The organism is Microbacterium sp. NPDC091662, from assembly GCF_044756705.1.
Classification (GTDB): domain Bacteria; phylum Actinomycetota; class Actinomycetes; order Actinomycetales; family Microbacteriaceae; genus Microbacterium.
The window spans coordinates 1918751-1973038 of the sequence record NZ_JBIVTM010000001.1 but is presented as its reverse complement, the minus strand read 5'-3'; the positions used below and the strand labels follow the sequence as shown (position 1 = coordinate 1973038).

Annotated in this window: 56 protein-coding genes (2 of these 56 only partly in view); 28 read left to right on the top strand and 28 right to left on the bottom strand. The window is 68.6% G+C overall.

What is annotated here, in order from left to right:
* A protein-coding gene (rlmN, locus tag ACIQLD_RS09665; protein ID WP_402607779.1) for a 23S rRNA (adenine(2503)-C(2))-methyltransferase RlmN crosses the window boundary here: on the top strand, positions 1-219 show its final stretch. 1083 nt of this gene lie to the left of the window's left edge; the window shows 219 of its 1302 coding nt (coding positions 1084-1302); the start codon falls outside the window, past its left edge; it ends in the stop codon at positions 217-219.
* Here the strand turns inward: rlmN and ACIQLD_RS09660 are convergent.
* Complete coding sequence (locus ACIQLD_RS09660) at positions 168-845, bottom strand: NAD(P)H-dependent oxidoreductase (RefSeq protein ID WP_402607777.1); 678 nt, start codon at positions 843-845, stop codon at positions 168-170. The genes rlmN and ACIQLD_RS09660 overlap by 52 nt on opposite strands.
* 65 nt (positions 846-910) lie before the next feature.
* Here ACIQLD_RS09660 and ACIQLD_RS09655 point away from each other — a divergent pair, with 65 nt between their 5' ends.
* Both ACIQLD_RS09655 and ACIQLD_RS09650 read left to right on the top strand, forming a co-directional pair.
* Positions 911-1483, top strand: a complete 573-nt coding sequence (locus tag ACIQLD_RS09655) for a TetR/AcrR family transcriptional regulator (protein WP_402607775.1) — start codon at positions 911-913, stop codon at positions 1481-1483.
* A gap of 148 nt (positions 1484-1631) precedes the next feature.
* A complete protein-coding gene (locus ACIQLD_RS09650) occupies positions 1632-3167 on the top strand; it encodes a DUF4407 domain-containing protein (protein WP_402607773.1) in 1536 nt (511 codons plus the stop codon).
* Here the strand turns inward: ACIQLD_RS09650 and ACIQLD_RS09645 are convergent.
* Complete coding sequence (locus tag ACIQLD_RS09645) at positions 3155-3493, bottom strand: hypothetical protein (protein ID WP_402607771.1); 339 nt, start codon at positions 3491-3493, stop codon at positions 3155-3157. The genes ACIQLD_RS09650 and ACIQLD_RS09645 overlap by 13 nt on opposite strands.
* A gap of 19 nt (positions 3494-3512) precedes the next feature.
* Here ACIQLD_RS09645 and ACIQLD_RS09640 point away from each other — a divergent pair, with 19 nt between their 5' ends.
* From ACIQLD_RS09640 to ACIQLD_RS09630, 3 genes are read left to right on the top strand one after another with little or no spacing between them, the layout of a single operon-like run.
* Positions 3513-5012, top strand: a complete 1500-nt coding sequence (locus ACIQLD_RS09640) for a PLP-dependent aminotransferase family protein (RefSeq protein WP_402607769.1) — start codon at positions 3513-3515, stop codon at positions 5010-5012.
* Positions 5013-5022: 10 nt separating this feature from the next.
* Positions 5023-5577, top strand: coding sequence for a hypothetical protein (locus ACIQLD_RS09635; protein WP_402607767.1), 555 nt, complete (start codon positions 5023-5025; stop codon positions 5575-5577).
* Between the two features lie 9 nt (positions 5578-5586).
* Positions 5587-6600, top strand: a complete 1014-nt coding sequence (locus ACIQLD_RS09630) for an aldo/keto reductase family protein (RefSeq protein ID WP_402607765.1) — start codon at positions 5587-5589, stop codon at positions 6598-6600.
* Positions 6601-6679: 79 nt separating this feature from the next.
* Here ACIQLD_RS09630 and ACIQLD_RS09625 read toward each other — a convergent pair whose 3' ends face one another.
* From ACIQLD_RS09625 to ACIQLD_RS09610, 4 genes are all read right to left on the bottom strand, one after another.
* Positions 6680-7600 (bottom strand): carbohydrate ABC transporter permease, encoded by a 921-nt coding sequence (locus ACIQLD_RS09625; RefSeq protein WP_402607763.1) that lies wholly within the window; start codon positions 7598-7600, stop codon positions 6680-6682.
* Entirely contained in the window at positions 7597-8559 is a 963-nt protein-coding gene (locus tag ACIQLD_RS09620; RefSeq protein ID WP_402607761.1) for a carbohydrate ABC transporter permease, read from the bottom strand. Before ACIQLD_RS09620 ends, ACIQLD_RS09625 begins: the two co-directional genes overlap by 4 nt.
* A gap of 3 nt (positions 8560-8562) precedes the next feature.
* Positions 8563-9873, bottom strand: a complete 1311-nt coding sequence (locus ACIQLD_RS09615; RefSeq protein ID WP_402607759.1) for an ABC transporter substrate-binding protein — start codon at positions 9871-9873, stop codon at positions 8563-8565.
* Between the two features lie 90 nt (positions 9874-9963).
* Positions 9964-11199 carry an aminotransferase class V-fold PLP-dependent enzyme gene (locus tag ACIQLD_RS09610; RefSeq protein WP_402607757.1) on the bottom strand — a complete coding sequence of 412 codons (1236 nt, stop codon included), beginning with the start codon at positions 11197-11199 and terminating at the stop codon, positions 9964-9966.
* A gap of 165 nt (positions 11200-11364) precedes the next feature.
* On the opposite strand from ACIQLD_RS09610, the gene ACIQLD_RS09605 reads away from it, so the two are divergent.
* The gene (locus tag ACIQLD_RS09605; RefSeq protein ID WP_402607755.1) at positions 11365-12048 is read left to right on the top strand and encodes a FadR/GntR family transcriptional regulator; all 684 of its coding nucleotides are present in this window, start codon (positions 11365-11367) and stop codon (positions 12046-12048) included.
* A gap of 79 nt (positions 12049-12127) precedes the next feature.
* Here ACIQLD_RS09605 and ACIQLD_RS09600 read toward each other — a convergent pair whose 3' ends face one another.
* Genes ACIQLD_RS09600 through ACIQLD_RS09580 form a run of 5 tightly spaced genes read right to left on the bottom strand, consistent with a single transcriptional unit; the run spans position 12128 to position 15984 of the window.
* Entirely contained in the window at positions 12128-12643 is a 516-nt protein-coding gene (locus ACIQLD_RS09600; protein WP_402607753.1) for a glycine cleavage system protein R, read from the bottom strand.
* 23 nt (positions 12644-12666) lie between these two features.
* Entirely contained in the window at positions 12667-13725 is a 1059-nt protein-coding gene (locus tag ACIQLD_RS09595) for a PLP-dependent cysteine synthase family protein (RefSeq protein ID WP_402607751.1), read from the bottom strand.
* A gap of 42 nt (positions 13726-13767) precedes the next feature.
* Entirely contained in the window at positions 13768-14580 is an 813-nt protein-coding gene (locus ACIQLD_RS09590; RefSeq protein ID WP_402607749.1) for a GntR family transcriptional regulator, read from the bottom strand.
* Entirely contained in the window at positions 14580-14984 is a 405-nt protein-coding gene (gene rbsD / locus ACIQLD_RS09585) for a D-ribose pyranase (protein ID WP_402607747.1), read from the bottom strand. The genes ACIQLD_RS09590 and rbsD overlap by 1 nt, the downstream gene beginning before the upstream one ends.
* A gap of 25 nt (positions 14985-15009) precedes the next feature.
* A complete protein-coding gene (locus ACIQLD_RS09580; protein ID WP_402607745.1) occupies positions 15010-15984 on the bottom strand; it encodes a ribokinase in 975 nt (324 codons plus the stop codon).
* Positions 15985-16102: 118 nt separating this feature from the next.
* Between ACIQLD_RS09580 and ACIQLD_RS09575 the strand changes: the two genes are divergently transcribed.
* A complete protein-coding gene (locus ACIQLD_RS09575) occupies positions 16103-16765 on the top strand; it encodes a transaldolase family protein (RefSeq protein WP_402607743.1) in 663 nt (220 codons plus the stop codon).
* Positions 16766-16796: 31 nt separating this feature from the next.
* Here ACIQLD_RS09575 and ACIQLD_RS09570 read toward each other — a convergent pair whose 3' ends face one another.
* Complete coding sequence (locus ACIQLD_RS09570) at positions 16797-17474, bottom strand: FadR/GntR family transcriptional regulator (protein WP_021198316.1); 678 nt, start codon at positions 17472-17474, stop codon at positions 16797-16799.
* Positions 17475-17520: 46 nt separating this feature from the next.
* Between ACIQLD_RS09570 and ACIQLD_RS09565 the strand changes: the two genes are divergently transcribed.
* Entirely contained in the window at positions 17521-18519 is a 999-nt protein-coding gene (locus ACIQLD_RS09565) for an amidohydrolase family protein (protein ID WP_402607741.1), read from the top strand.
* Between the two features lie 140 nt (positions 18520-18659).
* On the opposite strand, the gene ACIQLD_RS09560 is transcribed toward ACIQLD_RS09565, so the two are convergent.
* From ACIQLD_RS09560 to ACIQLD_RS09550, 3 genes are all read right to left on the bottom strand, one after another.
* Complete coding sequence (locus tag ACIQLD_RS09560; RefSeq protein ID WP_402607739.1) at positions 18660-19523, bottom strand: hypothetical protein; 864 nt, start codon at positions 19521-19523, stop codon at positions 18660-18662.
* Positions 19524-19919: 396 nt separating this feature from the next.
* Positions 19920-20702, bottom strand: coding sequence for an SDR family NAD(P)-dependent oxidoreductase (locus tag ACIQLD_RS09555; protein WP_402607737.1), 783 nt, complete (start codon positions 20700-20702; stop codon positions 19920-19922).
* Entirely contained in the window at positions 20684-21544 is an 861-nt protein-coding gene (locus tag ACIQLD_RS09550) for a fumarylacetoacetate hydrolase family protein (RefSeq protein ID WP_402607735.1), read from the bottom strand. The genes ACIQLD_RS09555 and ACIQLD_RS09550 overlap by 19 nt, the downstream gene beginning before the upstream one ends.
* A gap of 124 nt (positions 21545-21668) precedes the next feature.
* On the opposite strand from ACIQLD_RS09550, the gene ACIQLD_RS09545 reads away from it, so the two are divergent.
* The 3 genes from ACIQLD_RS09545 (at position 21669) to ACIQLD_RS09535 (ending at position 24433) form a co-directional block, all read left to right on the top strand.
* Positions 21669-22964 (top strand): L-fuconate dehydratase, encoded by a 1296-nt coding sequence (locus tag ACIQLD_RS09545; RefSeq protein WP_402607733.1) that lies wholly within the window; start codon positions 21669-21671, stop codon positions 22962-22964.
* The gene (locus tag ACIQLD_RS09540) at positions 22951-23952 is read left to right on the top strand and encodes an aldo/keto reductase (RefSeq protein ID WP_402607731.1); all 1002 of its coding nucleotides are present in this window, start codon (positions 22951-22953) and stop codon (positions 23950-23952) included. The genes ACIQLD_RS09545 and ACIQLD_RS09540 overlap by 14 nt, the downstream gene beginning before the upstream one ends.
* A 61-nt stretch (positions 23953-24013) precedes the next feature.
* The gene (locus ACIQLD_RS09535; protein WP_402607729.1) at positions 24014-24433 is read left to right on the top strand and encodes an RbsD/FucU family protein; all 420 of its coding nucleotides are present in this window, start codon (positions 24014-24016) and stop codon (positions 24431-24433) included.
* Between the two features lie 69 nt (positions 24434-24502).
* Here ACIQLD_RS09535 and ACIQLD_RS09530 read toward each other — a convergent pair whose 3' ends face one another.
* Entirely contained in the window at positions 24503-25504 is a 1002-nt protein-coding gene (locus tag ACIQLD_RS09530) for a LacI family DNA-binding transcriptional regulator (RefSeq protein WP_402607727.1), read from the bottom strand.
* Between the two features lie 190 nt (positions 25505-25694).
* Here ACIQLD_RS09530 and ACIQLD_RS09525 point away from each other — a divergent pair, with 190 nt between their 5' ends.
* The 5 genes from ACIQLD_RS09525 (at position 25695) to ACIQLD_RS09505 (ending at position 31171) form a co-directional block, all read left to right on the top strand.
* On the top strand, positions 25695-26564 hold the full coding sequence (locus ACIQLD_RS09525; RefSeq protein ID WP_402607725.1) for a sugar phosphate isomerase/epimerase family protein: 870 nt from the start codon (positions 25695-25697) through the stop codon (positions 26562-26564).
* A gap of 189 nt (positions 26565-26753) precedes the next feature.
* Positions 26754-28256 carry a sugar ABC transporter ATP-binding protein gene (locus ACIQLD_RS09520; RefSeq protein ID WP_402607723.1) on the top strand — a complete coding sequence of 501 codons (1503 nt, stop codon included), beginning with the start codon at positions 26754-26756 and terminating at the stop codon, positions 28254-28256.
* Positions 28256-29290 carry an ABC transporter permease gene (locus ACIQLD_RS09515; protein WP_029258495.1) on the top strand — a complete coding sequence of 345 codons (1035 nt, stop codon included), beginning with the start codon at positions 28256-28258 and terminating at the stop codon, positions 29288-29290. The genes ACIQLD_RS09520 and ACIQLD_RS09515 overlap by 1 nt, the downstream gene beginning before the upstream one ends.
* A gap of 156 nt (positions 29291-29446) precedes the next feature.
* The gene (locus tag ACIQLD_RS09510) at positions 29447-30448 is read left to right on the top strand and encodes an ABC transporter substrate-binding protein (protein WP_402607720.1); all 1002 of its coding nucleotides are present in this window, start codon (positions 29447-29449) and stop codon (positions 30446-30448) included.
* A gap of 141 nt (positions 30449-30589) precedes the next feature.
* Positions 30590-31171, top strand: a complete 582-nt coding sequence (locus ACIQLD_RS09505) for a VOC family protein (protein WP_402607718.1) — start codon at positions 30590-30592, stop codon at positions 31169-31171.
* Positions 31172-31186: 15 nt separating this feature from the next.
* On the opposite strand, the gene ACIQLD_RS09500 is transcribed toward ACIQLD_RS09505, so the two are convergent.
* The 7 genes from ACIQLD_RS09500 to ACIQLD_RS09470 all read right to left on the bottom strand — a co-directional run bounded on the left by ACIQLD_RS09500 (position 31187) and on the right by ACIQLD_RS09470 (position 37384).
* Positions 31187-31483, bottom strand: a complete 297-nt coding sequence (locus ACIQLD_RS09500) for a putative quinol monooxygenase (protein WP_402607716.1) — start codon at positions 31481-31483, stop codon at positions 31187-31189.
* Between the two features lie 70 nt (positions 31484-31553).
* Entirely contained in the window at positions 31554-32525 is a 972-nt protein-coding gene (locus ACIQLD_RS09495; protein ID WP_402607714.1) for a phosphotriesterase, read from the bottom strand.
* Positions 32525-33484: a shikimate dehydrogenase gene (locus ACIQLD_RS09490; protein ID WP_402607712.1), complete on the bottom strand. Its 960-nt coding sequence runs from the start codon at positions 33482-33484 to the stop codon at positions 32525-32527. The genes ACIQLD_RS09495 and ACIQLD_RS09490 overlap by 1 nt, the downstream gene beginning before the upstream one ends.
* Positions 33481-34482, bottom strand: coding sequence for a phosphoglycerate dehydrogenase (locus tag ACIQLD_RS09485; RefSeq protein WP_402607710.1), 1002 nt, complete (start codon positions 34480-34482; stop codon positions 33481-33483). The genes ACIQLD_RS09490 and ACIQLD_RS09485 overlap by 4 nt, the downstream gene beginning before the upstream one ends.
* Complete coding sequence (gene xylB / locus ACIQLD_RS09480) at positions 34458-35948, bottom strand: xylulokinase (RefSeq protein WP_402607708.1); 1491 nt, start codon at positions 35946-35948, stop codon at positions 34458-34460. The genes ACIQLD_RS09485 and xylB overlap by 25 nt, the downstream gene beginning before the upstream one ends.
* 9 nt (positions 35949-35957) lie before the next feature.
* On the bottom strand, positions 35958-36533 hold the full coding sequence (locus ACIQLD_RS09475) for a glucose-6-phosphate isomerase family protein (RefSeq protein WP_402607706.1): 576 nt from the start codon (positions 36531-36533) through the stop codon (positions 35958-35960).
* 314 nt (positions 36534-36847) lie between these two features.
* Positions 36848-37384 carry a CGNR zinc finger domain-containing protein gene (locus ACIQLD_RS09470; protein ID WP_402607704.1) on the bottom strand — a complete coding sequence of 179 codons (537 nt, stop codon included), beginning with the start codon at positions 37382-37384 and terminating at the stop codon, positions 36848-36850.
* A gap of 39 nt (positions 37385-37423) precedes the next feature.
* Between ACIQLD_RS09470 and ACIQLD_RS09465 the strand changes: the two genes are divergently transcribed.
* The 7 genes from ACIQLD_RS09465 (at position 37424) to ACIQLD_RS09435 (ending at position 44348) form a co-directional block, all read left to right on the top strand.
* Positions 37424-38446, top strand: coding sequence for an EamA family transporter (locus ACIQLD_RS09465; RefSeq protein ID WP_402607702.1), 1023 nt, complete (start codon positions 37424-37426; stop codon positions 38444-38446).
* 34 nt (positions 38447-38480) lie between these two features.
* Positions 38481-39164 (top strand): GntR family transcriptional regulator, encoded by a 684-nt coding sequence (locus ACIQLD_RS09460; RefSeq protein WP_402607700.1) that lies wholly within the window; start codon positions 38481-38483, stop codon positions 39162-39164.
* A 3-nt stretch (positions 39165-39167) separates the two neighbouring features.
* On the top strand, positions 39168-40694 hold the full coding sequence (locus ACIQLD_RS09455) for an MmgE/PrpD family protein (RefSeq protein WP_402607698.1): 1527 nt from the start codon (positions 39168-39170) through the stop codon (positions 40692-40694).
* Entirely contained in the window at positions 40694-41596 is a 903-nt protein-coding gene (prpB, locus tag ACIQLD_RS09450; RefSeq protein WP_402607696.1) for a methylisocitrate lyase, read from the top strand. The genes ACIQLD_RS09455 and prpB overlap by 1 nt, the downstream gene beginning before the upstream one ends.
* A 2-nt stretch (positions 41597-41598) precedes the next feature.
* Complete coding sequence (locus tag ACIQLD_RS09445) at positions 41599-42732, top strand: bifunctional 2-methylcitrate synthase/citrate synthase (RefSeq protein ID WP_402607694.1); 1134 nt, start codon at positions 41599-41601, stop codon at positions 42730-42732.
* Positions 42733-42903: 171 nt separating this feature from the next.
* A complete protein-coding gene (locus ACIQLD_RS09440; RefSeq protein ID WP_402607692.1) occupies positions 42904-44142 on the top strand; it encodes an MFS transporter in 1239 nt (412 codons plus the stop codon).
* Positions 44124-44348 carry a hypothetical protein gene (locus ACIQLD_RS09435; RefSeq protein WP_402607690.1) on the top strand — a complete coding sequence of 75 codons (225 nt, stop codon included), beginning with the start codon at positions 44124-44126 and terminating at the stop codon, positions 44346-44348. Before ACIQLD_RS09440 ends, ACIQLD_RS09435 begins: the two co-directional genes overlap by 19 nt.
* Here the strand turns inward: ACIQLD_RS09435 and ACIQLD_RS09430 are convergent.
* Together ACIQLD_RS09430 and ACIQLD_RS09425 are read right to left on the bottom strand one after the other, a co-directional pair.
* Positions 44345-45202 carry a formylglycine-generating enzyme family protein gene (locus ACIQLD_RS09430; protein WP_402608514.1) on the bottom strand — a complete coding sequence of 286 codons (858 nt, stop codon included), beginning with the start codon at positions 45200-45202 and terminating at the stop codon, positions 44345-44347. The two genes, ACIQLD_RS09435 and ACIQLD_RS09430, sit on opposite strands and share 4 nt — an antisense overlap.
* 166 nt (positions 45203-45368) lie before the next feature.
* A complete protein-coding gene (locus tag ACIQLD_RS09425) occupies positions 45369-47117 on the bottom strand; it encodes a sulfatase (protein ID WP_402607688.1) in 1749 nt (582 codons plus the stop codon).
* A gap of 197 nt (positions 47118-47314) precedes the next feature.
* On the opposite strand from ACIQLD_RS09425, the gene ACIQLD_RS09420 reads away from it, so the two are divergent.
* On the top strand, positions 47315-47905 hold the full coding sequence (locus tag ACIQLD_RS09420; protein WP_402607686.1) for a PadR family transcriptional regulator: 591 nt from the start codon (positions 47315-47317) through the stop codon (positions 47903-47905).
* 198 nt (positions 47906-48103) lie between these two features.
* Positions 48104-49435, top strand: a complete 1332-nt coding sequence (locus tag ACIQLD_RS09415; protein ID WP_402607684.1) for an MFS transporter — start codon at positions 48104-48106, stop codon at positions 49433-49435.
* 39 nt (positions 49436-49474) lie between these two features.
* On the opposite strand, the gene ACIQLD_RS09410 is transcribed toward ACIQLD_RS09415, so the two are convergent.
* Positions 49475-50140, bottom strand: a complete 666-nt coding sequence (locus tag ACIQLD_RS09410) for a type 1 glutamine amidotransferase domain-containing protein (RefSeq protein ID WP_402607682.1) — start codon at positions 50138-50140, stop codon at positions 49475-49477.
* Between the two features lie 93 nt (positions 50141-50233).
* Between ACIQLD_RS09410 and ACIQLD_RS09405 the strand changes: the two genes are divergently transcribed.
* A complete protein-coding gene (locus tag ACIQLD_RS09405) occupies positions 50234-51127 on the top strand; it encodes a LysR family transcriptional regulator (RefSeq protein ID WP_402607680.1) in 894 nt (297 codons plus the stop codon).
* 24 nt (positions 51128-51151) lie between these two features.
* On the opposite strand, the gene ACIQLD_RS09400 is transcribed toward ACIQLD_RS09405, so the two are convergent.
* Positions 51152-51736: an antibiotic biosynthesis monooxygenase gene (locus ACIQLD_RS09400; protein WP_402607678.1), complete on the bottom strand. Its 585-nt coding sequence runs from the start codon at positions 51734-51736 to the stop codon at positions 51152-51154.
* A gap of 179 nt (positions 51737-51915) precedes the next feature.
* On the bottom strand, positions 51916-52905 hold the full coding sequence (locus tag ACIQLD_RS09395; protein ID WP_402607676.1) for a hypothetical protein: 990 nt from the start codon (positions 52903-52905) through the stop codon (positions 51916-51918).
* Between the two features lie 430 nt (positions 52906-53335).
* On the opposite strand from ACIQLD_RS09395, the gene ACIQLD_RS09390 reads away from it, so the two are divergent.
* On the top strand, positions 53336-54288 hold the 5' portion of the coding sequence (locus ACIQLD_RS09390) for a CoA-acylating methylmalonate-semialdehyde dehydrogenase (RefSeq protein ID WP_402607674.1). It continues 550 nt past the right edge of the window; only the first 953 of its 1503 coding nucleotides appear in the window; its start codon is at positions 53336-53338; its stop codon lies off the right edge, out of view.

Below are 54288 nucleotides of genomic sequence, written 5' to 3'. Positions count from 1 at the left end.
CGCGGCTGGGTGCACGTGAACCCGATCCCGCTGAACCCGACGCCCGGCTCGATCTGGACGGCTTCCGAGAAAGACGTCACGAACGAGTTCGTGCGCAGGCTCAACGACGCCGGCATCCCGACCACCCTCCGCGACACCCGCGGCAAGGAGATCGACGGCGCCTGCGGTCAGCTCGTCGCCACCACTGAGGATGAGGCCGCTTCCGCCGCGATGGCCTGAGGTGCCGCGATGGCCTGAGGTGCCGCGAGGGGCTGAGGTGCCGCGAGGGGCTGAGGCGTGCCCGCTCGACGCCCGTCTGCTGCGCCGAGCCGCTCGGCGCGGTCGAGCCACCGGGTGATCGTGGTCTCGCTCGCGTCTTTCACGCCGAGCATGCGGTGGGTGCGCACCGAGCGGATCCCACAGAAGCGCATCGTCCCTCGGGCGACGTGGGTCTGGGCGGGCAGCCCGGTGAAGGGTGTGAAGTACCAGGGCGTGTCCGCGAGCAGCAGCAGCCTGCCGTGGCGAGCGGGCAGCAGCCCCTCGACGAGGCCGAGTTTCGTGTAGCGGTACTCCTGCTGCGGCAGCAGGGCGCGGTCGAAGAAGCCCTTGAGCAGCGCGGGCACCGACCCCCACCACAGCGGCGTCGCGATGACGATCGTGTCGGCGTCGTGCAGTGCACGCTTCGCCTCGACGAGGTCGGGCTCGAGCGTCATGCGCTCGCGGTAGCCGAAGCGCAGGTTCGGATCGAAGTCGAGGTCCCGCAGGGCGAGCACGCGGGCATCGCCGTGCCCTGCGGCGTAGCGCTGGGCGATGGCGGCGGTCAGGGAGCGGCCGTCGGGGTGGCCGTCGATCACGAGAGCGGACATGGCGGGTTCCTATCTGGACAGTGTCAAGCTGGTGGACACTGTCAAGATAGGAGAGGATGTTGCTCATGTCAAGTTCCAAGGACGGATACCACCACGGCGACCTCGCCCGCGCCCTGGAAGACGCCGCCATGCAGCTGCTGGAGCGCATGCCCGCGGCGGAGATCAGCCTGCGCGAGGTTGCCCGGGCCGCGAACGTCAGCCACAACGCCCCGTATCACCACTTCTCCGACCGGCTCGGACTGCTCAAGGCGATCGCCGAACGCAGCATGGCCGATCTCCTCGCGCAGGTGCGCACCGCTGCCGAGAAGGCGTCGACCCCCCGGGCCGCACTCACCGACGGCGGCTCGGCGTACATCCGCTTCGCCGTCGAGCACCCGCACGCGTTCGATGCTGTCTACGACCCGACGGTCTGCGTGCCCGGATCCCCGACCGCGACGATGGCGCCGCTGATCGACGGGCTCGAGGCGGTGCTCGCCGAGGGCGCGGCGGCGGTCGGCCTCGATCGACCGGCGGATGTGGTGGCGCTCTGGGGACTGATCCACGGACTCGGCACGCTCGCCGCCGCGGGGCACTTCACGCTCGACGACGGCCTGTCGGCCTACGTCGCCGCCCTCGATCGGCTGCTCCCCGCGGCGTAACCAACTTTCGAATCGCGCAACTTGCCCCAAATCCGGTCGGAATCGGGCCATTTGCGCGATTCGAAGCCCGGGGGCGACGCCTCAACCTGTGAGTCGCTCAAAGCACTCTTCCACGCGATGCACAGGCGACGTTTCGTAGATTGTTCGAATGCCCTATTCCGCCCATCGACCGGGTCGCTACGACTCGCAGGGTCGGATCATCCTCGACAGCGAGCCCGACGCCGTCACGGATGACCTCGACTTCCTGCGCGAATTCGAGCCCACTGGTACGGACGACACCACCCGTGAGGTGCCCGAGTCCGTGCCCGCAGAGACGACCCCGATCGCCGACGCGATCGCCGCGGACGAACCCGCTCCGGCGAAGTCCCCGCGGGAGCCCCGCCCTCGCAAGCCCCGCAAGGAGCGCCCGCCGCGCACTCCCGGCTCGCGCGCGCGGACCCTCGCGATCCTCGGCGGTGCGGAGGGCGAGATCCTCGACCGCGTCCCCGGCGAAACGTCCCGCTTCGTGCAGATGTTCTTCGTGCTCGCCGGCACCGCGCTCGTCTCGGCGATCTCGATGCTCTTCGCCCTCACCACCGGCGTGCAGGCGGCTATCTGGCTGGCTGTGCCGCTGGCCCTCGTGTGGGCGCTCATCATCTTCAACCTCGACCGCTTCCTCACCTCGACCATGAGCTCGACGAGGAACGTCTGGCGCCTCATCGGCCTCGCGATCCCGCGTGTGATCATGGCCGCGATTATCGGCTTCGTCGTCGCCGAGCCGCTCGTGCTGCAGATCTTCCACAACGACATCGCCCGCGAGGTCGCCTCGACCAACATCACGCAGTCGCAGTCCGACCAGGAGGCCCTCGAGACGGGACCGGAGAAGATCGCGCTCGACGCGGCATCCGCCAAGGTCGCCGAGCTCGAGAACCAGGCGGCGACCGGCATCGTGGCAGGAACCGACGCCTCATCGGCGACCGAGTCGGCCGCCCAGGCCACGGTCGACGACGTGACCGCGAAGATGACCGACCAGCAGGCCGTGATCGACCAGGCCCGGGTGCTGTACCAGTGCGAGCTCACGGGTGAGGGTGCCGGCACCGTCCCCGGCTGCACGGGCGTCAACGGCCAGGGTGCCAGTTCGGACGCCGCCAAGGCGCAGCTCGCCGAGGCTCAGCAGACCTATGACGCCCTCGCCGCACAGCTGCGCACCGCGAATGAAGAGCTCGCCGCCGCCGGCACCGCGGCGAAGGAGAACACCTCGTCATCCGAAGCGCAGAACCGCGAGCAGGCGAAGTCCCAGCTGCCGACCGCCCGCGACACCTATGACCAGGCGCTCGCCGCGTACAACGCACGTGCCGACGCGGTGGCACAGGGCAACGCGGGAGCCGTCGGACTGCTCAGCCAGATCAGCGGATTGAACCGGTTGAGCGAGAAGGAGCCCTCGATCCTGTGGGCGCACATCCTGATCGCCGCGCTGTTCTTCATGATCGAGCTGTTGCCGGTGCTGGTGAAGGTGCTCACGAGCTACGGCGATCCGAGCCTCTACGAGAAGGCCGCCGCGATCCGCAAGCAGGTGGCGCTCGACCGGGTCACGGCCGAAGGCTTCCGCGACCGGGCGGACATCGTCGTGGCGACGCCGTCGACCCCATCACCCACGACCTCGGCCGCCACGACCTCGGCTACGTCTTCCGCTCAGGCGACCTGACGCTGCGGCCTTCCTTCCGGGTGCAGTTTCTGCCGTCCGCTCGCGCGATGAGCGGCAGGAACTGCGACCGGAGGGAGGACGTCGGCGATTACGGAGCCGGAACGATGCCGGGCTGCCAGAGTCAGGGAGCGAATCAGGGCGACCGTCGACGGTGTGCGTGACCACGCGGAGCCGGTGAGCGCAGCCTCGATCACGGCGAGTGGACGCTGCAGTGCGGGGTCGTGTTGACGGGCGTCGTCGCAGAGCCATTCGACGAGCTCGGCAATGGTCCAATTCGGATCGATTGGCCCGAGATCGGTGGCGAAGGTGGTCAATGACGTGTCCATTGGTCCAGAATCAAGTCTCATGGGCGCGGATGACAGGGCCAATGTACGGCCACTGGAGCACGGATCGGTCACGGATGCCTTCTCGGCCATGGTGCGCGCCGGCGACGTCTCTTCCGACGCGCTCTCGGCGCGACTCGGGCGGTGGACGCACGGAGACGGCACACTCGCCGCTCGGCTCTCGCGAGGCATCGACGCTCTGATCGCGAGCGGGGAGCTGCGGCCGGGGGATCGGCTGCCGGCGGAACGTGCGCTCGCCGCCGCGAGCTCCGTCTCGCGCGGCACGGTCGTGGCCGCGTACGCCGACCTCGCCGAACGCGGCCTCGTGGATCGGCGGCAGGGGAGCGGCACCCGCATCGCCGGTGCTGCGGCAACCGCCGTGCCCCCTCAGCGTGCCGGGCGAGGCGAGGCGCTGTTCTCTGCGCTGCCGAACGCGATCGACCTGCTGCGCACCGTGCCGCAGATCTCCGACCTCGGGGTGCAGCTCATCCGCGATCACACGCCGCGGCTCGACCTCGCTCTGCTGCCCGAGACCGATCCCGCTGGCCTCCCTGCGCTTCGGACCCTCATCGCCGACATGTACGCCGCGGAGGGGACGCCGACCACTCCCGAGCAGATCCTCGTCACGCACGGCGCGCAGCAGGCCATCAGCCTCGTCGTCAACGCGCTCGTGGGTCCTGGCGACATCGTGCTCGCGGAGGAGATCACGTGGCCGGGCGTCACCGACTCGGTAGGCCTGCGCGGCGGTACGGTGCACGGTATCCCGATGGGCGTCGACGGTCTCGACGTCGACGCCCTGGAGCAGGCCCTCGCCCGTCTGCGACCCGTGCTCGTCGCCCTCAACCCGCACCACCAGAATCCGACGGGGTCGCGCCTGCCCGCCGCCCCGCGGCACCGGGTGGCTGAGCTCGCCGCGCAGTACGGCGTTCCGGTCATCGAAGACCGCGTGCTCGCCGGCATCTCGTTCGACGGGGTGGTGCCGCCGACGCTCGCGGCCGAACGCACCGATGCCCCTGTCATCGTGATCGAGTCGGTGTCGAAGTGGGTGTGGGCGGGCCTGCGGATCGGCTGGTTGCGGGCGGACCCCGTGCTCGTGCGGCGTCTGCGCGGCGCACGACAGCTCGCCGACCAGTCCACCAGCGTTCCCGGTCAGCTGCTCGCTCTCGACCTGATCGCCCGCGCCGACGACCTGCGCCGCGCGAACAGCCGCATCCACCAGGAGCGGCTGAGACTGCTCCAGGCGCTCATGGCCGAGCACCTGCCCGACTGGACGGTCGAGCCGCCCCGTGGAGGGCTGTCGCTGTGGGTGCGGGTGCCTGCGGGGTCCGCAGCAGCGCTCGCCCGAACAGCGGCCGCACACGGTGTCTCGATCGCCGGAAGCGCGGCGTTCGCCGTTTCCGCGTCGCCGGACGATCACATCCGCATCCCCTTCACCGCCCCCGACGACGTGCTCGCCGAGGGCATCCGCCGCCTCGGAGCGGCCTGGCGCGAGTATCGGGAGACTCTCGGGATGTCTTCTTAGGCTGACCCGCATGACTCGGGTGCAGCGTCGGACGATGCGGAGGCAGACGTTGTGGATCTCGATCGCCGGTGTGCTCGCCGTCACGATCTATGCGGCGCTCGCCGCGGTGCAGATCTTGGTGTGGACGCCTCTCGCGGCAGCTCCCGGGCTCACCCTCGACCAGATCCGAGATGAGCTGAGCGGAGCGGGTGAGTCGATCGACGCGCCGACGACCATCATGATTCTCGGAGTGGGAGTCGTGCTTGCCCTCGCCCTCGCTGTGATCGCGATGACGTCGAGGGCCGTTCCGGTGATCGCGGCTGCCGGCTTCCTGAGTCTGCTCGTGCTCGGAGCACCGGGCTTCTTCATCGCCTCGTTCGGCCCGGGCATGGCGCTGGCCGATACCTTCATGATCTCGGCGGGCGTCTACCTCCCCGGGAGTGCGAGCGTTCTACATCACCAGCGCCTTCGCGGCAGCCCTGCTGATGCTCGGCGGGGTGGTCGCCGTGCTCCGGGCACGCTCCGCTCCTGCGCGGGCCTGACCTCTTCCCTCGCATCCGGCCCCGCTGTCGGAGCCAGCCAGTAGCGTTGATCCATGGTCAACTATCGCTATCTCGGCAACAGCGGTCTCAAGGTCTCGGAGATCACCTACGGCAACTGGGTCACCCACGCCTCGCAGGTCGGCGACGACGCCGCCGTCAAGACCGTGCACGCCGCCCTCGATGCCGGAATCACCACCTTCGACACTGCCGACACCTACGCCAACACGGCGGCAGAGGTCGTGCTCGGCAAGGCGCTGGAGGGTCAGCGTCGCGAAGGCCTGGAGATCTTCACGAAGGTCTACTTCCCGACCGGCCCCAAGGGTCCGAACGACACCGGCCTGAGCCGCAAGCACATCTTCGAGTCGATCAACGGCTCGCTCACGCGCCTCGGCACCGACTACGTCGACCTGTACCAGGCACACCGCTTCGACTACGAGACTCCGCTGGAGGAGACGTTCCAGGCCTTCGCCGACGTTGTCCGTCAGGGCAAGGCGCTCTACATCGGCGTCTCGGAGTGGACCGCGGAGCAGCTGCGCGAGGGGCATGCGCTCGCGAAGCAGCTCGGCATCCAGCTCATCTCGAACCAGCCCCAGTACTCCATGCTGTGGCGCGTGATCGAGGGCAAGGTCGTGCCCGCATCCGAAGAGCTCGGCATCTCGCAGATCGTCTGGTCGCCGATGGCGCAGGGCGTGCTCAGCGGCAAGTACCTGCCCGGCCAACCGGTGCCCGAGGGCTCGCGCGCGACCGACCCGCACAGCGGCGCCGACTTCATCAAGAGCTTCCTGCAGGACGACATCCTCACCGCGGTCCAGCGCCTGAAGCCGATCGCCGAGCAGGCCGGTCTCTCCATGCCGCAGCTCGCGATCGCGTGGGTGCTGCAGAACCCGAACGTGGCCGCGGCGCTCGTCGGCGCGTCCCGCCCGGAGCAGCTCGCCGAGACCGTCAAGGCCTCGGGTGTGAAGCTCGACGCCGACACGATGGCAGCGATCGACGCGGCCCTGGGCGACACGGTCAACCGCGACGCCGAGAACACCTACTCCGTGTCGCCGAAGTCCCGCCTGGTCTGAGACCTCCGGCGCTGACGCATCTCACGAAGAAGGCCGCCGTTCCGAGGAATGGCGGCCTTCTCGCTGTGCGGTGACCGGACTACTCCTTGACCGCACCCGCGGTCAGGCCCTGCACGATCCAGCGGCTCGCGAGAGCGAACATCGCCATGGTCGGCAGGATCGTCAACACCGCGGCGGCACTCATCGAACCCCAGTCGATGTTGAACGTCGAGATGAAGCCGTTCAGCGCCGAGGGCACGGTGCGGTTCGCGTCGGTGTTCATGAGCACGACCGACAGGAACAGCTCGTTCCAGCAGTTCACGAAGTTGAAGATGAACGCCGCGATGATGCCGGGGGTCATCACCGGGACGAGCACCCGGAACAGGGCGCCGAGGCGTGAGCATCCGTCGATCATCGCCGCCTCTTCGAGCGCATCCGGCACGTTCTCGAAGAAGCCGCGCAGCATGACGGTCGAGAACGGGATGCAGATCGCGATGTAGACGAGGATGAGCCCCGGCTTGGTGTCGACCAGTCCCAGGTCGGTCATCATCGAGTACAGCGGACCGAGCGCGATGAACGCGGGGATCATCTGCGTGAGCAGGAACGCGATCAGGATCGCCCCCTTGCCGCGGAACTCGAACCGGGCGAGCACGTATGCGCTCAGCAGGGCGATGAGTGTCGCCACCGCGCCGCCGACGACCGCGACCAGGGCGGAGTTGCCGAGGAAGACACCGAACGAGCTCTTCTGGAACAGGCTGATGTAGTTCTCCAGCGACGGCTCGCTCGGCCAGTACTCGATCGGGAACCGGTTGATCGTGCCGGGCGACTTGATCGACGTCAGAGCGATCCAGTAGAGGGGGAACAGGGTGATCACGAGCCAGAGGCCGAGGCCCACGACACGGATGACGCCGCCGACCGTGACGCGCGGCTTCGGTCGCGGGGCGGATGCCGGATCGGGGACGGTGATGCGCCGGGTCTCGGTGATCGAGGAACCTGTCCGCGAAGCGTCTGTCATGGTCATCGCTGCACTCTCCGCATCGCCATCAGGTAGAACGCGCAGAACACGAACAGGACCGCCATCACGATGAGGCCGATCGCGCTCGCGAAGCCGTAGTTGCCCTGCTGGGTGTAGTTGATCATCCAGGTCGTGATGATGTGCGTCTGGTTGGCGGGTCCACCGTTGGTCATCGCGTAGATGATGTCGGGGAAGTTGAAGATCCAGATCACCCGCAGCAGGATCGTCAGCAGCAGCGTCATCGAGATGTACGGGATGATGATCGAGAACAGCTGGCGGAACTTGCCCGCGCCGTCGAGGCTCGCCGCCTCCAGCATCTCGTCGGGCACCGACTGCAGGGCCGCGAGGATCATGATCGCGAAGAACGTCACGCCGTACCAGACGTTCGCGACGATCACCGCGAACATCGCGAGCTTCGGATCGGCCAGCCAGGGGAGTGGCGCGTCGATCAGCCCCGCCTTCATGAGCAGGTCGTTGACGACGCCGAACTCGGCGTTGAACATCCAGCGGAACAGCATGCCGATCAGGAAGCCCGACACCGCCCACGGGAAGAACACGAGCGCCTGGTAGAGCCCGCGGAAGCGGAACTTCTTGCGCAGGGCCAGGGCGATCAGGAATCCGATCACGAGCTGCGGCACGAGCGAGCCGACGACCCAGAGCACGGAGTTCCACGCCACGGTCGGGAAGGCAGGATCGCGGAACACCGCGAGGAAGTTGTCGAAACCGACGAAAGGGGTCGACGTGAGATCCCACAGGTTCCAGTCGTGGAAGGCCATGCGCGCGCCCTGCAGCATCGGCCAGTAGGTGAACCAGCAGACGAAGACGATCGCCGGCGCGAGGAAGGCCAGCAGCGTCCACGCCTGACGGCCGCGGAACGGGCGCCGGCGGGATGCCGGGGAGGCCCCGGCGGCGGTCTGCTGCGAAGCAGTGCCGACGGAGCCTCCCTTCTGAGCGGTGCGGGCCACAGGTCAGCCCTTTTCCGCGGCGTACTTCTCGGTCCAGAACGCATCCCACGAGGCCAGCAGGTCGCTGGTCGACATGTTGCCCAGCAGCACGTTCTGCACGTCCTGGTCGGACTTCTGGATCCACTCGGTCCACCAGCTGACTCCGCGCGGCTGGCGCACGTTGACGTACGTCTCCGGGTCTTCGGTCATGGTCACGTAGCTGGTCCACGGACCCGACGAATAGAAGTCGTCGTCGGCCGCGGCGGTGATGATCGGCACGAGGCTGTTGGCCTGTGCGAACTCGGTGGCGGGCTCGGCGGACGAGAGGAACTCGACGAGCTTGACCGACGCCTCCTTGTTCTCGCTGTTCTCGGCGACGCCCCAGCCCGCGACGGCGAGCGGCTGCGCAGCCTTGCCCGAGGGGCCGACGAGCAGCGGGGCGGTGTCCCACTGGTCCTCGGTCAGCGAGGAGTCCTGCACGGTCGCGATGACCTCGGGGTCTTGCAGCAGGAACGCCGTGGTGCCGTTCGTGAAGCCCGCGACCATCTCGGGGTAGCCCCACGAGACGGCGGAGGGCGGCGAGGCTTCCGTGAACAGGTCGAAGTAGTCGTCGACGGCATCCTGCGCTTCGGGGGCGGCGAAGATCGTCGAGCCGTCTTCCATCAGGAACGCGTCGTCGACGTCGAGTCCGTCGATCGTGTACGCCTCGATCGCCGCGACCACGTTGCTGTTGGCGTTCTGGCCGCCGCGGAAGGCGTAACCGTAGATGTTGTTCGACGGGTCCTGGATGGTGCTCGCCTGCTCCAGGAGGTCCTTCCAGCTGTGCGGCGGACCGTCGAAGCCCGCGTCCTTCACGAGGTCGGTGCGGTAGAACAGCGACAGTCCGTAGAAGCCATAGGGCACGAAGTAGCTCTTGCCGTCGGCGGCGACCGAGGCGGACTGGGCGTTGTCGGTCAGCGCGTCCCAGCCGTCCCACTTCTCGAGGTCGGGGCCCAGGTCGTAGAGCCAGCCGTTGTTCGCGAACGGACCCACGGTGATGTCGCGGACTTCGAGGACGTCGACGCCCTTGCCCGACTGCAGCATCTGCTGGATCTTCGCGTCGGCCTGCTCGGTGGGAGGCGAGACGAGGTTGACCGTGATCTTCGGGTTCGCCTTCTCGAAGTCGTCGAGCAGCCCACGAAGGAGCTCGGTGCGGGCGGGGTTGGTCAGGCTCTCGACCATCTGCAGGGTGACGGTGCCATCGGCGGACGGACCGGAGCTTGCGGAACAGCCGGTGAGAGCGAGGACGGCGACGGTGCCGACTCCCGCTGCGGTCGTCAAGATCTTGTTCTTCACGATGTGCCTCTCGGTGGGGTGGGGGTGGGTGTTGCGGTCGGGTGAGTGTGGAGGTCGGGGTGAGGGAGGGTGTTCAGGTGCGTGGTGCGGTCAGGGGAGGATGAGGGAGTCGGCGCGACGGATGCCGGCACGGCTCAGGATCTGCGGCACGCAGCGTTCGACGAAGGCCTCGTAGTCGGCGGCTTCGTTGTAGAGGTGAGCCGAGAGCCGGAAGTAGCCGATGCCGCGGAAGCTCGTGAACGCCGTCTCGACCCCGACCTCGTCGAGCAGGTCCATGCGCAGGGCGTCGGCCTCTTCGCGGGTCGCGCCGAGGCCGAGCGGAAGACGCACCAGCCGCATCGACGGCACGGGTGAGGGAAGCGGGGTGAGTGGGTCATCGTCGCCGTACGGACGCAGGGCTTCGGCGATCAGTTCGGCGCCGGCATCCGCGATCTCCGGCATGGCCGTTCGGGCCGAGACCCAGCCGAACTCGCTCTCGATGAAGTCGATCGCGGTCGGGGTGGCGAGGTAGGTCGTGGCGTCGATCGTGCCCTGCGTGTCGAAGCGGGAGGGGTACGACTCCTGCGCGGCCCACGAGTCGATGAGCGGCCAGAGGTCGTCGCGGTCCGGGGCGGTCGTGACCAGCAGGGCAGAGCCGCGCGGGGCGCACGGCCACTTGTGCAGGTTGCCGAACCACCAGTCGCCACCCGCGACCGCGGCCGCGTCCGGGATGAGGCCGGGGGCGTGGGCGCCGTCGACGAGCGTGCGCACGCCGCGCTCGGCTGCCGCCTCGGCGATGCGTCGGGTGGGCAGCACGCGAGCGGTGGGGGAGGTGATCTGGTCGACCACGATCAGACGCGTGCGGGGCGTGAGCGCGTCGGCGAAGAGCTGCACGATCTCGTCGTCGGAGGAGAACAGGGGCAATGAGACGGTGCGCACCCGCGCCCCGAACCGGCGGGCGAGGCGCTCGGCTCCCATGGTGATGGCGCCGTAGCCCTGGTCGGTCACGAGGATCTCGTCGCCGGCTTCGAGCTGCAGGGCGTTGTAGACGACGGTCGCGGCGGCCGAGGCGTTGGGCACGAAGGCACTGTCCTCGGCGCGGGCACCCACGAACGGCGCGGTGCGCTCGCGGGCGTCCTGCACGCGCTCGGCGATACGCGGGAACCACTCGACGGGGCTGAGGTCCGCGCGGCGGCGCAGAGCGTCCTGGTGCGCGACCACGACGGACGGGACCGCGCCGAAGGATCCGTGGTTGAGGTGGATCACTGCCGGGTCGAGGGGCCAGGCGTCGCGCGCTCGCATGCCGGAGTTCAGCGTGAGCGGTGCGGGGAACAGCGGTGCGGGCATCGATCCTCATCGGTGAGTGGGGCGAGTTGTTGCACAACTTTGCCACATGCCATCGAAAACTGCCATGAAATGATGAATATGAAACATAGTTGTCATACGAGTTTCCTGCGAGGGTGAGTTCCGACAGACTTCACGAGGGGTGGGGGAGTGTCAGAGAGGATGACGATGAGCGCACTCGACACGGCGTTGCACGGGCTGCGGGCGCTGATCGCCGACGGTGCGCTGCGGCCGGGCGATCGGCTGCCGAGCGAGGGCGAGCTCTGCGAACGTCTCGGCGTCTCCCGCGGGTCGTTGCGCGAAGCGATCCGGATGCTGGCCGCTCTCGGCGTGCTCGACACCCGCCACGGCTCGGGCAGCTACGTCAGCGAGCTGCGGGCGGCCGACCTGATCGGCAGCCTGTCGCTCACAGTCGGGCTGCTGCCGATGGCGGGAGTGCTCGAACTGACCGAACTCCGCCGCGTGCTCGAACCGCATGCCGCCGCGCTCGCCGCGGCCCGCATCGACGACGAGACCGTGGAGTCGCTGGACCGCGTGCTCGACGAAATCGAGGCGACGACCGACTTCGAGGTGCAGTCGCGGCTCGACCACGAGTTCCACATGGCGATCTCCGGCGTCGCGGGCAACGAAGCGCTGACCAGCCTGATCGACGTGCTGCGTTCGCGCTCGCGGGCCTATCGCATCTCCGACCCCGAAGACGCGGCCGAGCTCAAGGTGCACTCCGACGCCGGGCACCGAGCGATCCTGCGCGGCCTGGCGGCGGCGGATCCGGTCGCCGCGAGTGCCGCAGCCTCGGCCCACGTCGCGTACACGGAGTACTGGGTGCGGCGATACTCCGGTCTCGAGGACTGACGCGCGTTTCGAATCGCGCAAATGGTCGCGTTCGGCCGTCAGATGCGACCATTCACGCGATTCGAAACCCGCGGGCAGGTCAGCCGAGGGTGATGTCGACCTGAATCTCGGCGGCGATGCGTTCGAGGTCGGCGCGCAGCGCGTCGAGGTCGACAGAGGCGGGGACCTTCGCGGTGACCGACGCTTCGAACAGGCGTCCTCCGGCCATCGCGGCATCTCGAGTCTCGGTGGCGAGCTCCTCGATGCTCAGGGCGTGCGCACTCAGCACGCCGGAGACCTCGCGCACGATGCCGGGGCGGTCGTTGCCGAGAACCTGGAGCTCGAGCAGCTGATCGCTGTCGGAAGTTGCGTCCGGGGTGCCGGTGAGCACGGCGAGCGTGAGCAGTCCCTGACCCTGCAGACCTCGCAGAGCGGACGCCAGCTCGGCTTCCTTGTCATCGCCGACCGAGACCTCGATCACGCCGGCGAACGTACCGGCGAGCTCGGCCAGCGAACTGTTCTCCCAGTTGCCGCCGTGTGCGTCAACGACATCGGCGACGGCGGCCACGAGGCCAGGACGGTCTGCACCCGCGACGGTGAGGATCAGAGTAGTCATGCGGCCAGCGTAGCCCGCAGCGCTCACTCCCCCCAGACCCCGGACTCCAAGAAGCCCTCGAGGCGCGCGCGGTGCGGGGAGAGGTCCCAGCCTTGGGCGGCGACCCACTCGTCGGAGTAGTACGTGCCGGCGTAGCGGACGCCGCTGTCGCAGATCAGGGTCACGACGCTGCCGGTCTCGCCCGCAGCCCGCATCCGGGCGATGAGCTGGAATGCGCCGTAGAGGTTGGTGCCGGTCGAGCCGCCCGCCCAGTGCAGGGTGCGCTCACGCAACAGGCGGATCGCGGCGATCGAGCCGGCATCCGGCACCTGGATCATCTCGTCGATGACGGTGGGCACGAACGAGGCCTCGACACGGGGGCGGCCGATGCCCTCGATGCGGCTCGGACGTCCGGCCGGCGGATCCACGGTGCCGGCCCAGCCGTCGTAGAAGGCCGAGCCCTCGGGGTCGACGACCGCGACCTTCGTGTCGTGTCGGCGGTACTTCACATACCGGCCGAAGGTCGCGCTGGTTCCCCCGGTGCCGGCACCCGTGACGATCCAGGTGGGGATGGGATGCCGTTCCTGGGCGAGCTGGCTGAACACGCTCTCGGCGATGTTGTTGTTGCCGCGCCAGTCGGTCGCGCGCTCGGCGAACGTGAACTGGTCGAGGTAGTGGCCGGTACAGTCCGACGCGAGGCGCTGCGCCTCGGGCGACATGTCCTCGGCGCGGTCGACGAAGTGGCAGGTGCCGCCGTAGAACTCGATGAGGTCGATCTTCTCCTGCACGGTCGAACGGGGCACCACCGTGATGAACGGCAGCCCGAGCATGCGGGCGAAGTACGCCTCGGACACGGCGGTCGATCCGCTCGACGATTCGACGAGCGTGGTGTCTTCGCGGATGCGGCCGTTGACCAGACCGTAGAGGATCAGCGAGCGCGCGAGGCGGTGCTTGAGGGAGCCCGTCGGGTGCACGGACTCGTCCTTGAGATACAGGTCGATGCCCCACTCGGGCGGCAGCGGGAAGAGGTGCAGGTGCGTGTCGGCGCTGCGGTTGGCATCGGCTTCCAGCAGGGCGATCGCGGTGCTGGTCCAGTCGCTCATGACCTCGACACTACCGGGCGGTCAGTCGAACGACGGGGCGTCTCAGCCGACCGTCCCGGCGGGGGAGGCCCCGCCGTCGCCGTCGACGTGCAGGAGCGATGCCTGCGACTGCTCCTGCTGCAACTGGAATTCGAAACGCGAACGGTCGCCACGGTGATACGCGATGAAGTACTCGATGGGCGTGCCGTCGGTGCTGCGGCTGATGCTGCGCAGACGCAGCAGCGCCGACCCGGCGCTCACGCCCAGGTGCTGCGCCTGCTCGTGCGTGGCCACGGTCGCCTCCGCCGAGCGCACACCGTGCGTCGCGACGATGTCGTTGTCGGCGAGCAGTCGGTAGAGCGAGCCCTCGGTGAGGTCGGCGCCGAGTGTCACCGAGCCGACGGCCTCCGGCATCCAGGTGGTCGACAGCGACCACGGTTCGCCGTCGACATGGCGCAGACGCTCGAGCACGACGACGGGGGAGTCGACCGGCACCTCCAGCGCGAGTGCGACCTCGTCGTCAGCCGTCGTCTGCTCGTGCCGCAGCACGTCGCTGTGCACGTGTCCGCCACGACGCTCGACGTCGTCGTACAGGCCGACCAGCGTGTGCACCAGGCTCTCGCTCGTGCGGGGGCGCGAGACGAACGTGCCCTTGCCCTTGACCCGTTCGACGAGCCCCTCGTGCTCCAGTTGGGCGAGTGCCTGGCGCACGACGGTGCGGGAGATGCCGTAGCGCTCGCACAGGCGGTGCTCGCCGGGCAGCGGGTCGCCCGGCTGCAGGCCGTCGCGGGCGATGCCATCGATGATCAGCTGGCGCAGCTGGTCGTACATGGGTGCGGCGGAGTGACGGTCGATCGCGTCGTCGACGATGGCCATCAGTACGCCACCCCCGCGTGCAGGATCACGTTCGCGTAGGGGGTGAACTCGCCGGACCGCACGAACGCGCGGGCGCCCTGGCTGACCTTTTTGAACTCCACATGCGGGATGAGCTCGACCTCGAACCCCATGCCGGCGAACCGCTCCCGCAGCGCGGCCAGCACCTCCGGGCTCTTCTCGGCGACCTCGGCCGAGACGGTCGCCCCCTCGACCACCAGCTCGGCGAGCACGGTATCGAGCACATCGAGGAAGGCCGGAGCCCCCGGGCGATAAGCCAGATCGATGCGCTCGGAGCCCGGGGGGATGGGCAGGCCCGCATCGGTGACGACGAGCAGATCGGTGTGTCCGGTCTCGCTGATCACGCGGGAGAGCGCGGGATTGATCGTGGTGGCCGTCTTGCGCATGTGTGTCCTCGGTTTCTCCGCAGTGTCAGCTCGCGACGGGTGCGGGCGTGGGTGCAGCTGCGCGTTCCGCCAGGAACGCGTCGACATCGGCGCGGTGGGGGAGGCTCGGTGATGCCCCCTGCTTCGTGACGGTCAGAGCCCCGGCCGCGGTGGCCAGGCGCACCGCATCCGCGAGGGTGCTGCCGTTCGCGAGCGCCGCGCCGAGATACCCGGCATACGCGTCACCCGCCGCGGTCGTGTCGACCGCCTCCACCGGGAACGGCGGGATCACGGCTGCGCTCTCGGCCGTCACGACGCACGAGCCCTGGCCGGCGAGGGTGATGACGGCGGCGCCGACCCCCTGGGCGAGGAACCAGCGTCCGGCGCGCTCGGCGGATTCGGCATCGGTCACCTCGATGCCGCTGATCAGCGTCGCCTCGGTCTCGTTGGGGGTGACGATGTCGATGCTCCGCCAGATCTCGGCGTCGAGCTCGGCGGCCGGGGCAGGATCGAGGATGACGGTCATGCCGTGCTCGCGTCCGCGCGCGGTGATGTGGGCGGTGAGTGCGGAGGGCGTCTCGAGTTGCGTGAGCAGCACAGAGGTCGTGGGGGCGAGGGCTGCGAGCGCCTCGTCGATCTGTGCGGCGCTGAGGGCCGCGTTGGCGAGCGGAACCATCACGATGTCGTTCTGCGCAGACGAGTCGACGCGGATGTGCGCGACGCCGGTCGGCCCGGGAACCGTGCGCAGGTGCGTGAGGTCGACGCCGGCCTCGGTCAGCCCGTCGACGACCAGGTCGTGGAACAGGTCGTCTCCGACGCAGCCGACGAAGCTCGTGCGCGCACCGGAGCGCCCGGCCGCGACAGCCTGGTTCGCGCCCTTGCCGCCCAGCATGAGCGTGAACTCGTCCCCGAGAATCGTCTCGCCTCTGGCGGGCAGACGCCCGGAGAAGGTGGTCACATCGGCCGTGACGCTGCCGACGATGACGACGCCGGTACGGTCCTCGGGGTGTGCGGGGGTCATCTCGCTCCTGATCTTCCTCGACGGCAGGCGTAGCCGACGCTTTGACAGACCGCGGTGGCTGTCATTACATTAGCCGAATCCGCACCTGTAACGACAGGTTGTCCGCGAGGAGACCCCGATGAACCCGATCGCGCCACGCCTGTACGTCGACAGTGCCGATGTCGACCGCGTCTCCCGGCTGCTCGCCGCGGGTGTGGTGCACGGCGTCACCACGAACCCGACCATCCTCGAACGGGGAGGCCGCACCGCCGCCGAGATCCCCGAGCTCTACGCCCGGTGGGAGTCGGAGGGCGCGCGCGAGATCTTCTTCCAGACCTGGGGCGGTGACACCGCATCCTTCCTCCGCAACGCCGAGGGCATCCGCGCGCTGGGCGACCGCGTGGCCGTGAAGGTCCCGGCCACGGCCGCGGGCTTCGCCGCCGCATCCGCTCTCGTGCGCGATGGCGCAACCGTGCTCGTCACCGCGGTGTACTCGGTCTCGCAGGCACTCGCGTGCGCCTCGATCGGCGCGCAGTACATCGCACCGTACCTCGGACGGATGCGCGATGCGGGTCTCGACGGCGACGCGATGATCTCCCGCATGCAGGAGGTGTGCGCGGGGAGCGACTCGAACGTGCTCGCCGCGTCGCTGCGTTCGCCGGACGACATCACGGGCCTGCGGCTGGCAGGAGTCCCCTACTTCACCGCCGCGCCTGACGTGCTCGACCGGGTGCTCTTCCACGAGGTGAGCGACAGCTCGGCCGCCGAGTTCGACGCCGCGATGGTGCGCCTGGGCGCGTGAGCGCGTTCTGCTGAATCTCCGGCAGGCGCCTTCAGCTCGCCGCGGCCTGGCGCAGCCAGCGCTCCACGCCCGCGATGTGCGCGGTGGCGAGCGAGGTCGCGAGGGCGGAGTCGTGCTGGGCGATCGCATCCGCGATGGCACGGTGCTCCGACAGGGTGCGCTCGACCGCGCCGCCCTCGGTGAGACCGCGCCACACGCGAGCGCGCACGGTCTGACTGCTCAGGTGCTCGATCAGGCTCGCGAGATACGCGTTGCCGGACATCGCGACGATCTCGCGGTGGAAGCGGATGTCGTGGTCGACCAGCGACTCGATGGTCACCGCCGCGTCGACCGAATCGACCTCGTCCTGCAGCTCGGCGATCTGCTCCTCCGTGCCGAGGGTGGCCGCCAGCCCTGTCGCCTGCGACTCCAGCATGCGGCGCACCGCGAAGATCTCGAGCATCGAGTCGTCGTCGTGCATGTCGACGACGAACGCGATCGCCTCCAGCAGCAGATGCGGTTCGAGGCTCGTCACGTAGGTGCCGTCGCCGCGTCGCACGTCGAGGACCCGGATGACCTCCAGCGCCTTGACCGCCTCGCGCATCGAGCTGCGGGAGAGGCCGAGCCGCTCTGACAGCTCTTTCTCGGGGGGAAGCCGATCGCCGGGGGCGAGCTCGCCCGCCACGATCATCGCCTTGATCTTCTCGATCGCCTCGTCGGTGACTGCCATGGCGTCATCCTAGCGATTGATCGGATGTCTCCGGCAGGATGGATCCATGCGCGTTCTCGATTCACACCTGCACCTCTGGGACCCGGAGGCGCTGACCTACACCTGGCTCGAGGGGCCGCTGGCGTACCGGTTCGCCGACCGGGAGCTGGGGCTCGCCCGCCTGTCCGCCGCGCACCCGGAGAAGTCGGTGTTCGTGCAGGCGGAGACCATCGAAGACGACTTCCTCGACGAGGTGCAGTGGGTCGCGGGGCAGGCGCCTGCGCTCGGCATCGTCGGGATCGTCGCCGGCATCCGTCTCGACCGGGGAACCGACACGGTCGCGCACCTGGAGGGGGTCATGGCCGAGCCCCTCGTCGTCGGAGTGCGGCACAACCTGCAGGGCGAGCCGGACGGACTGGCAGTCTCGGCCGCGTTCGTGACCGGCGCGCGCGAGGTCGCCGCGCGCGATCTGACCTTCGACGCGTGCGTGCGCGCCGATCAGCTCCCGGAGATCGCCCGTTTCGCGGGAGCGATCCCGGAGCTGCGGATCGTGCTCGACCATCTCGGCAAGCCCGCCGTCGGCACGGCGGCGTCGCCGCTCGCGCCGTCGGCGGAATGGGCGCGCGATCTCGCGGAACTGGCCCGGCATCCGCATACCTTCTGCAAGCTCTCCGGTCTGCCGGGGGAGGCCGGCGGGGACTGGAGCGCCGCGCAGCTGGAGCCGTTCCTCGACGTGGCCGCGGATGCCTTCGGGGTCGAACGCCTGATGTGGGGAAGTGACTGGCCGGTCTCGGCCATCGGCCCCGCCGAGCCCCGCGACCCGCACGCGCCGGAGGACGGCGACCCGCACGCGCCGGAGGGCGGCTCCGCGACGTACCAGCCCACCGCGCGGTCGCGCTGGGCCGACACCGTCCTGGCGTGGGCGGATGCACGGGGCCACGACCTCGACGCGATCCTCTGGGGCAACGCCGAGCAGTTCTATCGCACCGCTGAGCCGCGGCAGGTCGCGTCTGACGAGGCTCCGCGCTCCGGCCTCCGCGGCTGGCTCCGCGGTCACCGCGGCTAGCCCGGATTTCCTGCGGCTCCGGTCGCGGTTGCTGCCGTGGGGTCGGTCTCGGTGGTTCCGGTCGCGGTTGCTGCCGTCCGGCGTCGGTCTCTGCTGGTTCCGGTCGCGATTGCTGCCGTGGGGTCGGCTCCGAGACGGCGTCAACTGCGACCGGAACTGATGCCGGGCGACCTGCCGAGAGCACGTCGGATTCGCAGGATCAAGTCCTCCGGGTGCGCAAAGAGCACGCTGGTGACCTCGATCACTGTCCAGCCTGCGACCCGAAGCGCCTCGATCCGCTCGACGTCCGCGGTGTAGCGCTGGGCGTGCCGGATCCCCTGATATTCGATCGCGACCTTCCGGGCCGGATACGCGAGGTCTACGCAGGCGAGGAACTGGCCGTCGTCACCATAGACATCGACATTGAGCTCCGGTTCAGGCAGACCTGCCCACACGATGCGACACCGGAGCGCGGACTCGCGGGCAGACCAGGAGTCCTCGCGGATGAGTTCGATCGCCTGTCGAAGACGGGTCGCGCCGACGCGGCGTCCGAGTTCGACCGCGCTGCGTAGACGTTCCACCGTCGAGTAGGAGGTCTTGCCGGGATCCGGTCGGCCGTATCCGACCCGCCAGACGCGACAGAAGTAGTCGCCGAGGGCGACGAGGTCGAGCAGATCCCACGTTCCGAGACCGGCGAACGTCAGCTCCGGGCTGGCGACCGTCAGCCCGGATGGGTGGAGAAGGCGGGCAGCGGGCGCGCGAAGTCGATGGGCTCGTACTCCAGCCGCGCGGACAAGGGCTCCAGAACCGAGGGTGGTGACGTGTACCGGGAGTGTGCGCCCGTCGGCGGGCCGTCTGTCAGCGAGCACCAGAGGCATGGGACCACCCCAGATCGCGACGGCGCTCTCGTGGCTGAGGAACTGACCCGAGCGCAGCCGAGGACCGTACTCATACGCGCGGATGCGTCTCTCGACCTGTTGCCGCTCGAAGGAGTCGAGATCGTCGCGAACTGTAGAGGTTCGCACCTGCCGCCGAACGCCACGGAACGGAGTTTCGAGATCGCCCCTCCGCAGGCGGCCAGCATTGATTCCAGCATCCAGTGCCTGTTGCACTGAGAACGATGCACCGAGATGCGCTGGAAGTGGGCGAGACGGAGTCATCGCGCCACGATCGCAGGGTTGCGCGGTCGCTGCTGCGGCTTTCCACAGGTGGCTCGTGTCACGCGCTCCGGTCGCAGTTGCCGTCGTCCGGCGTCGGTCTCTGCGCTTCCGGTCGCAATTGTTGCCGCCCTCGCGCGATGGAGGCGGCGTCAACTGCGACCGGAACGTGCGTGAGTTCGCCCGACCGGCGTCAACTGCGACCGGAAGGAGGCAGGCGACAGGAGGCAGGAGGTGCGAGGAAGGGGCAGGAGGAAGGGGGGGCTACTCCGCGCGCAGGCGCAGTTGGGCCATGCCGCCGTCGACCTCGATGAAGGTCCCGGTGGTCGACCCGGCCGCGGGGCTCACGAGATACGCGACCGCGGCGGCGACCTCGTCGGGGCTGACCAGACGTCCGTGCGGCTGACGTGCTTCGAGGGCCGCACGCTCGGCGGCGGGATCGGCCGCCGAGTCGAGCAGCCGGCCCACCCACGGGGTGTCTGCCGTGCCGGGGTTGACGGCGTTCACGCGGATGCCCTCGCGCAGGTGGTCGGCCGCCATCGCGCGGGTGAGCGCCGCGACGGCGCCCTTCGACGCGCTGTAGAGCGCCCGTTGCGGCAACCCTGTCGTCGAGGCGATGGATGCCGTGTTGCACACCGCGGCCGACGGAGACTTCCGCAGCCACGGCAGCGCCGCCGAGGTGACCCGGGCGATACCGGTGACGTTGACGGAGAGCACACGCGCCCACTCGTCGTCGTCGTTCGCGGTGATGTCGCCCTGCGCGCCGATGCCGGCGTTGTTGACGACGATGTCGATGCGACCGAACCGCTCGGCCACGGCGGCCACGGCTGCGTCGACGCTCGCTCGGTCGGAGACGTCGGCGGTGAACGCGGCGAAAGCGGGGTCGGCTGCGGGGGTGTCACGGTCGAGGACCGCGATGCTCGCTCCGTCGGCGTGCAGACGCTGCGCGATCGCAGCGCCGATTCCGGAAGCTCCGCCGGTGACGATCGCCACCAGTCCGTTCAGGCTCTGCTGTCCGGTCGGTGCACTCACTTCTGGGCCTCCCATGCCACGAACTCCTGTCGTTGACGGCCGAGGCCGTCGATCTCGATCTCGACCACGTCGCCGGCGGCGAGGTACGGGTACTTGCCCGACAGGGCGACGCCCTGCGGTGTGCCGGTGAGGATGAGGTCACCGGGCTCCAGCGTCACGTACTGCGACAGGTGGTGCACGATGTGCTCGACCGTGAAGATCATGTCGCTCGTGTTCGAGTCCTGCCGCGGCTCGCCGTTCACGAAGCTGCGAAGGCCGAGCGCCTGGTGGTCGACCTCATCGGGGGTGACGAGCCACGGACCGGTCGGATTGAAGCCGGCGGCGATCTTGCCCTTGGACCACTGCCCGCCCGAGACGGCCATCTGGAAGTCGCGCTCGGAGACGTCGTTCGCGGCGACGAAGCCGGCGACGTGCGCGAGTGATTCCTCGGGGCTGTCGAGGTAGGCGGTGCGGGTGCCGATCACGATGCCGAGCTCGACCTCCCAGTCGGTCTTCTCGCTGCCGCGGGGGATCGTGACGGCGTCGTTCGGGCCGACGACCGTGTTCGGCGTCTTCAGGAAGAGGATCGGGATGGTGGGCGGCTCCGAACCTGACTCGGCGGCGTGGGCCGCGTAGTTCATGCCGATGCAGATCACGGCGCTCGGGCGGGCGATCGGGGCGCCGATGCGCAGCGATGCGGCATCCGCGAGTTCGGGGAGCTCTCCGGCATCGCGGGCGGCAGCGACCCGGGAGACGAAATCACCCTCGAGGAAATCGCCGTTCACATCGGATGTTACGGAGCGGAGGTCGAGGTATCGGTCGCCTTCCACGAGGACGGGGATCTCATTCCCGGGGGTGCCGAGCCGCGCGAACTTCATGTTTCTCCTGATCGGTCGGGAGGCCGCGATGAGGCGGCCGGTCTCGTTGACAGTATAGACATCCGATGTTTACACTCCAAGAGATCCGCGCGGAAGAAATCAGCCGCGCATCGAGAGGAATCCCGTGAGCCGTATCGTCGCCCTCGACACCACCGACATCCGCTTCCCCACTTCCCTGAGCCTGGACGGGTCGGATGCGATGAACCCCGATCCTGACTACTCAGCCGCGTACGTGATCGTGCGCACCGACGCCGACGACGACATCGAGGGCCACGCGTTCGTCTTCACGATCGGCCGCGGCAATGACGTGCAGGTCGCGGCCATCGACGCGCTGGCAGGCCACCTGGTCGGTCGCGAGATCGAACCCCTGCTCGACGACATGGGCGGCACGTTCCGCGACATCATCGGCGACTCGCAGCTGCGCTGGCTCGGGCCGGAGAAGGGCGTCATGCACATGGCCATCGGTGCGGTCATCAACGCGCTGTGGGACATCAAGGCCAAACGCGCCGGCCTTCCGCTCTGGCAGCTGCTCGCCCGCATGACACCGGAGGAGCTCGTCGACCTCGTCGACTTCCGCTACCTCACCAACGCGCTCACCCGCGACGACGCCCTCGAGATCCTGCGCGCCGCCGAGCCCGGTCGAGCCGAGCGGGAACAGCAGCTGCTCGTCACCGGATACCCCGGCTACACCACGAGCCCCGGATGGCTCGGCTACTCCGACGAGAAGCTCGAGCGCCTCGCCCGCGAAGCGATGGCCGACGGCTTCACCCAGATCAAGCTCAAGGTCGGCGCCGACCTCGAAGACGACATCCGCCGCTTCCGCAAGGCACGCGAGGTGTGCGGACCCGACTTCCCGATCGCGATCGACGCGAACCAGCGCTGGGAGGTGTCGGAGGCTATCGAATGGGTCAACGCGCTCGCCGAGTTCCACCCCGCCTGGATCGAGGAGCCCACCAGCCCCGACGACGTGCTCGGTCATGCCGAGATCGCCCGCGGCGTCGCACCGATCCGCGTCGCCACCGGCGAGCACGCGCAGAACCGCGTCATCTTCAAGCAGCTGCTGCAGGCCGAGGCGATCTCCGTCATGCAGATCGACGCCGTGCGCGTGGCCGGTGTGAACGAGAACATCGCCAACCTCCTGCTCGCCGCGAAGTTCGGCGTGCCGGTCTGCCCGCACGCCGGCGGTGTCGGCCTGTGCGAGGCTGTGCAGCACCTGTCCATGTTCGACTTCGTCGCCGTCACCGGCACGCGCGAGGGCCGCATGATCGAATTCGTCGACCACCTGCATGAGCACTTCGTCGTGCCCACCGACATCCAGGGCGGCTCCTATATGGCGCCGACCGCGCCCGGCAGCGGCATGGAGATGAAGGCCGACAGCATCGCGACCTACACGTGGAAGGGTGCACATGTCGGTGCCTGACCGCGGGGAGGTGTCCGACCGCGCTGGAGTGCCCGACCGGCTGAAGGTTCCGACGCTCGGCTACGGCGCCGCGAACGTGGGCAACCTGTTCCGGCCGCTGACCGATGACGAGGCCTGGGCCGTGCTGGATGCCGCGTGGGAGAGCGGCATCCGCTTCTACGACACGGCGCCGCATTACGGGCTCGGACTCTCCGAGCGCAGACTCGGGGCCTTCCTGCAGACCAAGCCGCGTGACGAGTACGTGCTCTCGACCAAAGCCGGGCGCCTGCTGCGGGCGAACCCCGACCACGCCGGCGGCCTCGACACCGCGAACGACTTCCACGTTCCCGATGACCTGCAGCGCGTGTGGGACTTCTCGGCGGAGGGCATTCGCGCCAGCGTCGAGGAATCCCGCGAGCGCCTCGGCATCGAGCGCATCGATCTGCTCTACCTGCATGACCCCGAGCGGCACGACCTCGACCTCGCGCTCGACGAGGCTCTGCCTGCGATGGAGGGGTTGCGCGCCGACGGCGAGGTGACCGCCATCGGCATCGGCTCGATGGTGTCGGATGCGCTCGCGGCGGCCGTGCGCTCGGCTGACCTCGACCTCGTTATGGTGGCCGGTCGCTACACGCTGCTCGAACAGCCGGCTGCGGTCGACGTGCTGCCCGCATGCCGGGAGACCGAGACCGGGATCGTGGCGGCCTCCGTCTTCAACTCGGGTCTGCTCGCGTCGAGCGAGCCGCGTCGCGACGGGCGCTACGAGTACGGGCAGCTGCCGGACGAGCTGTGGGACCGGCTCGTGCGCATCGCCGCCGTGTGCGCCGACCACGGCGTGCCGCTGCCCGCCGCGGCGATCCAGTTCCCGCTGCAGTCCGACGTCGTGCGATCGGTCGTGGTGGGTGGCAGCCGCCCGGCGCAGCTGCGGCAGAATGCGGAGTACGCCGCGATCGAGATCCCGACGGCCCTGTGGGAGAACCTGGCGGCGGAAGGGCTCATCCCCGCCTGATCGACCCGTCGCGGGATCACCCGTCGCCGGATCACCCATCGCCTCACCGAGAGGAGCACTCGTGCTCGAAGGAATCCATCCCCTGCTCACCGGAGAGCTGCTGCTGCACCTCGATCGCATGGGGCACTCCGATGCCGTGGTCGTCGCCGACGCGCATTTCCCGGCGTGGGGTCTGGGTGCACGGGTGATCGACCTGCCCGGCACGACGACGCCCGAGGTCGTGGCGGCCATCCGCACGGTGCTCCCTCTGGATGATGCGCCCGGTCTCGACCTGATGGCTTCAGCCGACGGTGAGGTGCTCGACGTGCAGCACGAGCTCATGGCCGCAGCGGGCACGGCCGTGGACACGACGGCCTTCGTCGAGCGGTTCGCCTACTACGAGGTCGCGAAGGACGCATACCTGGTGGTGCGCACGGGCGAGACCCGCAAGTACGGCAACGCGCTGCTGCGCAAGGGTGTGGTCGGCCACCCCTCGGCCTGACGCCGTACACAACCCAGGAACGGCGTCGGTGGAGGCAGCCGGATCACGCCGGGAGCTGCGAAGACCACCTCAGCGCCCGACGGTTGATTCCCGCACGACGAGCTCGGCCGGGAACGGCGTCGTCGCTGGTGGGGGAGCCGAGGGATCGGCGAGCTGCTGCAGGAGGGCGGTCCCGGCGGCGCGCCCGATCTCGTAACCGGGCTGCCGCACGCTCGTGAGCGGCACGACGCCTTGGTGCGCCTGGGCGACGTCGTCGAAGCCCACGAGCGCGATCTCCTCGGGCACGCGGATGCCGTGGCGCAGCAGTTGTGTGAGCACACCGAGCGCGACCAGGTCGTTCGCGGCGAAGACGGCGTCTGGGCGCTCGGCTGCGGGCATGGCGATGATCCGTTCGCCGGCCTGCAGGCCGTCTTCGGTCGCCAGGTGCGGCACCTCGACCGTCGACACCGTGGCGTCGGTGCCGGCCACCGCCTCGCGGAGGCCGGCCAGGCGGTCGTTCGACTGACTCACGGCCGGATTGCCGAGGAACAGGATGCGTCGACGGCCGAGCTCGACGAGGTGCGCGCCCGCGAGCAGCCCGCCGGCACGGTCGTCGAACAGCACAGACGCGACCTTCGACGAGTCGGGGATCGGCCCCACCACGACCGAGCGGATGCCGCGGTCGGCGAGCTCTTCCAGGCGCGGCACCACGTCGCCGAGCGGGTAGATGACGATGCCCTGCACCCGGTGCGCCTCGAACATGTCGAGGTTGCGCCGCTCCTGCGCGTCGTCGCGGTTGCTGTTGCTGAAGAACAGCGACCAGCCGCCCTCTCGCGCCACGTCTTCGACCCCGCGCGAGAGGTCGTGGAAGTAGGGCAGCCAGGCGTCGAGCAGGATGAGCGCGAGAGCCTTGCTCGAACCTGCACGCAGCTGCCGGGCGGATTCGTTCGGCACGAAGCCGAGCTGCTCGATCGCCGCCCGCACCCGCTCCCGGCTCGCGGCCCCGAGCACGTGCGGGTGATTGAGGTAGTTCGAGACGGTGGACGAGGAGACTCCGGCGAGGGCGGCGACGTCCTTGACGCTCGCGGGCATGGGTCTCCTTCGTCGGGCCGCGTCGATCGGGGTTCCTGACCGGCGGCCCCAGGATATCGGAGGAGTTGCAACGTGCCAAGAAAGTTCTTGACAGGGCTCGTCCGCCCGACGTAGCGTGACTCGCACACCGCAGTTGGCACGTGCCAACTGCGAACGGCGACGGTGCCGCACACCCGCTGTGAGAGGTCTCATGAACATCGGTTGCCACGGGCTCGTCTGGACAGGGAACTTCGATGCCGAGGGCATCCGTCTGGCGGTGCGCAAGACCAAGGAGGCGGGTTTCGACCTCATCGAATTCCCGCTGATGGACCCGTTCTCGTTCGACGTCTCCGCCGCGAAGGATGCGCTCGAGGAATACGACCTCGCCGTCAGTGCCTCGCTCGGGCTCTCCGAGTCGACCGACGTCACCAGCTCCGACCCCGCGATCGTCGCAGCTGGCGAAGCCCTGCTTCTCAAGGCCGTCGACGTGCTCGCGGATCTGGGTGGACAGCATTTCTGCGGGGTGATCTACAGCGCCATGAAGAAGTACATGGAGCCGGTGACGGCCGAAGGGCTCGCGAGCAGCAAGGCCGTGATCGCGCGGGTCGCCGACCATGCCGCCGAACGCGGGGTGTCGGTCTCGCTCGAGGTCGTCAACCGCTACGAGACCAACGTGCTGAACACGGCGAGACAGGCTCTGGAGTATGTCGCCGAGGTCGATCGGCCGAACCTCGGAATCCACATCGACACGTACCACATGAACATCGAGGAGTCGGATATGTTCGCGCCGGTCCTCGATGCTGCCCCCGCCCTGCGCTACGTGCACATCGGTGAGAGTCACCGTGGCTATCTCGGGACCGGGACGGTCGATTTCGACACGTTCTTCAAGGCGCTCGCCCGCATCGGCTACGACGGCCCGATCGTCTTCGAGTCCTTCTCGTCGGCGGTCGTCGCCCCCGATCTCAGCCGCATGCTCGGCATCTGGCGCAACCTCTGGAACGACAATGTCGAACTCGGCGCCCACGCGAACGCGTACATCCGCGACAAGCTCGTGGCGGTCGAGTCGATCCGCCTCCACTGAGCCGCAATCCGACGCGAGGCGGATCGGAAGATCAAGATGTCATTACAGGTCTTCCCCATCCGACCGACTTTAGATACATTTAGATACAACTTGCGCTTGTCGTAGCGTAGGACGCAGAATTGATCCGATGTTTGCGACGGAATGATCCGTCGATGTCGAAGCAGAACCTTCAAGGAAGCAGGTGAGCGCATGAGTGGACCCATCCTCCGGGTCGAGGGGATCAGCAAAGGATTCCCCGGCGTGCAGGCGCTGAAGGACGTGCACCTCGAAGTGCACGCCGGCGAGGTGCTCGTGCTCGTGGGCGAGAACGGTGCAGGAAAGTCGACCCTGATGAAGATCCTCTCCGGGATCTACACCAAGGACGAGGGAACGATCACGTTCGAGGGCCAGGAAGTCGAGCTCACGAGCCCCCTCCAGGCGCAGGAACTGGGCATCACGATCATCCATCAGGAGCTCAACCTGATGCCCGATCTGACTGTCGCGCAGAACATCTACGTGGGTAGGGAGCCCACCACCGGGCCGTTCCTGTCGGAGCGCAAGCTGAACGCGCAGACCGCCGACCTGCTGCAGCGCCTCGACATCCACCTGAACCCCCGCCAGCTCGTGGGTGAGCTCACGGTGGCCGAGCAGCAGATGGTCGAGATCGCCAAGGCGCTGTCCTTCAACGCCAAGGTCCTCATCATGGACGAACCCACCTCGGCGCTCACCGACGCCGAGGTCGAGACGCTCTTCGTGCTGATCGAGCAGCTCAAGGCGCGGGGCACCGGGATCGTCTACATCTCGCACCGCATGGACGAGCTGCGCCGACTGGCCGACCGCGTGACCGTCCTCCGAGACGGCACATACATCGGATCACTCGACAAATCCGAGATCACCATCCCGACGATCATCGAGATGATGGTCGGACGTGTGATCGACGAGGGAACCCGCCCCCAGGCCCGCGAGCACGCGAACGACCCCGTGGTCCTCGAGGTGCAGGGGCTGTCGACCAAGAGCCTCTTGAAGGACGTCTCGTTCCAGTTGCACAAGGGCGAGATCCTCGGCTTCGCCGGGCTCATGGGCGCCGGGCGCACCGAGACAGCCCGCGCCGTGATTGGCGCCGACCACCGCGACAGCGGCACGATCACGATCGACGGTCGCACGGTGCGGATCGCCCAGCCGGCGGATGCGGTGCAGCACGGCGTCGGCTACCTCTCGGAGGACCGCAAGCTCCTCGGGCTCATGCTCGAGCAGGACGTGACGTTCAACACCGTGCTCGCCTCACTCGGCTCCTACGCCAACGCGATCGGCTGGATGGGTGACAGCAAGGCGAAGAACCGCACCAAGGAGTACGTGCAGCAGCTGCGTGTGAAGACGCCTTCGGTCAACCAGGTGGTCAAGCTCCTCTCCGGAGGGAACCAGCAGAAGGTCGTCATCGCCCGATGGCTGATGCGCGACTGCGACATCCTCATCTTCGACGAGCCGACCAGAGGGATCGACGTCGGCGCGAAAGAGGAGATCTACCGCCTCATGCAGCAGCTCGCTGACGCAGGCAAATCCATCATCGTCATCTCATCCGAGCTCCCGGAGATCCTCCGTGTGGCGAACCGCATCGCGGTCTTCGCCAACGGTCGCATCACCGGGACGCTCCGCAACGAGGAAGCAAGCCAGGAGAAGATCATGCAACTCGCAGCCCACGGGGAGGAAGACTGATGAGCGCTCCGCAGCAGCCCGGATCGTCGACGACGACGATCATCCAGACAGCCGTGAACGAGAACACGGACAAGAGGGACGTCGGCGCGTTCCTGAAGCGTCAGTTCCAGCAGTCGCTGGCGTTCGGCACGCTCATCGTGCTGATCATCTTCTTCTCGATCGCCAGCCCGAACTTCTTCACCTTCAGCAACATCGCCACGGTGCTGCTGTCGACGGCGGTCATCGGCATCCTCGCTCTCGGCACCACCTTCGTCATCATCACCGGCGGCATCGACCTGTCGATCGGCACCGGCATGGCGCTGTGCGCCGTGATGACGGGTGTCTTCGTGACCAACATGGGGCTCCCGGTGTGGGTCGGCGTCATCGGCGGCATCCTGACCGGTGTGCTGATGGGGCTCGTGAACGGTGTGAACATCACGTTCCTCCGCCTCCCGCCGTTCATCGCCACCCTCGCGATGATGATGATCGCCGGTGGCCTCGCCCTCGTGATCTCGGGGGTCGCACCGATCTACTTCTCGACGTCGGCCCCCGACTTCAAGAAGATCGCTCTCGGTGTGATCATCCCCGGTATCCCGAACGCCGTGCTCGTGACCGCGGTGCTCGCGATCATCGCGTACCTGGTGCTGTCCAAGACGCTGCTCGGGCGGTACACGTTCGCGATCGGCTCGAATGAGGAGGCTACGCGCCTCTCGGGTGTCAACACGCGTCGCTGGACGATCCTGATCTACATGTTCGCCGGGGCGTTCACCGGCGTCGCCGGCATCGTCATCGCCTCCCGCCTCGATTCGGCGCAGCCGCAGATCGGCACGGGATACGAGCTGCAGGCGATCGCCGCGGTGATCATCGGCGGCACCTCGCTGCTGGGCGGACGCGGATCGATCCTCGGCACCGTGATCGGCGCCCTCATCATGAGCGTGCTCGTGAACGGCCTGCGCATCATGTCGATCCAGCCCGAGTGGCAGAACATCGTCGTCGGCGTGGTCGTGCTGCTTGCGGTGTTCCTCGACTCCCTCCGCAACCGACAGCGCACCTGAGACCTGGACGGCGGCGAAACCCGTGCCCGTCGTCGTCCTCCGGCCCCGGCCGGCTTCCGCGGAGACATCCGCATTGGCACCTGGAATGTCCACAGCGCCGGCTCGTCCGGCATTCACACAGAACAAACCGAGTCGTACCCAAACAATGGAGTTTTCATGAAATTCGGGAAGAAGACCGCACTCGTGGCCCTCGTGGCCGCATCCGCACTGGTGTTCGCCGGCTGTGCCGGTGGTGGCGGCGACGTAATCGACGAAGGCTCGAGCAGCGGCGGCAGCAGCGACGGCGAGATGTACATCGCCATGGTCTCGAAGGGCTTCCAGCACCAGTTCTGGCAGGCCGTGAAGAAGGGCGCAGAGGACAAGGCCAAGGAACTGGGCGTGAAGATCACGTTCGAGGGCCCCGCAGCCGAGACCGAGATCGCCGGCCAGCTCGAGATGCTGACCGCCGCGATCGACAAGAACCCGGACGCCATCGCCTACGCCGCCCTCGACCCCGAGGCGTGCGTCGCCCCGCTCGAGCAGGCCAAGGCGAAGGACATCCCCGTCGTCTACTTCGACGCCCCCTGCAACGGTGACGTCGGACTCAGCCTGTCGGCCACCGACAGCAAGGTCGCCGGTGCGCTCGCTGCCGAGCACATGGCCGACCTGATCGGCGGCGAAGGAGAGGTCGCGATCGTCGGCCACTCGCAGATCAACTCGACCGGTGTCGAGCGTCGCGACGGTTTCGTCGAGAAGATCAAGGCGGACTACCCCGACATCGAGATCGTCGACATCCAGTACGGTGACGGCGACCACCTCAAGTCGGCTGACATCGCCAAGACCCTGATCGCGGCTCACCCCGACCTCAAGGGCATCTACGGCACCAACGAAGGCTCGGCCATCGGCGTCGTGAACGCCGTGAACGAGCTCGGCCTCGAGAAGGGCAAGATCACGATCGTCGGCTTCGACTCCGGAGCCGCGCAGATCAACGCCATCAAGGACGGCACCATGGCCGGCGCCATCACGCAGGACCCGATCGGCATCGGCGCCCAGGTCGTGCAGGCCGCCTACGATGCAGCCAACGGCAAGGACGTCGAGGAGTTCTACGACACCGGTTCGTACTGGTACGACGAGAGCAACATCGACGACCCGAAGATCGCGGCTGTGCTCTACGAGTGACACCGCAACGATGAAGAAGCCCCTCACCTTCGGGTGGGGGGCTTCTTCGTGTCGGGGCCGACATGGGGTGGACTTCGAGGATCGAGGACAGGATCTGTCCGGGGTGGCTGTCAGTGTGATCGTGACGAAAGGACACACACCATGAGCAGCACCCCTGCCCTGCCGGCCGGATCGAACACCGTCAACCCCTTCCTCATGACCGATGATGCCGCCCGCATCATCGGCTTCGTGGTCGAGGTCTTCGGGGCGACCGACGTTCCCGAGGCTCGTACCGTCGACACCGACGGCCTGATCCTGCACTCCGAGCTGCGCATCGGCGACTCCGTCATCACCATCGCCGACCGCAAGCCCGACTGGCCCTTCACCCCCGGATTCCTCCAGGTGTACGTCGACGACGTCGAGGGGACGCTCGCACGAGCAGTCGGACTCGGTGCTCGCATCGTCACCCGGCCGACGGACTTCTTCGGTGACACGTTCTCGCGCTTCGCCGACCCCTCGGGAAACGTCTGGTGGGTCTACACCCATGTTCCGCAGGAACAGACGGGGGACACCGACGGTGCGGACGCCCTCCCGTGGAGCGGCTCTGCAGAGGGTGCAGAGGCCGACGGGCATGATGCCGCCGAAGAGGATTGGTCGAGCTTCACCTCACCCGAGCTCGAATACATCCACGAGAGCCTCGTTGAGGCGATGGCATCCCTCCGAGACCCCCGGCTCGATCGCTGAACGGTGTCGGGGTCGTCAGAGTCGACAGAGGAAGGTGAGCTGCGACGACGGTTCGACGATCAGCTCCTGCAGCGCCGCGTTGAAGGGAACCCCGGCCGGGGCGGCGATGTGCGCCTGGAAGGCCGCCTCGTCGCGATAGACCTCGTAGACGAAGAAGCGGTCGGGGTCGTCGATGAGCCGGGTCGCATCGAAGACGATGTTGCCCTCCTCGGCGCGGACCACCTCGGCGAAGTCGCGCAGCAGTGCGGCCACACGGTCGCCCGTTCCGGGCTGGGCGGTGAAGGTGGCGTGCAGGATGGTCGGCTCGGACACGGTGTCTCCTCGGGAGTGTCGGGAGTGGAGGCGGATGCTCATGGTCATGCTCGTGCGCTGGGTGTGAAGATCAGGGCGAGAGAGTCAGCAGCCGCGCCGGGGTGGTGACCAGCATCCGATGCACGGCCTCGTCTCCCACGGCCGCACGCAGGCGTGGGAGATAGCGGTCGCCGAGGTAGGCGAGTCCTGGCATGCCGCCGTAGGCGATGTATCGCGTGCGCCGGGCTACGTCGCCGCCGAGCACGATCCGGTCACCGGCGCCGCTCTCGACCACCGCGACGGTCAGGGCGAGCAGTTCGGCGTCGGAGCGGGTGCGCGGACGCGCGAAGCCGTCGTAGCCGAGGTGGGCGCCGCGTTCGGCGAGGGAGACGTGCAGCCCGGGGTCGGGGTCACGGTCGGCGTGCGCCAGCACGACCCGGTCGCAGGCCACTCCCTCGTCCACCAGCAGATCGAGCACCTCATGGGCTGCAGTGCCGAACTCCAGATGCACCATGACCGGAGCGCCCGTCGCGCGGTGCGCCTCGGCCACGGCGATCAGGGTGGTGCGCTCGAACGGGCTGATGCGCCAATAGTCGACGCCGCCCTTGAGGAGACCTGCGCGCACGCGGCCGCCGTCGGGTGCGGCGGCGACCGGCACGTCGGGGGTCTCGAAGATCTCCCCGTCGTCGGCGGGCATACCGCGCGTGATGTCGGCGATGAAGAGGGCGGCCAGACGGTCGGCGGTCCACACCTGCATCGGATGCTCCGCGCCGTAGTGGGCCTCACGGTGCCGGCCGGTGGTCGCGACGATGCGCAGTCCGGTCGAGGCACTGATCCGGGCGAGGGCTGCGGGGTCGCGCGCGAGGCCGAACGGCGTGGCATCCACCATCGCCTCGAACCCGCTCGCCTGCAGCAGGGCTGCTTCTTCGCCCGAGGCCGCCTCGTCGTCGAGTTCGTCGCCCGGCAGCAGCGGAGACACCTGGAACAGGTGCTCGTGATAGTCCACCCGCCCGAGCAGCGCAGGGTCGATGTCGCCGAGCACCGTGCGGACGACGGCGGGCATCAGCGCACCGACTCCGCGGCCTCGGCGAGTCGTTCGACGACCTCGGGCGTGAGGTCGAGTGCGAACACGTCGGCCACCACCTGTGACCAGCCGTGGATGAAGTAGCGCCACCCGTCGACGACGTGCAGGCCGCGCGTCGCCGCCTGAGCCTTGGCCTGGTGCAGGAAATCGAGCGAGCCGCGGTAGTTGAACTCCCACGCGTACGCCCCGTCGGGGAACACCACGGCGTCGCTCAGGGGCGAGCCGGGGCGATCCTTGCCGAGCCCGGTCGCGTTCGCGATCACCGATCCTGCGGGGGCCGCAGCCACCAGGGCATCTGCGTCTGCGGGCGTCGCCGTCACGACGTACTCGATCAGCCCTTCGCGGGTGCCGTGCTGACGGTGCACCTCGCGCAGGTGGTCGAGCTTGTCCTGCGTGCGGGCGGTCACCGTGATCTTCGACGGGGCGTCTTCGCGCTCCGCCAGCGCCCAGCTCAGAGCGGTGCCCGAGCCTCCGGCGCCGAGGATCACGACCGCGGCCTCCGTGCGGGCGAAGTGGTCGGCGGGAAGGAAGTCGTTCAGCGCGAGATCGACCGTGATCGGGTCCTTGGCCCGTCCCGACAGCACACGGCCGCGCTTCGAGATGCTGGAGATCTCGGAGCACGACACCGCGAACGGGTCGAGCTCGTCGAAGAGGTCGGATGCCGCGGCGTACACGTTCATCTTGTGCGTGGTGACGAGCGCCCCGCGGTGATGCGGATCGTCGCGGATCTGCTCGACCATCGCGCGGTACTGCGCGGGCTCGGCGTCCATCGGCAGGTCGTGGCCGACCAGGGTGCGGGTCGGCAGATCCAGGATGTCGGCCCAGAGCGGGAAGACCTTCATGATCGACGACGACGCGGTGGTCACCCCGACGAAACCCATGTAGTCGGCGGATGCCGGAGCGGGGGCGGTGGCGACGACGTCGGCGGTGGTGGTCATCGGGTCTCCTCGGGGGCGGGGCTGGGGACGGGAACGGGGTGGGCGGGCTCGACGCCTGCGAGGACCGCGAGCACGTCGGCGAGCGAGAGGGAGCCCATGTTGTCGACGGCCTGCGTGGTCTGCGCGCCGAGGTGCGGGGTCACGATCACCCGATCGGCGAGCTCGGTTGCGAGCAGCGGACTGTCGTGCGCGGCCGTATCGCCGTCGAGGGTGTCGGCCGCGTAGCCGGCGAGCACGCCGTCGTGCAGGGCCTGCGCCACGGCGGCCTCGTCGATCAGGTCGCCGCGGGCGGTGTTGACCAGCACAGTGCCCGGTCGCATGCCGGCGAGGCGCACGGTGTCGACGAGCTGCTGCCCTCCAGGAGCGTGCAGCGTGATCACGTCGGCTTGCCGGAACAGGTCGTCGAGCGAGACGGGTTCCGCGCCACGCGCGCGCACGACATCGTCGGGGAGGAACGGATCGGCGGCCAGCACGCGCGGCCCGAAGCCGCTCAGGCGTGCGGCGACGCCCTGGCCGATGCGCCCGAAGCCGACGATGCCGACCGTCGCGGCACCGAGCTCGCGTCCGCGCCGCACACTCCAATCGCCGGCGCGCACACGCCGGTCGCCGTCGGGCACGAAGCGGAGGGCGGCGAGCATGAGCCCGACCGCGTGGTCGGCGACCGCATCGGCGTTGGCGCCGGGGGTGTTGGTCACCGGGATGCCGCGGTCGCGCGCTGCGTCGAGATCGACCGACTCGGTGCCGACGCCGTAGCGGGCGACGACCTTGAGCTTCGGGGCTGCGGCGAGATGCGCGTCGGTGACGGATCCGGTGCCGGCGATCCAGGCATCGGCACCGTGCAGCAGCGACCGCAGCTCGTCGAGGTCGTGGTGGGCAGGCCCTCGCAGGATGCGGTGACCCGCCTGCGCCGCGCGCTCGACCAGGTCGAGGTCGCCGTCGGAGAACGAGCGGCTGGTGACGAGGATGACGCCCATCAGAGCGGCCGTCCGGCGAACCACGGCGCGAGGGCGGTGTACGCATCGGCGAAGCGGGAGTGTCGGTCGGCATAGACGGCGTGACGTGCGGCATCCGGGGTGAACTCGGCCGTGACCTCGCTCAGTGCGCGGGCGGCCGAGAAGTCGGTGAGGCCGAGCCCGACCGCGGCGGTGACCGCGGCGCCGAGGCTGTTCGCCTCTTCGACGATCGTCCGGCGGCGCACGGGAACACCCCAGACATCGGCGAGCACCGAGAGGTACACGTCGCTCTGGGCTCCGCCGCCGACCGCGTCGATGCGGTCGATCACGGCGCCAGCTTCGCGGAACGCCTGGATGCAGCTGAGCAGGTTGAACGCGGTGCCCTCGAGCACGGCCCGCACGAGGTGCGCCCTGCCGTGGTGGCGGGCGAGCCCGACGAATGCGCCACGGGCATCCGGATCCCACATCGGGGAACGCTCGCCGAGGAGGTAGGGGAGGAAGTAGAGGTCGTCGGTGTCGACGTCGGCGGAGGCCTCGGCCGTCAGTCGTCCGGTATCGGGGTGTGCGGGGTCGGGCGAGAGAGCCTCGGCGATCCACTGCACGGAGGCGCCGCCCGCCTGCATCGTGGCGGTGGGCACGAACGAGCCGGGCACGACGTTGTCGAACGTGAAGGTACGCATCGCGGGGTCGTGCAGCGGAGCGTCGGCCGCGAACGAGATCCACGACGAGGTGCCCAGACACACGTAGGGGCCATCCTCCGGCGCGACGACACCCGAGCCGACGGCGGCCATCGGGCCGTCGCCGCCGCCCATCACCACACGCACGCTCGCGGGCAGGCCGAGTGCCGAGGCAGCGGCATCCGTGAGTGTGCCGGCGATCTGCGTGGATTCCAGGATCTCGGGGAACAGCGCCGGGTCGAGGCGTGCGGCCCGCAGCACCTCGTCCGACCACGTGCCGGCGGCCTGATCGTAGGCGTTGGTGCCGGATGCATCCGAGCGGTCGGTCGCGAGGCGCCCGGTCAGGCGCAGCACGATGAAGTCCTTGGCGACACACACCCGTCGCACCCGCGCCCAGGTGTCGGGCTCGGTGTCGCGCACCCACATGATCTTCTCGACCGAGTACGTCGGGTTGAGGCGGTGGCCCAGGATGCCGTAGGCGCGCTCGGCGCCGATCGCGGTCTCGAGCTCACGCTGCTGCGCACCGGACCTGGTGTCGGCCCAGATGATCGCCGGGCGCGCGGGCTCGCCGTCGGCGTCGAGCAGCACCGCGCCCATCATCTGGCCGCTCACCACGAGTCCGGCGATGTCGGCCGGTGCCGTGCCGGTGCGGGCGATCAGATCGCGCGTGGCGGCGACGACCGCATCCCACCAGTCGGCGGGATCCTGCTCGGCGACGCCGCCCGCGGCGAAGTGCGCGGGGTAGGGGACGGTGACCGAGGCGACGAGACGGCCGTCATCGTGGTGCAGCGACGCCTTGTTCCCGGTGGTGCCCAGGTCGTGCGCGATGATCATGGCCGGAGCCTATTCCGCGTAGGGACGCAGGTCGACGCCGGAAGCTGCACGATAGGCGCGCGAGCCCATGCCGTGCTCCAGCACCCAGCCGTAGTCGTGTCCTGCTCCTCCCGGATACACCGCGAGGAAGGCGTAGGGCTCGTCGCCGGTGTTGACCGAGCGGTGCGCCCAGCCCGGCGGAATGTAGCCGATCGTGCCGGGGAGCATGTCGAGCCATTCGGTGCGCTCGCCGTCGAACATGAGCAGTCCGCCCCGGCCCTTCAGTGCCAGGTAGATCTCGCCCTGGTGGTTCGGGTGCTGGTGGCCCTTGGTCATCCAGAGCTCGCCGGAGGTGTCGCCGGGCATGATCGTGGTGATCGACTGCGGCAGCTCGCGGTCGACCTCGGGCACGGGGGAGCTGACGACCGTGTAGACCACCGGGTTCTCGCCGGCGGATGCCGCGGCCCAGGCGTCTGCATCGAGGAAGAGCCCCTCCAGGTCGGACATCCGCCGGGTGAGGGTCGGGCCTTCGGGGGAGAGCGTCAGCTGCTCGGCGTCGAAGGCGATCGCCATCGGAGAGATCGGCGGGGTGTGGAACTCGGGCATCGGTGCTCCTCGTAACGGTGCTGCGGCGCTGCGCAACCTGTAATGACAGGTTCACTGTACCTGTTATGACAGGTGGCGTCCAGAGTGGGTCGCTCCCGCGCGCGATCCGCGGCGCGCATCTGCGCGCGGTGCGGCGGTCGGCGGTGGTCCTCCGGTCGCAGTCGGTGCCGGTTGCTGCTGCTGCGGTCGCAGTTGGTGCTGGCTGCTGCTGCTGCGGTCGCAGTTGGTGCCGCCTGATCGGGAAAAACCCGGCAGGAAGTGCGACCGGAACGCGGCGCTCAGCTGGGGGCGGGGGTGTCGGGGTCAGCGTCGAGTCAGTCGGCAGCGCGGCGTGCTCGGTAGGCGGCGACGGCGTTGCGGTTGGCGCACGTGGTCGAGCAGTACCGCTTCGAACGGTTGCGCGAGAGGTCCAGGGCGATCGACTGACAGGTGTCGTCCTCGCACACGGTGAGGCGTGAGCCCTCGTCGGCGCGGATCACGTCGATCAGGGCCATCGCGGTCTCGATCAGGATGCGCTCGGCGAAGGGATGCTCGTCGGCGACGGCGTGCAGGTGCCAGTCGGTGCCGTCGTGGCGACGCAGTGCCGGGGTGAGGCGGGACTCGGCGAGGGCGTCGTTGACGTGGGCGGCCATCTCGTCGCGGGGCGCGAGCAGCATGGCGCGCAGGCGCGATCGCAAGCTGCGCAACGAGGCGACCTCCTCCTCGTCACGGTCGAGGCGTCCGGTGTAGGGGAACTCCTCGAGGAAGGCGTCCTCATCGGCGATGTCGGTCAGCGTGTCCGGCTGCTCTGCGGAGTTCACGAGCCAGACGGCCGAGCGCAGCGCCTCCTCCGTGTCATCGGTGAAGATCATGTTGACACCTTACAGCGCCCCCGAGTAGCGTCATCGATCATGGGCAAGGTGAGAAGTGACACGGTGGTCGCGTCCGCACGCGACGTGCGCCTCGGGCTGCCCCTCGCTCTCGCCGCGGCCTTCGCCTTCGGCATGTCGGGCGGATGGGCGCGCGGGCTCATCGATGCGGGATGGACGCCCGGGGCCGCGGTCACTGCGCGCATCTGGGTCGCCGCCCTCGTGCTGCTCATCCCCGCCGTGCTCTCGCTGCGCGGAAAGTGGGGGCTGCTGCGGCGCAATGCGGGCATGATCCTCGCCTATGGACTGCTGGCGGTCGCCGCAACCCAGCTCTTCTACTTCCAGGCCGTCGCGGTCATGGATGTCGGTCTCGCACTGCTCATCGAGTACACCGCTCCGATCGCGGTGCTGCTGTGGCTCTGGCTGCGGCGGGGCGAGCGTCCGACCGGTCGGAGCATCGTCGGCGCGGCCATCGCCTTCGTCGGGCTGGTGCTCATGCTCGACATCCTCACCGGTGCCGATGTGAACGTGGCCGGCATCCTGTGGGCGCTCGGGGCCATGGTGGGTGCGGCGACCTACTTCGTGCTGTCGGCCAAAGCCGACACGGGGCTGCCGCCGATCGCACTCGCCGGCAGCGGTCTGCTGCTCGGCGCACTCGGGCTCACTGCGGCCGGGGCGATCGGGGTGCTGCCGATCCGGTGGACGACCGACGACATCGCGTATCGGTTCGGCAGTGTGCCCTGGTTCGTCCCTGTCTTGGCGATGGGCGTCGTCGCGACAGCCCTCGCATACCTGCTCGGCATCGCCTCGACGCGCATGCTGGGCTCGCGACTCGCTTCCTTCGTGGCTCTCGCCGAGGTGGTCGCCGCGCTCCTGTTCGGCTGGCTGCTGCTCGGACAACTCCCCGACCTGCTGCAGGCGCTCGGCGGTGTGCTCGTGCTCGTCGGCGTCGTGGTGGTCAAGCTGGGCGAGCCGGCCGCCTCGGAGGTCGCGGGCTCGGAATTCGTGGACCCGGTGCCCACTGTCGAGAATGTATACGGGAAGCGCGCTCCGAACGACGTCTGAGCCCTCATCATCGCTTTATGTATACACTGAGGGCATGAGCATCACCGTCGAACGCACCTCCGCGAGCGATCGTGCGTACGCGGCTCTGCTCGACGACATCCAGTCCGGCGCTCTGGCGGCCGGCGTCGTGCTCGGCGAGGTCGAGCAGGCCGCGCGCCTGGGCGTGAGCCGCACTCCGATGCGCGAGGCGCTGCGACGCCTCATCGCCGACGGGCTCGTCGTGCAGCAGTCGCCGCGGGTCACCGTGGTGGCGGATCTCGATGCCGACGACATCCGCTCCCTCTTCGAGATCCGCCGCGCCCTCGAGGAGAGCTCGGCTCGTCTCGCCGCCGCCAGAGGAGACGCGCACCTCTTCGCGGCGCTCGCGGACGAGTTCGCACACGTCGACCTCGACGCCGACGAGGGGCGCGACGCGTACTACGCCCTGATCGCCCGCTTCGACACCGCGCTCGATGCCGCCGTCGCCAACGACTACATCGCCTCGGCGCTGCGCACCGTGCGCACGCACCTCGTGCGCGTACGCCGGATGGCCCGCGACAAGCCCGACCGGCTCGCCGCCTCCGCCGCCGAGCATCGCACCATCGCCGAAGCGCTGGCCGCCCGCGACGGCGACCTCGCCGCCCATGCCACGCACGTGCACCTGCACAACGCGCTCGCCGGCATCCTCGATTCACTCGATTCCCGCACCGGCGTCGACTCCCGCAACAGTGAAGGATAAGAAATGACTGTCACCCACCACGTCCGCGTCCACCGCAGCGACGAGAACCTCGCCAGGGAAGACCAGCTCGCCTGGAAGATCGCCGAGGTCGCCGCCGACCAGGTCGAGGTCGAGCAGGATGTCGTCGACATGATCATCAACCGCATCATCGACAACGCCTCGGTGGCCGCGGCCTCCCTCACCCGCGCGCCGATCAACGCGGCCCGCGCGCAGGCGTTCAGCCACCCCGTCTCCACCGGCGGTGTCGGCGGGAACCTCTTCGGTGCCGCCCTCGACCATCGCACCAGCCCGGAGTGGGCAGCCTGGGCGAACGGCGTGGCCGTGCGGGAGCTCGACTACCACGACACGTTCCTCGCCGCCGAGTACTCGCACCCCGGCGACAACATCCCGCCGATCCTCGCGGTCGCGCAGCACGCCGGCAAGGACGGTCGCGCGCTCGTGCGCGGCATCGCCACCGGCTACGAGATCCAGATGGACCTGGTGCGCGCGATCTGCCTGCACAAGCACAAGATCGATCACGTCGCCCACCTCGGCCCGTCTGCTGCCGCCGGCATCGGCACCCTGCTCGGCCTCGACGTCGAGACCATCTACCAGGCCGTCGGCCAGGGCCTGCACACGACCACCGCCACGCGTCAGAGCCGCAAGGGCGAGATCTCGACCTGGAAGGCGCACGCCCCGGCCTTCGCCGGCAAGATGGCCGTCGAGGCGGTCGACCGGGCGATGCGCGGACAGACCAGCCCCGCCCCGATCTACGAAGGCGAAGACGGCGTGATCGCCTGGATGCTCGACGGCAAGGATGCCTCGTACGAGGTGCCACTGCCCGCCGCCGGTGAGCCCAAGCGCGCGATCCTCGACTCGTACACGAAAGAGCACTCGGCCGAGTACCAGGCGCAGGCGCTGATCGACCTCGCCCGCAAGCTCGGCATCTCGAACCCGGCGCTGCGCGACCCCGCGAACATCGATCAGATCGTCATCCACACCAGCCACCACACCCACAACGTGATCGGCTCGGGCGCGAACGACCCGCAGAAGTACGACCCGACCGCTTCGCGCGAGACGCTCGACCACTCGGTGCCGTACATCTTCGCGGTGGCGCTGCAGGACGGCGGATGGCACCACGTCGACTCCTACGCCCCCGAGCGTGCGGGCCGCGCCGACACCGTCGCGCTGTGGCACAAGATCACCACGGCCGAAGATGCCGAGTGGACGCGCCGCTACCACTCGGAGGACCCGGCTGAGAAGGCGTTCGGCGGACGCGTGGAGATCCGCCTGACCGACGGCTCGACAGTGGTCGACGAGATCGCCGTGGCCGACGCGCACCCGCTGGGAGCACGCCCGTTCGCCCGCGAGAACTACATCGCGAAGTTCCGTCTGCTGGCAGAGCCTGTGCTCGAGCCGGCCGAGATCGAGCGGTTCCTCGCCCTCGTGCAGCGCCTGCCCGAGCTGACGGCCGCCGAGGTCGGCGAGTTGTCGATCGTCGCAAAGCCCGGCCTGCTTGAAGCCGCCGATGCCCCGAAGGGGTTGTTCTGATGCTGTATTCCACCGTCACCCCCGCCGAGAAACGGCGGCTGTTCCGGGAGCGGCTCGCGAGCGGTGAACTGCTGCGCTTCCCCGGCGCGTTCAACCCGTTGAGCGCCCGCCTGATCGAGCAGAAGGGCTTCGACGGGGTCTACATCTCCGGCGCCGTGCTCTCCGCCGACCTGGGGCTGCCCGACATCGGCCTGACCACGCTGACCGAGGTCGCCGGACGCGCGAAGCAGATCGCCCGCATGACCGACCTCCCCGCGATCGTCGACGCCGACACCGGCTTCGGCGAGCCGATGAACGTCGCCCGTACGATCCAGGAGCTCGAAGACGCGGGCCTGGCCGGCACGCATATCGAGGACCAGATCAACCCGAAGCGCTGCGGCCACCTCGACGGCAAGGCCGTGGTCGACGAGAACACCGCGATCAAGCGCATCCGTGCCGCCGCCGACGCCCGTCGTGACGAGAACTTCCTCATCATGGCGCGCACCGACATCCGGGCGGTCGAGGGGCTGGACGCGGCGATCGACCGCGCGAAGGCCCTGGTGGATGCCGGTGCCGACGCGGTGTTCCCCGAGGCGATGCGCACGCTGGCCGAGTTCGAGGCCATGGCCGAGGCGCTCGACGTGCCGATCCTGGCGAACATGACCGAGTTCGGCAAGAGCGAGCTGTTCTCCGTCGGCCAGCTGCGCGACGCGGGGGTGAACCTGGTCATCTGGCCGGTGTCGCTGCTGCGCATCTCGATGGGGGCCGCGGGCCGCGCACTGGATACTCTGAACGAAGAGGGGCATCTGACCTCGAAGCTCGGCGAGATGCAGCACCGCGCCGATCTCTACGATCTGATCGACTACGAGTCGTACAACCACTTCGACTCCGGCGTCTTCAACTTCACCATCACGAAGGAGTGACCATGACTGAGCCGGACATCAAGAAGGGCCTCGCGGGCGTCGTCGTCGACACCACCGCGATCTCGAAGGTCAACCCCGAGACGAACAGCCTGCTGTACCGCGGCTATCCGGTGCAGGAGCTCGCGGACACGCAGCCGTTCGAAGCCGTCGCCTACCTGCTGTGGAACGGCGAGCTGCCCACGCCCGAGGAACTGGCGGCGTTCCGGTTGGAGGAGCGGAAACACCGCACCCTCGCCGACAACGTCAAGACCGCGATCGATCTGGTCCCACTGGATGCGCACCCGATGGACGAGGTGCGCACCGCGGTCAGCCTGATCGGCGCCTCCGACCCCGGTGCCGGTGGCTCGGTGCTCGATGCGGGTGGGAGTCCCGAGCAGAACCTCGAGCGCAGCAGCCGCCTGTTCGCCGCCCTCCCGGCGATCGTCGCCTACGGTCAGCGTCGCCGTCGTGGCCAGGAGATCATCGCGCCGCGCGACGACCTCGACTACTCGGCGAACTTCCTCTGGATGACCTTCGGCGAAGAGGCCGACGACGTCGTGGTCGACGCGTTCAACCGCTCGATGATCCTGTACGCCGAGCACTCCTTCAACGCCTCGACGTTCACCGCGCGCGTGATCACCTCGACCCTGAGCGACATCTACTCGGCGGTGGTCGGTGCGATCGGCGCGCTCAAGGGCCCGCTGCACGGTGGCGCCAACGAAGCGGTGCTGCACATCTTCGACGACATCGGCACGGCCGACAACGTGGTGCCGTGGCTCGACAAAGCGCTCGCCGAGAAGCGCAAGATCATGGGCTTCGGGCACCGCGTCTACAAGAAGGGCGACTCCCGGGTGCCGACCATGAAGGCCGCGCTCGACACCCTCGTGGAGCACTACGACCGCCCCGAGGTAGCCGCTCTCTACGACGCGCTCGAATCGGAGTTCGTCGCGCGCAAGGGCATCTACCCGAACCTCGACTACCCGTCGGGGCCCGCGTACAACCTGATCGGCTTCGACACCCTGACCTTCACGCCGCTGTTCGTCGCGGCGCGGGTGACGGGGTGGACAGCCCACGTGATCGAGCAGGCCGGTTCGAACGCGCTCATCCGTCCGCTGTCCTTCTACGACGGCCCGGACGAGCGGCACATCTCCGCCTGACCTCCGCGTTCGAACCGCTCGAATGGCTCCATCTCCGCCCGGGATGGAGCCATTCGCGCGATTCGGGGCTGTAGCGTGCCGGCGTCGCGGGGTCAAGCGGATGCGCGGGGGAGTGCGACGGGAGTAAGACCGTATGCGGGACGAACGCGCGTCCCGCACGAAGGAGGGTCCATGTCTGCATCCGACGCCACCGTCAAGGAGGTCCGCTCGCTCGTCCCCGCACGCATGGACCGCCTGCCCTGGTCGCGATTCCACTGGCTGATCGTCGTCGGACTCGGCTTCTCGTGGATCCTCGACGGCCTCGAAGTGCAGATCGTCGCCGCGAACGGCTACGCCGCCACCCTCGGTATGGGACCTGCCGAAGTGGGGCTCGCCGGCACGTGCTACCTGCTCGGGCAAGTGTTCGGAGCGCTCTTCTTCGGACGCCTCACCGATCGCCTCGGACGCAAGAAGCTCTTCCTCGTCTCGCTCGCGGTGTACCTCGTCGGATCCGCCGTCGCCGGTCTCGCCTTCGCGCCCTGGTTCTTCTACATCTGGCGGTTCGTCGCCGGTGCCGGCATCGGCGGCGAGTACGCGGCGATCAACTCGGCGATCGACGAGATCATCCCGGCGCGCTACCGCGGACGTGTCGACATCGCGATCAACGGCACCTACTGGGGCGGTGCGGCGCTCGGTGCCGTGGCGAACGTGTTCTTCCTGAACACCGACATCCTCCCCGAGGACATCGGGTGGCGGCTCAGCTTCTTCCTCGGCCCCATCCTCGGGCTGCTGCTCATCTACATGCGCCGGCACATCCCCGAGAGCCCGCGCTGGCAGATGACCCACGGGCACGAAGAGGCGGCGGAGCGCAACGTCGACGAGATCGAGGAGCGCATCCGCAAGGAGGGCAAGACGATCCCGCCTGTGGACGAGAGCAAGGCGATCACCGTCAAGGAGTACGGCCGTGTGCCGTTCCTCGTCATCGCGAAGGTGCTGTTCAAGAAGTATCCGCGACGCACCCTGGTGGGTATCACGATGATGGTGACGCAGTCGTTCCTCTACAACGCGATCTTCTTCACGTACGCGCTCGTGCTCGAGAACTTCTACGACACCCCGCCGGCTTCGGCATCGCAGTACTTCATCGTGTTCGCGGTGGGCAACCTCGCCGGTGCGCTCATCCTCGGGCACTTCTTCGACACCTGGGGCCGCCGACGGATGCTGTTCGGCACGTACATGCTCGCCGGTCTCATCCTTCTCGTGAGCGCCTTCCTGTTCAACGCCGGTGTCCTGAACGCCGCGACGCACACGGCATTCTGGTGCGCCTCGTTCTTCAGATCTTCCCGCTGGAGCTGCGCAGCCAGGTCATCTCCTACATCTTCTCCATCGGGCAGCTGGTCGGAGCGATCGCACCGGTGCTCTACGGCGCCCTGATCGGTCAGAGCGCCGAGAGCGGCGATCGGGGCCCGCTCTTCTGGGGCTATGTGCTCGGCGCAGCGATCATGATGTTCGGCGGCATCGTCTGCGGGATCTTCGGGGTGAGCGCGGCCGGGAAGTCGCTGGAGGACATCGCGGATCCGCTCTCGCTGGTGGAGTCCGCGGACGAGGACGTCTCGCCGGGAGGCGGGAAGGACGGCTAGAGCGGGTCTCCTGAATCCGTGCGCGCCACGGTCCGGAACCCGGCGTTGCCCATCGAGGAGTCCGGGGTGTTCGCCGAGCGCGCCGAGTTCCGGTACCGGTTGCAGTACGAGGCGTGGCACAGGTAACTGCCACCACGGAGCACCCGGGCCGCATCGGGTCCCGGGTCGACGGGCGCAGCGGTCCCGGTGGCGGCACGCCGATACGCGTCCGTGTCGAACGCGTCGGCACACCATTCCCAGACGTTGCCCACGCACTGCCACAGGCCGTAGGCGTTGGGGAGGAAGGAGCGGACGGGTGCGGTGGTGAGCCATCCGTCTTCGGCGGTGTTCGTACGGGGGAAGACTCCCTGCCAGATGTTCAGGCGCCAGCCGCCCTCGTCGACTGCTTCATCGCCCCAGGGATACCTGGCACGGTCGAGACCGCCTCGTGCGGCGTACTCCCATTCCTGCTCGGTCGGCAGACGTCGTCCCGCCCACATGCAGTAGGCCTGGGCATCGTTCCAGCTGATGTGCACGACAGGGTGGTCGTCGAGGCTCCGGAGGTCGGAGCGGCGCCCCCCGGGGTGCGCCCAGTCGGCACCTCGGACCCCGGACCACCACGGTGTTCCTCCGGCAGGATCCATGCTGTCTTCGGGGTCGGCCGCGACGGCGAGGTGGAAGACCGCCGAGTAGCCGTAGGTCTCGGCCTCGGTGCGGTACCCGGTGTCGGCGACGAAGCGGGCGAAGTCCGCGTTGGTCACCGTCGTGGCGTCGATCTCGAAGGCGTCGAGGTGCACCGGGTGCACGGGGAGTTCCCCGTCGCCCGGGTTGCGATCGCCCGAGGAATCGCCCATCAGGAAGGTGCCCGCGGGGATGCGGATCTGCGCGACGAGATGGTTTCCGCCGCGCGGCGGCACGGCCACCGGAGCACCTTCCGCTGGACGCGGACCGAGGGTCAGGAGCGTCGCCCGTGACGGCGTTCCGCACCCGCACCGGCATCCGCCCGCACCCGTGTCCGCGTCCACGCCCGCTCCCATGCCCTCAGGATTCCGGGATGGCGGCGAGTTCGTCGGCGATCCGGTGCAGCTGCGGCGCCGGGAGGCCCATCACGGCGGCGAGGCTGTAGAGGCTGGTGCCTCCCAGCATTCCCAGGATCTCGCTCTGCGCCAGCATCGGCGCATATCGGGTGACGATCTCTCGCGTCTGCGGATGCGCGAGCAGCTCGGGAACCGAGGTGCTCACGCCGAAGACCCCGCGGGGGAGGGCGTCGAGCGCGGGAAGGGGGAGCGCCGCCGCCGTCGCCCGATCGCGCTGGGCGTGCACGAGCAGGTGCTCCTCGTCGGGGTCGGCCTCGACCGGGATACCCAGCCGGGCGTACTGGCTCGCAGGCGCGTCGTTCTCGCGGAGCAGCCGGGCGAGCAGCCGCAGCATCCGCAGTTCCTGTTCAGCGTCGTCGAGAGGATGCTCCTGGGCGGGGTCGGCGTGCAGGTCGAACAGCAGCGTGCCGTACGTGTACGGGTTGATCTGCGCGCGCCCGGTGAGGCGCAAGGGGCGGATGCCCTTCATGAAGGGCAACGGGTCCACCAGCTCCGCCCCCTGGAACTCGTTCGAAGCGAATCTCCCACGCATGTGCGTCGGCATCAGCGTGTACTCCTCGAGGGGTGCGTTGTCGGCGGTCGCGCACGCTCGCATGTACACGTACCGCCCGTCGGTGACGTTCACGTGTCCGCCGTGGATCCCGAACAGTGCCCCGTCGCGCGAAACCGCGGTGAGCGGGGTGCCGAGCATGTCCTCTGTCCGGTCGACGCCGAAGAAGTCGAGCAGTGTGGGGGCGATGTCGATCGTCTGGGCGAGGCTCGCGTCGCGTTCTCCTGCGCGCCGTGTGCGCGGGTCCCACACGAACGCGGGCAGGTGCACGAGTTCGTCGAACCACGGCTGCACGCTCTTCGCCCACCAGCCGTGCTCGCCGAGGAGGAAGCCGTGATCGGTGTTCACGATGAGCATCGTGTCGTCCCACATATCGTGCTCGTCCATCGCATCCAGCACACGCCCGAGGGAGCGGTCGCACATGCTCACGAGCGCCTTGTACTCGAACCGCGCGTGCTCGACCTGGTCTTCGGGCTCGGTGACCTTGGCGTACGGCGGCCAGTCGAACTCCGGTCCGTCATAGTCGTGCGGGTACAGCTTCTTGTACTCGTCGTAGGTGAAGAACGGTTCGTGCGGGTCGAAGCACTCGATCTGCACGAACCATTTGTCGGCGTCGGCATTCGTCTGCAGGAATTCGATGCCCGCATCGAACGTGAGCGTCTGCGGGTGGTCGGCCTCACGTCGCAGATATCCGCGATTGATCGCGTCCTGACGGTGCAGGCGTCCCTTGAAGCCTTCCGCCGCCTGACCGCCCCTCGGCACCTGCGCTTTCCAGGGGTCGCCCTCCTGGCCGCGGAAGAACTCCCACGTCGTGTATCGCGGATGGTAGGTGGCGCCGCCATCCTCCCAGTAGTGGGGGTGATCGCTTGCGAGGTGGGTGTGGATGCCGTTGCGGCCGAGCATCTCGGGCATCGAGTCGTCGAACGGTTCCAGGGGTCCCCAGCTGCGGTGCAGGAAGTTGTAGCGGCCGGTGTGCAGCTCGCGCCGCGCCGGCATGCACGGCATGGAACCGGCGTAGAAGTTGTCGAAGGTGACGGTGCGCTCCGCCAGTCGCCGGAAGTTCGGGGCCTCGATCTCGTCCGACCCGTAGGGCGGCAGCATGTGTCGGTTGAGGCTGTCGAACATGACCATGATCGCCCGCATCGTCGCGTCTCCTTCTCGCCATGTCCCGCAAAAGGACCATGACACTTGTGGAATAGATTCTGGCTCCACCTTGGCATCGGATCGCGGTGGTGTCAACGTGTCGGCGCGTTGACACGTCATGCCACTTGTGTCATTCTGCGGGGAGGCCCGCGGCGCTTCTGTTCGCGACTCCTCTCCCCACACCTCGGACCGGTCCCATGAAGCTAGAGCACCTCCTCCTCGGACTCCTCGGCGAGATGCCGCGCACCGGCTACGAGATCAAGAAGTTCCTCGACACCCATGGTCGATTCCTCCGCTCCAACACCACGATGAGTCAGGTCTACCGTTCTCTCGCCTCGATGACCGAGCGTGGGTGGACGGCCTACGCGGTCGACGAGCGACCCGGCGCCCAGGACGCGAAGATCTATCGCGTCACTCCCGAGGGGATGACCGTCTTCCGGGACTGGTTGGAGGGGCCGTACTCGCCGCCCAGTCGCTTCCAGGACCCGGAGCTCGGGGCGCGGCTCGGTTTCGCGGGGTACCTCACGCCGGAGAAGCTGATCGCGCTCATCGATATCGAGCTCGATGCGCGGCGCGACCAGGTGGCGAAGTACCGCTTCCGTGACCGCTCGATCGCAGACGGTACCTCGGCCGATTTCGACCGCGTGCTCGCGGCGTCCGTCGGCGAACGCCTGCATCAACACGGCACGCAGCAGATCGATCTTCATATCGCTCAACTCGAGGAGTTCCGTCGTGAGCTGCTCGATGGAACCCTGCCCCTGCCGCAGGCGGCCGCGTCGATTCGCTGACGCGCGTCCTTGACCCGTCCGGCGAGGTCTCCGGCGCGCTCGCGCGTCTCGGTTCGTGCTGCCCTCCGGGGATCCCCGGAGGCTGGGTGGATTGACTGTTGACACTCGGTATTCCACTAGTGGAGTATGTGTGCATTCCACTTGTGTAATGACTTGACGCGCTCGTCGTCGACCATTTCAATGACGAAAGGGACACACATGAACACGGCCATCACCGCGTCATCGGACCAGGGAGCCCCGCCGCGTCCGGCAGGGGTCAAGGGTCGCTGGCGCAACCTCTCCACACTCATCGGCGTCACGGTCGTCGAGAGCGGCGAGGGCAGCCTGACGACCACTCTGTTCCCTGCGATCGCCAAGAGTCTCGGTCTCGGCAACACCGAACTCGGTCTGCTCTCCACGCTCGGGCGCCTGATCGGCGTCCCCTTCGGCCCGTTCTGGGTCTGGTACGCGAACCGCACGTCTCGTCGCCAGGCGATCTTCGTGAGCACGCTCGTCAGCGGCGCGCTCGCCGTGGCATCGGGCTTCGCCGAGAACTTCCTCCTGCTCCTGCTGCTTCAGACGCTGCAGGCCGGCGCGGTGATCGGGCTCACGCCGATCACCAACGCCGTGATCGCCGACTCGTTCGACGACAAGGCGCGCGGGAGGGCTGTGGGGATGCTCTACGGGATCTCCGCCATCCTGAGCTCCGTCATCGGTCCGATCATCGGCTTGCTCTCGCTGTGGGAGTCCGGCTGGCGCTGGGGTTTCTGGGGCGTGGGTGCCCTTCTCGTCGCCACCGGGTTCCTCGTCCTCATCCTGTTCCGTGAGCCCGAGGTCGGTGCTGCGGACTACGGCGCCCAGGCGGCGAGGATCGTGTACGCGCGTCCGCGGATCAAGGACTCGATCGCGCTCATGAAGATCCCGACGTTCAGCATCCTGATGGCCTCGCGGCTGCTCTCCGGGCACCTGCTGATCGCGGTGTTCGGTGTGCAGTTCCTCGTGACCGAGCGCGGATTCGACAACGCCCTCGCGGCGATCGTGGCACTACCCTTCGGTATCGGCTACTTCCTCGGCACGGTCGGCGGCGGTTTCGTCGTCTCGGCGATCGACCGGCGCGGGGAACGCAACGGTCGAGTGGTGTTCCTGCAGGCCGCGCAGGTGCTCTTCGCCGTGGTGGCGTTCTTCGCCACGCAGTTCGACGTCGCCTCGATCGGCTACTACGTGACCTTCTGGGGACTGATGGGTCTCGCCCAGGGGCTCAACCCCGGCGTGAACCGACCGATCCTCATGTCGGTCATGGCCCCGGAGCTGCGCGCGCAGGGCTTCGTGATCTACTTGACGATCTTCGAGGTCATCGGCTGGGCGGCATTCACCTACGTCGCCGGTGTGCTCGCCGACGCATTCAGCCTGCAGGTGGTGTTCCTGTGGATCCTGGTGATCCTGATGCTCGTGAATGCCGCCGTCCTCGGGCTGCTCTATCGCTTCTACCCCCGGGACCGAAAGCGCGTGGACGACCTGATCGAGAGTCGTCTGTCGACCCCGGCCGAGTGAGCGGGTCCGGCGCCGCGGTGCCCGCGGCGCCGGCCTCGCTCAGGCGAGTGCGGCCACGAGCGCCCGAGCGGCGGAGGCAGACGACTGCGGGTTCTGTCCGGTGATGAGCTGACCGTCGACCACGGTGTGGTCGCTCCACGGTGCTGCGCCATCGAACTCGGCGCCCCGGGCGCGCAGTTCGCTCTCGAGCAGGAATGGCGCGCGGCCGGCGAGACCGCCGAGACGCTCCTCCTCGTCGGTGAACCCGGTGATGCGGCGTCCCGCCACGATCGATTCTCCGGACGCGGTGCGGGCGGGGAGCAGGGCCGCGAGTCCGTGGCAGACGGCAGCGAGAGGGCGGCCGGCGGCGAGCGTCGCCGTGATCAGTGCGGCCGAGTCGCCGTCGACCGCGAGATCCTGCATCGGACCGTGCCCGCCGGGGTAATAGACGGCGTCGTAGGCCGCAGGGTCGATGTCGGCCAGGACCAGCGGGGCGCCGAGCTCATCGATCGCGGCGATCGCGTCTGCGTCGCCCTCGGAGAGGCTGGCGGAGTCGGCGACGGGTGTCACGCCGCCGGGGGTCGCGAACGTCACCGTGTGACCGGCCTCGACGAGCAGGCGGTGCGGAGTGAGGAGCTCTTCGGCCCAGTAACCGGTCGGGTGCGCGGTGCCGTCGGTGAGGGTCCAGGTGCGGGCGCCGGTGACGACGAAGAGAACAGAGGGCATGCGTGCTCCAGAAGGTCGGACGGCCGTTGCCGTGCGGATGCGATATCCGGGACAACGAGGAGCTCTCGCGTCCAATTCCGATAGATTCGCGATATGAGCGATCGAAATACCGATGGACTGCGCGACCTCGCCCTGTGGCGCACCTTCCTCGCCGCGCATCGATCCGGATCGGTGTCGGCGGCGGCGCGCACGCTGGGGATCGCCCAGTCGTCGGTGACGACACAGCTGCAGGCTCTGGAACGGAGCATCGGGGAGCCTCTCTTCGTCCGCCATGCTCGCGGGATCCTCCCCACTCCGCGCGCCGACGACCTTGCTGCGCGCCTGTCCGGTCCGCTCGACGCCCTCGCTCTCGCCGTCGGAACCCCGTCGACGGCCGAGGCACCGCCGGTGCGCATCGGGGGAGCAGGCGAATTCGTCGAGCGGGTGGTGGTGCGCGCGCTGGCGCCGATGATCGCGGAGGGGCGCCGGATCACGATCACCTCCGCTCTGGCGGACGAGCTGCTCGATCGGCTCAGGGCGGGGAGCCTCGACCTCGTGGTCTCCGCCGTCCGCCCGAAAGGTCGTGCCCTCCCCGCTGCAGCCCTGGTCGACGAGGAGTTCGTGCTCGTCGCGGCCCCTTCCCTCGGCCTCGCTCCTTCATCCGAGATCGCGCCGGGCGACCTCGAAGCCGTTCCCCTCCTGGCATACGCGCACGACGTGCCGATCCTGCGGCGCTATTGGCGACACGTGTTCGGCGTTCGGCTCGAGCGCGAGCCCTGGCTGATCGTGCCCGACCTCCGGGCGCTCGCCGCGGCCGCCGTCGCGGGAGCGGGCATCACGGTGCTGCCGACGTATCTGATCGCCGAGGAGCTCGCCGACGGTCGCCTTGTCGTGCTGCGCGAGACCGACGATCCGCCGATCAACACCCTCTACGTGGTGCGCCGCCCCGGTCCGCTCACCGATGCGGTGGCCGAGATCGATCGCGCGCTTCGGGCCGCCGTCGCGTGACGGTCGCGGAAGAGGTGCGGGGCGTCAGCGCGAGAGCCAGCTCCGCAGCGACCGGGTCACGAACGGCAGCACCCAGTACGCCATGATCGGCGTGAGCACGAGAGTGGTGACGAGCACGCGCAGCCAGATCGGCAGCTCGTTCCAGCCGGGTACGGGGCTCATCGCGTAGGTGAAGGCGAGGTTCACCGGGAAGAAGCCGAGCCAGATCGAGGTCGCCTGCTTCCAGCGCGGGGGAGCGGGGGCGACCGTGACGGTCTCGGTGGTGCCGTCGGACGACGGGAGCGTGATGGTCCCGGTCGTCGGCTCGTCGAACCAGCCCTCGATCCCGGTGCGACGCTTGGAGCGCTCGCTGCGCACGAAGCCCTCGCCCATCGACAACCACCACGCCCGCTCGGCCGACTGCTCCCAGGCGGTGAGCGAATCCTCGCTCGCGAAGCGGTAGAGCATGTGCCAGACCTGCGAGTCCTCGCCGGCGCGCACCCAGCCCGAGCCGAGGAAGCCCGGATACTTCGTCGCGAGGTTCACCCCGGTCTGCACCCAGGCGGTCGCCTCGACGATGCGCTCGGGGTCGACTTCGCGGCGGATGGACACGGTGAGGGGTTCGGACATGGTGCGGTCCTCGGGGGAACGGGCGTCCGGGGTGAAGACGCCGAAGCGGATGCGCCAGGGGTGGCAGCGCACCGTCGATTCTAATTCGGATGCGGGAGGAGCAGTCCCGGCTTCGAATCGCGCAATTGGTCGGATTCCGGGGCGAGATGCGACCAGTTGCGCGATTCGAAGGGTGGGCGCTACCGCCTCAGGGCCGCAGTGACCCGTCTGACCAGTTCCTCCGGTCGGTGCAGGAGTGGTGAGGTGACCTCGATGACGACCCAGCCGGCGGCGCGCAGTGCCGCGATCCGCTCTACGTCCTGCGCCCATCGGTGATCATGGAGCATGCCGAGGTACTCGATGGCCACGCGTTCCTCGGGATACGCCATGTCGACGCACGCGAGGAATCGGCCTCGGTCATCGAACACGTCCAGGTTGAGCTGCGGCTCCGGCAGTCCCGCGAAGACGAGGATGCACCGTACGCGAGTCTCTCGCGGCGACCACGAGTCCTCTCGCACGTACTCGAGAGCCGTGCGCAGCCGCTCCGCGCCCCGTCGGCGGCCCGCCTCGAGGGTGGCGCGCAGCTCGGCGACCGTCGCCAACGGCAGTCGCCCTTCGTCGGGCCGTCCGAATCCCGGACGCCACTGCCGGCAGAAGTGATCTCCCGTGGCGATGAGGTCGATCAGCGGCAAGGTTCCCAACGCGATCCACGTCGCCGCGGGTGATGTCACCCGCAGTCCGCCGTGCATCCGGATCGAGGTCAGGCTCGCGAGCGTCCGGTGGCCCACGATGCCGCGCGCGCGGGGGAACGGTATCGCCCCGGATGCGCTGACATGCAGGGCAAGGCCCGCTCCGTCAGAGATCTCACCCTTCTCGTCGAACTCGAGCGGGAGCGGTGCGCCCCAGATCGACGCGGCCGTATGGTGGCTGAAGAAATGGCCGGTATGCAGCCTCGCCGCGTACAGCTCAGCCCGCGCGACGCGGCTCCGGCGCTGCCGTTCGAAGGGGTCGCCGGCCGCCGTCGTGTCGGCTTCGTTCGGGTCGTCGGCTTCGCGCGGGGCACGCACGCCGTGGAAGGGCGCTTGTAGATCCGAGCCCCTGAGACGTCTGCGGGACACCCCGTGCAATCGTGCGACACCGACCGAGAAGTTGCCGTCGAAGCCCGTTGGAAGCATGTGTCGTCGTCCCATGGAAGACACGGTGGCACACGCGCTTCGGCGACGCGCGGCTCGTCCACAACCGTAGTGCTCTTTCGAATCGCGCAACTGGCCCTATATGGCCGCCAGATGCGACCAAATGCGCGATTCGAACGAGACGCCCACCACGAGGAGGACCCCCGCCGACCCGATTCGGCGGGGGTCTCGCGGCGTGGGAGCCGCGACGGGAGCGAGAGTGCTCTCCGTGCGCGCGGTGGACGTGACACCCGATCCGGTCTGAGTCTCTGTCCGCGCACCTGCAGTTTTACTGGGGCGAGATGACGCGGCGGTGAACGAGGCGCGAACAACCTCGATCGCGTGTCACATATCGAGCGACGACAGATACAAGGATGTCCTAGTAAATGTCCGGTCCTCCGAGTAAACTCCCCAATGTGCCAACGACGGCACGGAGGGATGTCACACAATGACTCGTACTATCCCGCACTTCGTGGGCGGATCGCTTCTCACTCCCGATTCGGGTCGCTTCGCCGACGTGTTCGATCCGAGCACGGGCGCTGTGCAGGCCAGGGTTCCGCTCGCATCGGCCGACGAGGTGCGCCGCGTGATCGCGAACGCCGAAGAGGCGCAGGTGGCGTGGGCAGCGACCAACCCGCAGAAGCGCGCCCGCGTGCTGCTGCGTTTCCTCGACCTGGTGCAGCGCGAGACGACGTCTCTGGCCGAACTCCTCGCGAGCGAGCACGGCAAGACGGTCGACGACGCGAAGGGCGACATCCAGCGGGGGCTCGAAGTCATCGAGTTCTCCGCCGGTGCTCCGCACCTCCTCAAGGGCGAGTACTCCACCGGTGCCGGAGCCGGCATCGACGTGTACTCGATGCGGCAGCCGCTCGGGGTCGTCGCCGCGATCACGCCCTTCAACTTCCCCGCCATGATCCCGCTGTGGAAGGCCGGCCCCGCGCTCGCCGCCGGCAATGCGGTCGTGCTCAAGCCCAGCGAGCGTGACCCCTCCGTGCCGGTGCGCATCGCCGAACTCTTCCTCGAGGCGGGCCTGCCCGCCGGCGTCCTCAACGTGGTGCACGGCGACAAGGAGGCGGTCGACACGCTGCTCACCGACGACCGCATCCGCGCGGTCGGCTTCGTCGGGTCCACGCCCATCGCGGAGTACATCTACGCGACGGCCGCAGCCCACGGCAAGCGCGCGCAGTGCTTCGGCGGTGCCAAGAATCACATGATCGTGATGCCGGATGCCGACCTCGACCAGGCCGTCGACGCTCTGATCGGCTCCGGCTACGGCTCGGCGGGCGAACGCTGCATGGCCATCTCGGTCGCCGTGCCGGTGGGGCAGGAGACCGCAGACGCCCTCGCCGCGAAGCTCACCGAACGTGTCGCCCAGCTGCGGGTGGGGCCTTCCCTCGCCGC

What these genes read in the sequence shown, in the direction of transcription:
- ACIQLD_RS09655 (WP_402607775.1), top strand. Translation starts at nt 911, where the DNA reads ATGTCAAGTTCCAAGGACGGATACCACCACGGCGACCTCGCCCGCGCC.
- ACIQLD_RS09565 (WP_402607741.1), top strand. Translation starts at nt 17,521, where the DNA reads ATGCGCGTTCTCGATTCACACCTGCACCTCTGGGACCCGGAGGCGCTG.
- ACIQLD_RS09465 (WP_402607702.1), top strand. Translation starts at nt 37,424, where the DNA reads ATGGGCAAGGTGAGAAGTGACACGGTGGTCGCGTCCGCACGCGACGTG.
- ACIQLD_RS09400 (WP_402607678.1), bottom strand. Translation starts at nt 51,736, where the DNA reads ATGTCCGAACCCCTCACCGTGTCCATCCGCCGCGAAGTCGACCCCGAG.
- ACIQLD_RS09555 (WP_402607737.1), bottom strand. Translation starts at nt 20,702, where the DNA reads ATGGGAGGCCCAGAAGTGAGTGCACCGACCGGACAGCAGAGCCTGAAC.
- ACIQLD_RS09460 (WP_402607700.1), top strand. Translation starts at nt 38,481, where the DNA reads ATGAGCATCACCGTCGAACGCACCTCCGCGAGCGATCGTGCGTACGCG.
- rbsD (WP_402607747.1), bottom strand. Translation starts at nt 14,984, where the DNA reads ATGCGCAAGACGGCCACCACGATCAATCCCGCGCTCTCCCGCGTGATC.
- ACIQLD_RS09605 (WP_402607755.1), top strand. Translation starts at nt 11,365, where the DNA reads ATGAGCGCACTCGACACGGCGTTGCACGGGCTGCGGGCGCTGATCGCC.
- ACIQLD_RS09550 (WP_402607735.1), bottom strand. Translation starts at nt 21,544, where the DNA reads ATGAAGTTCGCGCGGCTCGGCACCCCCGGGAATGAGATCCCCGTCCTC.
- ACIQLD_RS09515 (WP_029258495.1), top strand. Translation starts at nt 28,256, where the DNA reads ATGAGCGCTCCGCAGCAGCCCGGATCGTCGACGACGACGATCATCCAG.
- ACIQLD_RS09490 (WP_402607712.1), bottom strand. Translation starts at nt 33,484, where the DNA reads ATGACCACCACCGCCGACGTCGTCGCCACCGCCCCCGCTCCGGCATCC.
- ACIQLD_RS09570 (WP_021198316.1), bottom strand. Translation starts at nt 17,474, where the DNA reads ATGGCAGTCACCGACGAGGCGATCGAGAAGATCAAGGCGATGATCGTG.
- ACIQLD_RS09510 (WP_402607720.1), top strand. Translation starts at nt 29,447, where the DNA reads ATGAAATTCGGGAAGAAGACCGCACTCGTGGCCCTCGTGGCCGCATCC.
- ACIQLD_RS09475 (WP_402607706.1), bottom strand. Translation starts at nt 36,533, where the DNA reads ATGCCCGAGTTCCACACCCCGCCGATCTCTCCGATGGCGATCGCCTTC.
- ACIQLD_RS09470 (WP_402607704.1), bottom strand. Translation starts at nt 37,384, where the DNA reads ATGATCTTCACCGATGACACGGAGGAGGCGCTGCGCTCGGCCGTCTGG.
- ACIQLD_RS09455 (WP_402607698.1), top strand. Translation starts at nt 39,168, where the DNA reads ATGACTGTCACCCACCACGTCCGCGTCCACCGCAGCGACGAGAACCTC.
- ACIQLD_RS09575 (WP_402607743.1), top strand. Translation starts at nt 16,103, where the DNA reads ATGAACCCGATCGCGCCACGCCTGTACGTCGACAGTGCCGATGTCGAC.
- ACIQLD_RS09645 (WP_402607771.1), bottom strand. Translation starts at nt 3,493, where the DNA reads ATGGACACGTCATTGACCACCTTCGCCACCGATCTCGGGCCAATCGAT.
- ACIQLD_RS09610 (WP_402607757.1), bottom strand. Translation starts at nt 11,199, where the DNA reads ATGCCCGCACCGCTGTTCCCCGCACCGCTCACGCTGAACTCCGGCATG.
- ACIQLD_RS09640 (WP_402607769.1), top strand. Translation starts at nt 3,513, where the DNA reads ATGGGCGCGGATGACAGGGCCAATGTACGGCCACTGGAGCACGGATCG.
- ACIQLD_RS09630 (WP_402607765.1), top strand. Translation starts at nt 5,587, where the DNA reads ATGGTCAACTATCGCTATCTCGGCAACAGCGGTCTCAAGGTCTCGGAG.
- ACIQLD_RS09405 (WP_402607680.1), top strand. Translation starts at nt 50,234, where the DNA reads ATGAGCGATCGAAATACCGATGGACTGCGCGACCTCGCCCTGTGGCGC.
- ACIQLD_RS09525 (WP_402607725.1), top strand. Translation starts at nt 25,695, where the DNA reads ATGAACATCGGTTGCCACGGGCTCGTCTGGACAGGGAACTTCGATGCC.
- ACIQLD_RS09650 (WP_402607773.1), top strand. Translation starts at nt 1,632, where the DNA reads ATGCCCTATTCCGCCCATCGACCGGGTCGCTACGACTCGCAGGGTCGG.
- ACIQLD_RS09530 (WP_402607727.1), bottom strand. Translation starts at nt 25,504, where the DNA reads ATGCCCGCGAGCGTCAAGGACGTCGCCGCCCTCGCCGGAGTCTCCTCG.
- ACIQLD_RS09445 (WP_402607694.1), top strand. Translation starts at nt 41,599, where the DNA reads ATGACTGAGCCGGACATCAAGAAGGGCCTCGCGGGCGTCGTCGTCGAC.
- ACIQLD_RS09505 (WP_402607718.1), top strand. Translation starts at nt 30,590, where the DNA reads ATGAGCAGCACCCCTGCCCTGCCGGCCGGATCGAACACCGTCAACCCC.
- ACIQLD_RS09440 (WP_402607692.1), top strand. Translation starts at nt 42,904, where the DNA reads ATGTCTGCATCCGACGCCACCGTCAAGGAGGTCCGCTCGCTCGTCCCC.
- ACIQLD_RS09580 (WP_402607745.1), bottom strand. Translation starts at nt 15,984, where the DNA reads ATGACCCCCGCACACCCCGAGGACCGTACCGGCGTCGTCATCGTCGGC.
- ACIQLD_RS09590 (WP_402607749.1), bottom strand. Translation starts at nt 14,580, where the DNA reads ATGGCCATCGTCGACGACGCGATCGACCGTCACTCCGCCGCACCCATG.
- xylB (WP_402607708.1), bottom strand. Translation starts at nt 35,948, where the DNA reads ATGATCATCGCGCACGACCTGGGCACCACCGGGAACAAGGCGTCGCTG.
- ACIQLD_RS09600 (WP_402607753.1), bottom strand. Translation starts at nt 12,643, where the DNA reads ATGACTACTCTGATCCTCACCGTCGCGGGTGCAGACCGTCCTGGCCTC.
- ACIQLD_RS09415 (WP_402607684.1), top strand. Translation starts at nt 48,104, where the DNA reads ATGAACACGGCCATCACCGCGTCATCGGACCAGGGAGCCCCGCCGCGT.
- ACIQLD_RS09395 (WP_402607676.1), bottom strand. Translation starts at nt 52,905, where the DNA reads ATGGGACGACGACACATGCTTCCAACGGGCTTCGACGGCAACTTCTCG.
- ACIQLD_RS09420 (WP_402607686.1), top strand. Translation starts at nt 47,315, where the DNA reads ATGAAGCTAGAGCACCTCCTCCTCGGACTCCTCGGCGAGATGCCGCGC.
- ACIQLD_RS09410 (WP_402607682.1), bottom strand. Translation starts at nt 50,140, where the DNA reads ATGCCCTCTGTTCTCTTCGTCGTCACCGGCGCCCGCACCTGGACCCTC.
- ACIQLD_RS09495 (WP_402607714.1), bottom strand. Translation starts at nt 32,525, where the DNA reads ATGCCCGCCGTCGTCCGCACGGTGCTCGGCGACATCGACCCTGCGCTG.
- ACIQLD_RS09540 (WP_402607731.1), top strand. Translation starts at nt 22,951, where the DNA reads ATGTCGGTGCCTGACCGCGGGGAGGTGTCCGACCGCGCTGGAGTGCCC.
- ACIQLD_RS09635 (WP_402607767.1), top strand. Translation starts at nt 5,023, where the DNA reads ATGACTCGGGTGCAGCGTCGGACGATGCGGAGGCAGACGTTGTGGATC.
- ACIQLD_RS09595 (WP_402607751.1), bottom strand. Translation starts at nt 13,725, where the DNA reads ATGAGCGACTGGACCAGCACCGCGATCGCCCTGCTGGAAGCCGATGCC.
- prpB (WP_402607696.1), top strand. Translation starts at nt 40,694, where the DNA reads ATGCTGTATTCCACCGTCACCCCCGCCGAGAAACGGCGGCTGTTCCGG.
- ACIQLD_RS09425 (WP_402607688.1), bottom strand. Translation starts at nt 47,117, where the DNA reads ATGCGGGCGATCATGGTCATGTTCGACAGCCTCAACCGACACATGCTG.
- ACIQLD_RS09660 (WP_402607777.1), bottom strand. Translation starts at nt 845, where the DNA reads ATGTCCGCTCTCGTGATCGACGGCCACCCCGACGGCCGCTCCCTGACC.
- ACIQLD_RS09520 (WP_402607723.1), top strand. Translation starts at nt 26,754, where the DNA reads ATGAGTGGACCCATCCTCCGGGTCGAGGGGATCAGCAAAGGATTCCCC.
- ACIQLD_RS09625 (WP_402607763.1), bottom strand. Translation starts at nt 7,600, where the DNA reads ATGACCATGACAGACGCTTCGCGGACAGGTTCCTCGATCACCGAGACC.